The following is a 56,962-nucleotide window of genomic DNA, read 5'->3' on the forward strand; positions in this document are numbered from 1 at the left end:
GATGAAAGCTGGCGCAGCCCGGTAGCCGATTCCGTTGCAGCGGCCTGGGGCTTGCCGCCGGGCTCCGCCCGGTGGCTGCGGTCGAGTGCCACCCACGTCTTCGTCATCCCGGCCCCGGACGGCAACCAGCCGCCTGCCTATCTGCGATTTGCCCGGGAAGGGTCCACTGCCGCAGCGAAACTGGCCAACTCTGTGCCGCTGCTGGCTGGCTGGGCCGGCCAGGGGCTGGGTGCCGTGGCGCCGATCCCGAGCAACAACGGCCAGCTTTCTGAAGCCGTCGAGACCCCGGACGGCCGGGTCGTTGCGATGCTTGTGCCCGCGGCCGAGGGGGCGGAATTTGCCGTCGAGGACCTTTCCGCCGGGCACGCAGTCAAGTGGGGAGCAGCGCTGGCCGATCTTCACTCCGGCGGAAATGGAGCTCCGGAGCCGGCACCACCCAGGGTGGACACGCTGCCAGTTCAGGAACAATCGGACGGGACGCTCCCGGGAGGGTTAGCTAAGGATCCATTGAGATGCGCCATCCGGTCCGTCGAGGACGAAATCGCAAAACTTGACCCGGACCAGTACTCGCGCGGCATCTGCCACGGTGACTTTGAATTGGACAACATCCGGTTCGGTCCCGGGGGAGTAGCGTTCTTCGACGCCGATGAGGCTCACCACGGCTGGTTCGCCGCCGACGTCGCACTTGCCGTCCGGGACCTGACGGGAACCACCCTGGGCTCCAGGGAACGGCCTGAGTTGTTGGCAGCATTCCTGGCGGGTTACCGCAGCCGGCGAGCCTTCACGCCAGCCGAGGAGGCCAGCTTGCCCCTGCACTCGCTGGCCGCATCCGCTCGCATGATCGGGCAACTGGAGGGCGTCTTGGATGCGGGCGATGGTGAGCGGCCCGATTGGGTCCGGGAACTGGACGCTTCACTGCGGGAACATCAACGCTGGCATCGGGACCGCCTCCTGCGGAACCGGATCTGACCAGTCAGGCAATCATTCAGCGGGCGCCGGAATTCCCGCCGCTTTTTCGGCCTCGGTCAAGGCCAGGCGAAGGCGCGCTACGGCGGGTGCATACCCCTGATGCGGGACGGCCCGTAGCTGCTCGGCTTCCCGCATTGCCCTGATCACTGCCGCGGTTTCGGGCTGCCGGACGTCGGTCATGGCCGGGTAATCGATGCAATAGGCCGGATCCAGCTCATACCGGCTCCACCGTGCCAGTAGAGTGCTGTGTTCAGCCTGCGCTGCCGTGTAAAGCGGCTGCTCCTGCCGGCGCTGGCGCCGAGTAGTCTGCCACGCCATGATTCGAGGATGGCTCCGGTAGGCCGCCACCCCCGTTGCTCCGCCCACAGCGGCCAGCACGATCCCTGCCCACGGCGAGGCCAGTGTGGGAATGAGGATCGCGGGGACCGCCACTGCCGAGCCCATAAATACGTCCCAGAACAAGGTGTCGGAGGCGCGGCCGGCCGGCTCAGAGTGCAGGCGCACGGCAAAAACCGTCGCCGCCACCGCGCACGCCAGCACAGCTCCCCAGAACAACAGCTGCCAGGTTCCCGAAAGGACGGATTCTAATAAGGCGGGCACCGCGGCACCTCCCAGCGTCAGGCCCGGCCCAGGACTCCGGGATCCTTCTTCCATTGCAACCCCTGCGGGCAGCCGGGTCAATGGGTAGGGCGCGGGCAGTGCTGCGGGCTGGCGGAGCTCCCGGATCGAACCTACTCAGCGGCGGCGCCGCCGCGTAGCGTAGGACCATGCGACTCAAAATGTGCAGCATCCACGTCAAGGACCCCGCCGCCGCCCACACGTTCTACACGGAAACCCTGGGTTTCGAGACCCTGATGGCCATGCCCGAACACAACCTGTTCATCATCAAGGACCCAGGCTCCGACGCCGGGTCGGTGGGACTCCTGCTGGAGCCCAGTGACAACCCCATCGGGGCGGACTACATGAACGCCGTGCACGACGCCGGGCTGCCGGCCATCGTCCTGGGCGTCCCCGATGTGCAGGCGGAGTACAACCGTCTGGTCGCCGCTGGCGTCACCTTCCAGGGTCAACCGTCCGAGGACCCCTCCGGCATCAGCGCAGTGTTCGACGACGGCTGCGGAAACTTCGTGCAGCTGCACCAGGACTGACGCCTGCCTAGCCCACCTCCGGACACAACAGAGGCTTGTTCGCGGATCCGAACCACGAAGGTCCGGATCCGCGAACAAGCCTCGGATGCGCGGGGCGAAACGGACTACTCGGCCTTGGCGCGTGCCTTTTTGGCGTCCTTCTTGGCTGCCTCGTCCTTGACCCGCTGGGCTTCGGCGCGGACGGCCGCGTGCGTGGCGCGCTCGGTGACCAGCCACGCCGGGGGCGCCTGAAGCAGCGCGGTGATTTCCGCCGTCGTGAGCGCTTCCTCCACACCGCCGCGGGCCAGGCCGCTGATGGAAACGTTCAGCTTCTGGGCCACCACGGGGCGCGGGTGCGGCCCGTTGCGCCGGAGTTCGGCGAGCCATTCCGGCGGGTTGGCCTGGAGCTCGGCGAAATCGGCGCGGGTGATGGTCGAATCCTGGAACTCCTGCGGTGTTGCGGGCAGGTAGATGCCAAGCTTCTTGGCAACGGTGGCCGGCTTCATGGACTGGGAGTTTGCAGAGGTCATGCTTCAAGGGTATCCGGGCGGGCGGTACTGTGAAGACGTGCCCGCTGACAATGAATCCCCGAAGAACGCCGCGCCCTCCGATAACAGCCCCGCTGACTCGCCGGAGGAAGAGGCGCCGCGGGTGCTGCGCTTCGCCTACGTGGCCGGCGTGACGCCGGGCAAGTGGATCCGCCGCTGGGAAGAGCGTGTGCTGGATATCCCGCTGCAGTCTTTTATGTCCGACGACGGCGCGCAGCTGGAAGTGCTGCGTGACGGTTCCGCGGACCTCAGCTTCGTCCGGCTCCCCGTGGACCGCGAAGGCCTCAGCGTGATTCCCCTGTATGAGGAGCAGCCCGTAGTGGTCGCCCCCAAGGGACACGAGATCTCGGTGTTTGAGGAAGTGGCGCTGGCGGACCTGGCCGAAGAGACGTTCCTGGACGTGGCCGAACTAGGCGGAGCGGAAATGGCCATGCAGGTGGTGGCCTCCGGGGCGGGCCTGGTCATTCTGCCAATGTCCGTGGCGCGCCACTTCAACGTCAAGGACACCGTTGCCCGGCGCCTGACTGGTGCGCCCGCCACGGAGATCGCCGTGGCCTGGCCCAGCGAATCCACGGACGAGATCATTGAAGAGTTCATAGGGATTGTCCGTGGCCGGACGGCGCAGAGTTCGCGGCAGCCTTCAGCCCAGCAGGAAAAGCCTAAGCGGGAACCGAAGCCGGACCGGCGGGGACCTGCGGTCAAGAAGCCCAAGGTGGCGCAGCGGTATGCCCCGAATCCGGACAAGGGCCGGGGCAAGGGCTCCCGGAAAAAGGGCAAGCGTTAGAGTTCCAGAGCCCCAACCAGCGCATAATCGGCCACCGGCCAATGGAGAATAATAAGCATACTTGCAATTCACATGGTAAGCATGCTTATTGTGGAGGCGGAAGCGGTGCACCAGAAGAGGTGCCACCACGCCCAATCCGCCATCCACAGGAGGCCGCGGTCGATGAGCAGCAATCTTGATCCAGATGCCCGGAACAGCTACCGCCTGCTGACACTGGCCGCGCGAATGGTCCAGCGGCGGCAGGACGATGCCCTTGCGCCGCTGGGCCTGACCCGCGCCGCCGTCATCGCCCTCGAGGGTCTTTCGGCTGGGCCGCTCAACCAGGAACAGTTGGCAGCCGCGGTACATGTGCAGAGCCAGACCTTGGGCCGGGTCCTGCTCCGGCTGGAGGGGACGGGCCACATCACGCGGACGCGGCAGACCGTTGACCGCAGGCAATTCAAGGTTGAACTCACCGAAGTTGGCGCCGCCGCCCTGGCTGCGGCAGCGCAGGCTGAGATCCGCGCTTATCCCCAGGACCCGGCCATCGGGTGGAAAGTCCTCCGGGAGGAACTTGCCAAGCTGGTTGGTTCCCTTCCGAGTCCGGACCCGGATTCCGCCGTCGTGCGGTTCCCTGAGCCGGAGGACCGGCATCCCCGCAGCGCGGGAGACCATGCCGCCAAGCTCCATGGGGTGGATAGTCCGAATGTCGAGCATCGGCGCGGGTGAGCCGTGCTGAAGCTCTCGGGAGGGCCCCGGCCATGAGCGCGGCCGGTTCGGCGGGTGGGGGACCTGCAGCTAGGCCGGGCAGGCTTCCTTCAATGCTGTAACCGACTCGGCCGGAACTTGGTCTCCGGCTTGGGCGATCTGGCCCAGCGGGGTTGTGATGTCTGAGGGGACGCCGGCTGTTTCGGCGGCGGCCACCAGCCCGCCAAGTACTGCCTTGTCCTCCACGCTGACCAGGCCATCCTGGATCACGGCGCAGATTTGCCTGGTGACCTCATCCGCCGCGGCGGTGGCCACCTTCGAGGCGGCGTCGCTGGCGGCTGTTTCGGCGGCCTCCTGCACCGATCCGCAGCCGGCGAGGACAAGCATCAGGGGGACGGCGGACAGGGCGGCAAGGCAGCGTTTCATTCCTTCAGCCTAGCGGCCCAGAAAAATTCGTCCGATTCAATATCGTTGGATTGTTGAACAATCCGAGGATTTAGGGCATTCTTGGTAGAGCACACCCATGAGATGAGGATCACAATGGCAAGCATCGACCTGAACAGTGACGTAGGTGAATCGTTCGGACGCTGGACGCTCGGCGATGACTCGGCCATGTTCCGCTCTGTCAGCAGCGCGAACGTGGCGTGCGGCTTCCATGCCGGCGATCCCAGTGTGATCAGGGCAACGTGCCGCAAGGCCGCGGCCGCGAACGTGGTCATCGGCGCGCATGTGGGCTACCGGGACCTTGCCGGCTTCGGCCGCCGCTTCCTGGACATCAGCCCCGGCGAACTGGCGGACGACGTCGTCTACCAGCTTGGCGCGCTGCAGGCGCTGGCCGCTGCGGAAGGCGCCCAGGTCCGGTACGTCAAGCCCCACGGCGGCCTGTACAACGCCATCGTCCATCACACCGCTCAGGCGCAGGCAGTGGTGGACGCCGTGAAGTCCGTGGACCCGGGACTTCCCATTCTTGGCCTTCCGGGCTCCGAGGTGCTCCGGCTCGCCGAAGCCGCCGGGCTGCGGCCGGTCACTGAAGCTTTCGCGGACCGGGCCTACAACCCCGACGGCACCCTGGTTTCCCGCACCCTGCCCGGCGCCGTGCTGGAGGACCCAGCGCAGGTGGCCGAGCACGTGCTCCGGATGGCCACCGAATCATCCGTCCGCACCGTCGACGGGTCCGTCCTGAAGATCCACGCCGAAAGCATCTGCGTCCACGGCGACTCCCCCGGCGCCGTGGAGATGGCCATCGCGGTCAAAGACGCGCTTGCCGCCGCCGGTGTCACGATCTCGGCCTTCGCCGGAGCGGCCGCGTGATTCCGATGGAAACAGTCAGCAAAACCAGCGCGGCAGCCCGTGTCCTCGCCGTCCGGCCGGTAGGCACGACGGCGGTTCTCGCCGAACTCTCCGGGCTCCATGACGTGCTGGCCCTGCAGGCACTGCTCCTGGAAGAGCCGCTGCCCGGCCAGGTGGATGTCCTGGCCGCCGCCGAAACCGTGATGGTCAAGGCGGACTCGCCCGCGGCCGCACGCCGGATGCCCAGCCTGCTGCTGGGCATGGACCTGACGGTCCAATCCCACGCCGAAGGCAAGCTGGTGCAGATCGATACCGTGTACGACGGCGAGGACCTCGCCGAAGTAGCGCGGCTCACCGGCATCAGCGCCCACGGCGTCATCGCCGCCCACACCGGACAGATCTGGACCGTGGCCTTTGGTGGCTTCGCCCCGGGCTTTGGCTACATGGTGGGGGAGAACCAGGTCCTTGAAGTTCCACGCCGGAGTTCGCCCCGGACCGCGGTCCCGGCAGGCTCGGTGGCCCTGGCGGGCAACTACTCCGCCGTATACCCGCGGAAGTCCCCGGGTGGCTGGCAACTAATCGGCCGGACCGCGGCGCACATGTGGGACCTCAGCCGCGAGCAGCCGGCCTTGGCCGCGCCAGGCGACCGCGTGCAGTTCCGGGCGGTGCGGGAGCTCGTTGAGATTGCCCCTCAGTCAACTGCTTCCGACGCCGCTCGCCGCGAAAACGCCACCACGAACGCCACTGGAACCCAGTCCGGCCTGCGGATCCTGTCACCGGGACTCCAAAGCCTCATCCAGGACCTTGGCCGTCCCGGCCACGCCGGCCTGGGCGTGTCCTCCGCCGGAGCCCTGGACCGCTCTTCCCTGCGCCGCGCCAACCGGATCGTGGGCAACCAGCCGTCAGCCGCCGTCGTCGAATCCGTTGCGGGCGGGCTGCGCGTGCAGGCGGTGGGGGACCAGGTCCTGGCAGTCACCGGCGCGCCGTCGGCACTGACTGTTGTGACGCCGTCGTCCGCTTCCGGCGAAGCCGCACCGGAAGATGATCAACCGGAGCAGGTTCGCACCGTGCCCATGGCCACGGCATTTGCCCTGCTGGACGGCGAGATCCTGACCATCGGGGCGCCGGAGCGCGGCTTCCGCACCTACCTCGCTATCCGCGGCGGGGCGCTGGCCGACGCCGTGCTCGGAAGCCGGTCCACGGACACCATGTCCGGGATCGGGCCTGCGCCGCTGGCCGCCGGGCAGCTGCTGGGCGCGGGCGCTGCCACATCCTCCAACGTGGTGGGCAACCCCGAACTGCAGCCTGATTTCCCGGATACCGGCGTCACAGTCCTGGACATCGTCCCCGGCCCGCGCGATGACTGGTTCGACGACGCCGCGCTGGAATCGCTCTGCAGCCAGGACTGGGCCGTAACGCCCCGCTCCAACCGGGTGGGCATGCGCCTGGACGGCCAGCCGCTGAACCGGAGCCGGGATGGTGAACTGCCCAGCGAAGGAACCATGGCCGGCGCGCTCCAGATCCCGCCCGAAGGCCAGCCCGTACTTTTCTTGGCCGACCACCCCATCACGGGCGGCTACCCGGTGATCGGCGTGGTGGTGGACCACCAGCTTGACCTGGCCGCCCAGGTGCCGATCGGCGGCTCCATCCGCTTTCGCTGGGCTCCCGGCCATGGGCGTCCCACCAGCTATCCCTCTTCCAAAACTTCCCAGACAAAAGTGAGCAACTGATGCGCAAGGTCCTGATCGCCAACCGCGGAGAAATCGCCGTCCGCATTGCCCGCGCCTGCGAGGACGCAGGCCTGGAATCCGTAGCGGTGTACGCGGACGTGGACGCCGACGCCATGCACGTTGGCGCCGCCACCGAGGCCTACAGCCTGGGCGGCAACGCGCCGTCGGAAACCTACCTGGACATCCCCAAACTGTTACAGGCAGCCGCGGCTTCCGGTGCTGACGCCATCCATCCCGGCTACGGCTTCCTGTCCGAGAACGCTGGCTTTGCCCAGGCCGTTTTGGATGCTGGCCTGACTTGGATCGGCCCCACGCCGGAGGCCATCCGGCAGCTTGGCAACAAGATCACGGCGCGTGAGATCGCTGTCCGAGCCGGGGCTCCGCTGGTGGCCGGCAGCGACGGACCGGTGGCCACGGCCGCCGAGGCACGCGAGTTCGCCGAACAGCACGGCCTCCCCATCGCCATCAAGGCGGCCTTTGGGGGTGGCGGGCGCGGGCTGAAAGTGGTCCGGGAGCTGGACCAGATCGAGGAATCCTTCGACTCGGCAGTCCGCGAAGCTGTGGTGGCCTTCGGCCGCGGCGAGTGCTTTGTGGAGCGGTACCTGGACCGGCCCCGGCACGTGGAAGCGCAGGTCCTGGCGGACCAGCACGGCAACGTGGTGGTGGTGGGAACCCGCGACTGCTCGCTGCAGCGCCGGCACCAGAAACTCGTTGAAGAGGCGCCCGCGCCGTTCCTGACCGAAGCTCAGACCCGGCAAATTTACGACGCCGCCAAGGCAGTCTGCCGCGAAGCCTCCTACTCAGGGGCCGGAACGGTGGAATTCCTGGTTGCCGCAGACGGTACCGTCGCCTTCCTTGAGGTGAACACCCGCCTGCAGGTGGAGCACCCCATCACCGAGGAGACCACGGGAATCGACCTCGTCCAGGAGCAGCTCCGCATCGCCGCCGGCGAGCCGCTGCGTTTCGCTTCCGATCCCGCACCGCGCGGCCACTCCTTCGAATTCCGGCTCAACGCCGAGGACGTGGGCCGGGGCTTCCTCCCGTCACCCGGGACGATCACCAGCTTCAGCGGTCCCACCGGTCCGGGCATCCGGCTCGACTCCGGAGTCCGTTCCGGCTCCATCGTGGCGCCACAGTTCGATTCCCTGCTGGCCAAGCTGATCGTCACCGGCGCCGACCGCCAGCAGGCGCTCCGCCGTGCCCGCCGCGCCCTCGCAGAAATGCAGATCACGGGCGTTGCCACCGTCCTGCCGTTCCACCGCGCGGTGGTCCAGGCTCCGGACTTCACCTCCGAAACCGCCCTCGGCATCCACACCCGGTGGATCGAGACGGACTTCGCCGATTCGATCGCGGCGGATCCGGAGTTCGGCACGTCCGTTCCGGATGGTGAGCGGCGCACCATTACCGTCGACGTCGACGGCCGGCGCCTCGCCGTCGGCCTTCCCGCGGACCTGCTGGATGGCTGGGCGCGGTCCGGCGGGGCTGTGCCCGCCGGGGTTTCTGTTGCCTCCTCGCCGACGGCGGCCGACGGCGGTGCCGCCGCCACCTCTGGGGATCCGGGTGAGCTCCGCGCGGGCATGTCCGGCACGGTGGTGAAGTGGCTCGTGGAGCCTGGAGCCGAGGTTGCTGCTGGGGATCCCGTGGTGGTGCTCGAGGCCATGAAGATGGAAACCCAGGTCGCCGCGCACCGTGACGGTAAGGTCACCGACGTCAGGGCCAAGTCCGGCGGGGTTGTTATGGCCGGAGCCGTGCTTGCGCTGATCAGTTAACAGCTGGAGGTTTTGTCCAGGTACGGCTGGCTGGCGGTCGCGGAAGTCCCGGTAGCTAGACAAAACTCCGATGGACAGGGGTCAGCGCAGGCTGGCCGCCGGAGCTCCCAGGATGCTGTCCAGCAATCCGTTGCGGAACTTGCCTTCGGGATCGTGCCGGGCTGCCAGGGCGCGGAAATCGGCGAACTTCGGGTAAAGCGCTTCCCAGTCGTGGCCGGCTGGCGTAAACAGCTTTCCCCAGTGCGGCCGGGCCCCGAACGGGCGGAGGAGTTCCTCCAGCTCGGGAAGGACAGCCTCCACCTCGGACTGCAGCGGCTTCCACGTGAAGTGCAGGGCCACGCTCTGCTGCCGGTAGAACGGGCTGAGCCAGAACTCGTCCGCGGCCCCGGTGCGGATTTCGGAGACGAACAGCAGCGGCGCCAGCTTGGCCGCGAGGCTGCGGATGGCCTGGATGGCGGCCGGTCCGTGCTCCAGGGGCAGGATGTATTCGCTTTGGAGTTCCTCGCCGTTGCTGGGCGTGAATTCGTGGCGGAAATGCGGCAACCGGTCCAGCCAAGGGCCGGGTTCGTCCAGCTGCACCGTGCAGTTTTCGCCGGACATTCCGGGCAGGGGGTGCCGGGCTTCCACGGCCGGGGTGGCGCCGAAGAGTTCGGTCAGGACCGGCTGGGAGTGGAGGGCCTTGAGCCACACCTGGCTGATGGCGTCGCCGGCGTAATCGGTGAAGAGGCTGACGCTGTAGGCGCTGGAGACCAAGGCCGGGAAGTCTGCCAGGGCCCGGTCCCACGGCAGGTTTTCCAGGACCCGCTGCCGCATCTGAAAGCTCGGCCGCACGGACAGTTCCAGGCCGGTGACGATGCCCAGGGCACCGAGGCCCACCACGCTGCCCAGGAACTCGTCCCCGTCCTCGCGGGACAGGGACACCTGCTCGCCGGAGGCGCGGACCAAGTCGATGCGTTCGACGGCGCCGGCCAGGGAGGGGTTCTCCACGCCCGAGCCGTGCGTCCCGGTCTGGATGGCGCCGGCCACCGAGATATGTGGCAGGGAGGCGAGGTTGTGGATCGCGACGCCGGACTTTTCCAGCGTGCGGCACAGGGCTCCGTAGCTGATACCGCCGCTGACCCGGACGGTCTGCCGCTCCGAGTCCAGCTCGATTTCCTGCGGCAGGGCGTCCAGGAGGACGTGCACGCCGTCGGTATCGCCTACGCGGTTGAACGAGTGCCGCGATCCGAGTGCTTTTACCCGGCTGGCGCCGGCCACCACCTCGGCGAGCCCGGCCACTGAGGCCGGTCGTTGGACGTCAGCGGAGGAGTATTCGAGGTTTCCTGCCCAGTTCTTCATTGGATCGCTTTCCGGTGGAGGGTATGGCTTCCACGCTACTTTGCTCACGAAAGTTGTCAAGGATTTCGTAAAGTTTCTCAGAATCTGGCCAGCGCGGAGTGCTGGTGCTTCAGTTTATATCGTTGTAAATTGGCCCGATGACACTCGCGCAGACACCTCCTATGGGCTGGAACAGCTGGGACTGCTACGGCACCACCGTGACGGAAGAGGAGGTCGTGGCGAACGCTGCCTTCATGGCCGAGCATCTTCTGCCGTACGGCTGGGACACCGTGGTGGTGGACATCCAGTGGTATGAATCTGCGGCCCGTGCCGGCGGCTACAACGACGGAGCCGCGCTGGAGTTGGACGGCTTCGGCCGCCAGTTGCCCACCGTCAACCGGTTCCCGTCTGCGGCGGGCGGCCGGGGCTTTGAGCCGCTCGCGGAGCGCATTCACGGGATGGGCTTGAAGTTCGGGCTGCACATCATGCGTGGCATCCCCCGCCAAGCCGTCCGGGACAGGCTGCCCGTTGAAGCCACCAATGTCACGGCGGACCAGATCGCAGACACGTCCTCCACGTGCGAGTGGAACACCGACAATTTTGGCCTCAACCATGATCATCCCGGAGCGCAGGCCTACTACGACTCCCAGTTGCGGCTGATCGCGGCCTGGGGCGTGGATTTCGTCAAAGCCGACGACATGCTGGGGCCCTACTTCGCCGCCGAGATCGCCGCCTACCAGCGGGCCATTTCCCGCTGCGGCCGGGACATGATTCTCAGCCTGTCGCCTGGCCGGGCGCTGTCCCTGGCCCACTTGGAACATCTTCGCGGCAACGCCCAGATGTGGCGGGTGTCCGATGACCTCTGGGACGTTTGGGAGGACGTCGAAGCGCAGTTCGCGCGCATGGCCCGCTGGGCGCCGCACCAGCGCGAGGGCGCCTGGGCGGATGCGGACATGCTGCCAGTGGGGCGGATCGCCCTGCGCGCCGAACGCGGCACGGCACGGCTCAGCCGCCTGACCATGGATGAGCAGCGGACTATGTTGACGCTCTGGTGCGTATCGCGTTCGCCGCTGATGCTTGGCTGCGACCTGCCGTCGTCGCCGCCCGAAACGCTGGCCCTCCTGACCAATACCGATCTGCTGGACGTCCTCAACGCGAGCCGTAACAACCGTGAGTTGCTCCGCGATGGTGACCTGGTGCTTTGGGCAGCGGAAAGCACGACGTCGGAGGACCGGTTTGTCGCGGTGTTCAACACCGGGACGGCGGACTTGGTCCGGATGATTCCCTTGGGCGACCTGGGCGTGGGTGCCTTGTCCGGAGGCCGGGCACGCGAAGCATGGAGCGGGGACGAGGCCGCCCTTGGCTTTCAGGACGGCCTGCCCGCTCTTGAGGTGAAGCTGCCCGCCCACGGTGCGGAGCTGTACCGCTTCCCCGGTTAGTCCTGCTGCCAGTGCGGCGGCGCAGACAGTCCCCGCGGAAGCAGGGTGGTTCTGCTGCCCCGGGCCGAATTGAGCTGGGGTTGGGTGAGGAAAAGCGCAGCGCTGAGGTCCGCGCCGTCGAGCCTTGCATCCCGGAGATCCGCGCCCAGCAGGTCCACGCCGGCCAGGTCGCTTGTGCGAAGGTCTGCCGCTATCAGGCAGGCTCCCCGAAGGTCCGCGCCACACAGCTTCCGGGTTCGCAGGTTCGCTCCCGCCAGGTCGGCGCCGGGTTTCAGGGCGGAGTCCAACTGGTCCGTGCCGCCGGCGAAGTAGCCAGCGCGGATTTCCTCGCTGACCTCCACGAGCATTGTCCTGACGGCTGAATGGAGGCCTTCGAGGTCACAGGCGAGCAGCGCCGCCAGCGGCCCGCGGGCAAGGTCCGCGATGGCCGTCCGGAGCCCATGCGCCGCCCCGGCCGTGTCGGCGTCGAACGTTCTTTCCTGTGCTTCGGCCAGGTGCCAGAGCATTTCGTGCAACTGCCGCACGACCTTGAACGCCGCGAACATGTCCTGCTGCGATTCCGGGGCGTCACGCCAGCTAATGCCCCCGAACAGCTGTTGGGACACCGCTTGGCCAGCCCCAAAGCAGTCAAAAACCGTGCAGCCACGGAATCCCCGCGGCCGCAGCCGGTCATGGATGGTGCAGGAAAAATCCTGGTCCAGGTTCGGGCAGGGGGTGGCGGCGGGCTTGTCGATGGCGAAATCCGCGGACCGCGCGAAGCCGAAGGCCGTGCAGCACAGCGCGAAGCAGTTGCTGCAGTCCGGGCGGAGGCTGTCCCGTTCCGGGGCGGGGATGTTGGACGGGCGTTGTTGTGAAGTGATGTTCATGGGTTCTCCCAAAGTTGGTTCCGGTGTGTGCGGGGAGAAGGGGAACTCGTGATGAGTTCCCCTTGCGGGCGCACGGAATCAGCACTCCTGGACGGGAAGGCCGCGGGAGTTGCGGGAGGCTGCGGGAACTCTGGGTCACAGAGACATATGAAGAATCACTGCGGTCCAGACTACTCCAGTGACGCCGGGCTGCCCACTTCCTCGGCAGCTTGGCCAGTGTCCTGGTCGGGGAGAAAATCTCAGGAAAATCGTTGACAATCGACAGCCTGAGGATTTAGATTCATTGTGAATCAAAAACATTCAGCTCGGTCTAACGGTGCAGATGCCGTGACGACCGAGGCCCTCCCCTGACGCCCCAAAGAAGGGACTTATCGTGGCTCCAAACAACTTCCGGCCGAAGTACATCTCCTTTGATATCTACGGCACGCTCATCAACTTCGACATCGATCCCACCACGCGCCGCCTGCTGGATGGCCGCATCTCTGAGGAACAGTGGCCAACCTTCAAGAAGCAGTTCCGCGGTTACCGGTTCGACGAGGTCCTTGGCGATTACAAGCCTTACGAGGCGATCCTTCAGGATTCCTTTGACCGGGTGTGCAAGCGGTGGGGCATTGGGCCGACCCCTGGTGCCGGTGCCGAGTTCGCTGAGGCAGTACGCGGCTGGGTTGCGCACGAGGACGTGCCAGCTCCGCTGAAGCTCATGGGCGATAACTACCAGCTGGTGGCGCTGTCCAACGCGGACACCAGCTTCCTGGACATCAGCATTCCCAAGCTCGGTGCGGACTTCCACGCCGTGTTGACCGCCGAGCAGGCCCAGGCCTACAAGCCGCGCTACCAGGCGTTCGAGTACATGCTGGACACCCTCAATGCCAAGCCGGAGGACTTCCTGCACGTCGCCTCGCACACGCGGTATGACATGCACCCGATGCACGACATGGGCTTCCGGAACCTCGTTGTGCTGGACCGTGGCTATGACCCCATCACCGTGGGCTATGACTACACAACTGTTAAGTCCCTGGACGAGATCAACAGGAACCTCGGTCTCTGAACCGGTCTGTCCGACTCCGTCACCGGGTTCGAAGCCGCGTGTGCCGCCCACGGCCGTCCCGCCGTGGGCGGGGACACCCGCCTGTTCCGTCCTGACCCGCTGCGGCGCACTCTCTATCGGCACTGCCGCCGGGCACGAGATCCTCAGCTGTGAAGGCCTTCTGGTTTTTCCTTCGACTATTGAAAGCGTGAGATGAATCCTTCTGTTGATCCCAGCGCACTTCACACCGGCCTCGCCCGGGCAAACGGGGCGGGCGTCAATAGCGACTCTGCTTTTATTGCTGCCGTCGCATCGGAGAGTGGACTCCTTGCAGGGCAGTCCCAGCTCGCTGACTCGACTGTCTTGGAGCTCCTTGAACAGTCCTACGGCCTGAAGGGGACGCTTACCCGGATTCCCACCGAGAAGGACGAGACTTTCCGGCTCCGGGACCGCGAAGAAACGTATCTGGTGAAGGTGTCACCGTCGGATGAGGATCCGGTGATTGTCCAGCTGCAGACGGCGTGCATGGAGTATTTGGAGCTGACCGTCCCTGAACTTCCAGTCCAACGCCTTGTTAGGAGCCTTGGCGGAGAGCCGCAAGTCCTCCTCCCGCCATCAGGAGGACCTTTTAATCGGGTACTTCGGGTGATGCGCTTCATGCCCGGAGACTTGCTGGCCAGTCAGGAGGCGTCGGCCGGGCAACTGCAGTTGGTGGGCTTAAGCCTTGCTCGTCTGGGCCTTGCCTTGCGGGACTTCGATCATCCGCGTGCCGACCGTTTGCTCCTCTGGGACCTCAAGCACTTTCACCGGATGCGGCCGCTGCTTGCCTATGTCGAGGAGAAGCAGAAGCGCTCCCTTGCTGAAGGAATTTTCGATCAGTTCGACGAGACAGTGGTCCCGCGGCTGGGTTCCCTGACTTCCCAGGTTGTGCACGGGGATTTCAGCCCGTTCAACGTCCTTATCGACCCGGACAGGCCGGACTACGTGAGCGGGATCATCGACTTCGGAGACGTCGTGCGCACGCCGGTGATCTTCGACCTCAGCGTCATGATGGCCAACCTGCTGGGAGCAGACCCGGGCAGCCCCTGGGAGCACGCACTGCATGTCATGGATGGTTATCTGAGGATCCGTCCGCTGCCCGTTCGGGAGTTGGAGGCCCTGATCATCTCAGCGCAGGCCCGCCTCCTCCTGCGGGCCCTGATTACGCAGTGGCGGGCGAGTCAATTGCCTGAAAGGCGCGATTATCTGCTCTCCCACTCCAAGCAGGACTGGGACCGGCTGGCCGCCACCGCCGCTGTGCCGGCACCACAACTGCCCTTCGCACCCTGAACCAGATTCACCAGCTTTCCAGGAGAGAATCATGAACACTAGTCCCCAAACCATCCGTAAGCCTTCCAAGGCCATGGTCAATGGCTTTGATCCCGGCCGCCTTGGTGAGCTACCGGATCAGATGCAGAAGAACATCCGACGCCGGGACCAGAGCCTCGGACCCGGGTACCGGCTTTTCTATGACACCCCGCTCGAGGTCGTTCGCGGCAAGGGCGTGACGTTGTTTGACCGGGACGGGAGTGAGTACCTCGACGTTTACAACAACGTCCCCTCGGTCGGCCACGCCCACCCGCGGGTTATCGCCGCGGTCCACGAACAGATGCAGACGCTGAACACCAATACCCGCTACGTCCAGGAATCCATCCTTGATTACTCCGAACAGCTCCTGTCCACGTTCCCGGCCGAGCTGGGCCATGTCATGTTCACCTGCACCGGCTCCGAAGCCAACGATCTCGCTATGCGGGTGGCCAAATACGCCACCGGCAACCAGGGCATTATCGTCACCTCCGGCGCGTACCACGGCCTGACCGCCGAAGTAGCGTCATTCTCGCCCTCCTTGGGTGTCGGCGTGCCCTTGGGCGCGAATGTGCGGGTCATTGATGCCCCGGACGCCCTGCGCTACTCATCGGACCAAGGGTCTCTGGAGGATCACCTGAGGAACCAGGTGCGTGCCGCCATCGCCGACCTTCACCGGCACGGCATCGGACTGGCGGCCTTTATTGCCGACAGCATTTTCTCCTCCGACGGTATCTTCGCCGGCCCGGCAGGCTTCCTCCGTCCCATCATCGAAGAAGTTCACGCCGCCGGCGGCCTGTACGTCGCCGATGAAGTCCAGCCAGGCTTCGGCCGCACCGGCGAGGAATGGTGGGGCTTCCAACGCCACGGAATCGTCCCGGACATCGTGACCATCGGCAAACCCATGGGCAACGGCATCCCCGTGGCGGCAGCAATCTTCAAGCCCGAACTACTACAGGAGTTCGGCAAGAACATCCGCTACTTCAATACCTTTGGCGGGAATTCCGTAGCCATCGCGGCCGCTCAAGCCGTCCTGGACGTTATCCGCGATGAATCACTCATAGAAAACGCCCTCAAAGTGGGCGGAAAGATCCTCACAGGACTGAAGGACCTCGCACAGGGCCTGGACCAGGTCGCAGAAGTCCGCGGAAGCGGCTTCTTTATCGGCGTTGATCTCGTCACCGACCGGTCCACCCTCTCACCTGATGGGGAGGCCGCCGCCGGCATCGTAAATGCCCTCCGGCAGGACCGGATCCTCATCTCGGCCTGTGGTGCCCAGGGCAACGTCCTGAAACTCCGTCCGCCCATGCCCTTCTCCAGCAACGACGCCGACCGCCTGCTCGAAGGAATGGGCCGCGCCTTCAAAACACTGCGCTAAAACCAAGAGGCCCCGGGGGAGCCTTGCTAAGCATGCTCACTCATTCTGCGGATTACGTCAGCGGAAACCACGAAGGGAAGCACCATGAAGACCATGAACAAGATCCAGACGGCCGCCGCGGGGCTTGCTGTCGTGCTGGCGATGAGCGCCTGTGGCGGTGCGGCTACGGGAACGTCGGAGACGGAAGTTCGGAAGACCCAGAACACTCGTGACGTTTCTGAGGGTGTCCAGCCGGATGCGGCTGCGGTGGCGCTGCTGCCGGAGTCCTACAAGGCTAAGGGTGAACTGACTGTGGCGATGGACCTGAGCTCTCCGCCGATGACGTTCCTGGCGGAGGACAACACCACCCCGATTGGCGTGAACCCGGACCTCGCCCGCCTGGTGGCCAAAAAGCTGGGGCTGAAGCTGAAGTTTGAGAACACGGCGTTCGACACGATCGTTCCCGGTATCGACGGCGGCCGGTACGACTTCACCGCCACCACGATGTCTGCCACTGAAGAGCGGCTGAAGGTCATGGACATGATCAACTACCTCAAGGGCGGCTCGGCCGTGGCGGTAGCCAAGGACAACCCGCTCAAGCTGACCAACGACTCGCTCTGTGGCAAGAACATCGCGGTGACCAAGGGCTCCACCCAGCAGTTGAAGCACCTGCCGAACGTCTCGAAGTGGACCTGTGAGGAAAAGGGCCAGCCGGCCATCAACGCCATCACACTGCCCAACGTCCAGGAGGCCCTGACGCAGCTGGACTCCAAGCGGATCGACGGGGTTTTCTACGACGCCAGCGCCCTGGCCTGGGCCAACGATCAGCAGCCCAACCACTTCACCATTCTGGAGCCGAGGATGGACACCCGTACGAACACCAACGTCGCCATGGGTGTGAAGAAGGGATCACCGTTGACACCGGCCCTGCAGAAGGCCATCCAGTCCGTCCTGGAAACCCCGGAATACAAGGAGTCCCTGGAGTACTGGGGCCTGGGCGAGTCAGCCATCACTGAAGCCGCGATCCGCTAGCGGTGTTTCTCCCTGAACCTCATTAAGGTTGGCCTATGAGTAGCACTCCCACGGCACGCGACTACAACAAGGCTTCGGTCCTGGACGCGGTCCTTTCCGAGGCCCCTTTGACGCGCAACAGGCTGATCGAGGTGACGCGTCTGAGCCAGCCGACGGTGTCCCGGAAGGTGGATGAGCTTCTTGTTGACGGATTCGTAGTCGAGCAGGGAGTCGATGCGGTTGTGCGCCGCGGTCGGCGCTCGACGTATCTGGATGTACCCGGCACGGCGGGGCACATTGTCGGGATCTCTTTCGGGGCGCGAACCACTTGCGTCCTAGTGACGGACCTGAGAGGTCGCGAGGTTAGGCACGTCGTTGTTCCCAGCCTCGAGGGAGCCGATGTTGGAACCATTGCCGAGTGGCTGGTGGGCGTGATTGAGGAGACCCGTGATTCCGCAGAGGGGCCACTGCGCCAGGTCGTCGCCGCGCTGCCCGGTCGTGTCCCTAGTGGCCCTAACTGGTCCGTGACACCGGAATCAAGGAAGACTTTCCTGGATTCTCTTGAAGACCGGTTGAAGGCTCCCGTGATGCTTGAGAGCGATGCCAATGCATCGCTCCGAGGGATCCTCAAGGACGATCCGAGCATAGGGAATGCTGCTTTGTTCATGCTTAGTACGGTGCTGAGCTTCGCCAGTTGTACTGATCAGGAGATCGTCCAAGGGCGGACCCCTGCCTTCGGCGATCTTGGTGGTGTTCTCTTCTCGGGCGTTGGGAGCGAGACCCTCGATGGGCTACTGAGCACAAGCGGTCTCCTCCGATTCGCCCAGGGGCGGGGACTGGACCTGGACGGCATCGAAGCACTCTGGGCCCAACAGCAGGAAGCGGCGTCCCACGCGGAAGTGGTGGACGCGTTTACGACGGCGATCGTCACCGCTGTCGGTGCCGTTGCGGTGACGCTGGACCCCGAGTCCGTGTATTTTGTGGGTCGCTTGAGCCCGCTCGTGGACATGGTTCTTCCCGAGGCGCGGAGGCGGCTGGCGCAAAACCTTCCCGTCGTTCCGGAGATCAGGGTCGTGACGCAAGTGGTCGGACTATCGGTGGCCAGGGGAGCGGCGTATTCCGGATTGGCTCTGGCCCACTCCCGGCTCCGGGAATCGATGCTTGAGGCCCGTCTCGAGGGACAACGGAGTAGCTAACGACTTTCCGCAGCAACTCTGTCCGTCCTGTCTACTGCGAGTCAGCCGTCGACCGGACGGATGCCGATCCTGGTCCCTTCACTGCCGGTGCCGCGGATCATCAGGCCGAATTCTTCCGCGGAGCCGGGAACGAACGTGGCCTCAATGAGCTGCACTGCGGCGCCGCCCCCAACCGGGTGGAGGCCTTCGACGTCGAGCCCTGTGTACGCAACCGCGCGGGCAGTTGTTCATCCAGCCGATCGTGAGGAGTCGACCGCAAGGAGTCATGGACTGCCCGATACGAACGTACCTCCTCAGGGGTAGATACTCCGTGTGATCCGAGACGATCCTGGTTCAGAACACAGGTGGCTCGGATCGTCATCCGAGGGACATCCGGGGACTCCCTGCAAACATCCTCGAAACGAGGACCCCAGACCGGGGTGGGTTCGAGCACGTCGCACGCCAGGCCGGCACTGGAGCGACCTTTGAGGGAAGGTCACCGACTGATGCATTATCGGTTTTGCGCCCCAGCCGTTCTCGGTGGCAAGTATCCAATCCTGAGGAGCTTCCGACAATTCAGTGCACTCCCACGGGTCAAGTGTCATGCTCACCATCTTTCACGACTAATCGAAGCTGGCAATCCCTGCATCCCGATAGAGGATCGGCTTACGGGCAGTTCCTGCCTTCGCGCCGGCATCAAAATCCTTGGGGCTCTGGTCCGGGGCTAGACTGGGGCCGGTAAGGACGGATTGGGGGATCCAAGGTGGCGCACGCCGCTGTTCCGCTGGTCGGTCGCAACCATCGAACCCGTAGGAACGACCGTGACCTTCTTCCAGGACTATTCGATCCCGGCGCTGCCTCCCCGCCCACGGACGCCCCAGTTCACGCCGCCTCCCTGGACGGCGCCACCCCGCTACGAACTGCCCGCCGTCGTCCCGGTGGGTCGGTTCGTCCACAAATCCCCGACCTTTGTGATGTCCGTTGAAGCCATCAAGGTCTACTCCACGGGATGCATCATGGACATGAACTGGATTCTGCGCCGCACCGACCAGGGGGACCGGAAGTGGGCGGAAATCAATGCCGTCTTTCACCGACCGGCGCCGCAAGTGCGCGATGGGGGCATTTCTGCCGACTCCATCCTCCTGCTCGGAGTCCAGTTCCCCGACGGCACCAAGGCCAGCAGCTCATCCCTGACGATGTACGGGCAGAGGCCAATGGACCAGGAACCTAGCGGCCCGGTCTTCGAATACCGGCCCAAGGGCGGCAATGGCGGGGAAGATGACATGTCAGCAAACGCCGCACTCTGGCTCTGGCCGCTACCGCCGGCCGGGGACCTGCGCCTGGTCGCCCAGTGGACCGACATGGGCCTGCCCGAAAGCTCCATCATCCTCGACGGCCGTCAGCTTCGAGAGGCCGCTGCAGGAGTCCAAAAGTACTGGCCTGAGGAAGACGTGCAGGGATGAATCCACTCAACAACCCGGTCCTGTTCGTGGTCTTCGCGGCCGTCTTCTTCTACGTCCTCTACGGCGTCATTCGCGCCGCTGTCCGCGACGGCATCCTCCAAGCCGACGAGCGGCGGGAGAAGGCACGTCTCGAGCTCAATAGCGGAGAACGGGGATGAGCGCCCGGGCGTGGCTCACGGCCCCCAACGGCACCGAGATCCTGATTCTCGTTGTGCTGCTTTGGGCCGGCAGCTGGCTCCTGGGCCGCGGGCGGGACCTGCAAAAGGCAAGTCTATTGAACCACGTCGGGCCCTGCCTCCTCAGCTGCGGATGGCAGGAACCGCCGTAGCCACGGGGTCCCGCCACCCGGACTCGGAATAGGAGGCGTCCGGTAAAGGGATCCCTCACCGGGCAGGTGTTAGCGTTCGAGGCATGCCGAAAATTGAGAGGTTGAACCCTAAGCCTTCGAAACCCGCTCCTGTCGCCTTAATACTCCCTGGGGCGGGGTACACCGTTCTGGGACCGCTGCTCTACTGGCCCGTCCTCGCTCTGACGCAGGCAGGTTGGGACGTGTGGTCAATTAATTGGCACGCCGACGTCCAAGGCCCTCCGCCAAAGGACACCGGGCAATTTGTCGAAGACGCAGTCTCACAAGCTCTGCATGAGATGCCAGACGCCCCAACTGCAGTAGTGGGCAAGTCCCTCGGGACCTACGCGCTACCGCACTTCCTTGATTGGGAAATTCAAGCCGCGTGGATAACGCCCATCCTTTCAGACGCCCGCATCGCCGAGGCGACCCGCAGAGCGTCAGACAGGCACCTTTTCGTCGGAGGGACGGCAGACCCCACCTGGCGCCCAGAGGAAATTTCAAACTCCCAGACTGAGACGATCATCGTCGAGGACGGAAACCACAGTCTGGAAGTGTCAGATACGGAGTGGCACCACTCAGCAACCGGTCAATTAGAAGTCCTAAGGAGGCTGGTAGATCACCTAAACGCGCCCCGATGAAGGATCCATTACCGGAAGCCTATGGTGTCGTTTATCGACGCGGCTTCTACGCGTCGTATTCCACGTCAGCGAAGGCTTTGACTTCCGCCCACAGGCCCACCAGGCACGCCCGTAAGCCGGTCGTCAGGCGGGCAGCCAGGGATGGTTTCTGCACCGATCCAGTGGCCTACCTCCATACGCACGTTTACCCGGCACGATGAAATGCACGGTGCAGGTGTCCTAAACGCTACCCTCCAAGTTGTCTCGAAACCTTTGGGAAACGAGACGTCTCAACGAGCGAACAGCAGCCTCACCTGCACAGTCACTGATCTTCGGCGGAATTCTGGACGTGCGGTGGGCAAGGACAATTCTCGTAACTATGTCCTGCAACCTTCCGGCAAGAATCGGGTACCCATCGTTAGTTATGAGACAGGTGAGCGCGCGTAAGCCGGAGTTGATTAGTGCGGCAGATGGGCAGTAGGCCGAAGGGCCACTCATTGACAGAGTGCAGTGAAGGTATCCGTCCCATTTGGGTTCCGCGTAGATCACGCCTGGCAGTGCGCCGGGTGACGGGAATGTCTTGACGAGTTTCGCCAGGGCAACAGCAACCGGTGGTTGCAGAGCCGGCGGGATGGACTCGCTCATGGGCCCAGCCTAACGGACGGGCCGTTTCTAGCGCTGCGGGCCGTCTTGGGTACCCTCGGCGGTGTACTTCTGGGTGCGCCTTATCGTTTCCGCCATGGCCCGCACGGACTCCGTAGACAAGGCGGACCTGGACACGCCAGTATTCGACGCTGACCAGGTTGCAGCTGCCAACTACGGCCGCGCTCCTGGTGTTCCACCAAACTGGACGAGCCGGTGGAACGAAAGGATTTTCATTTCGTTAGTGCATCCCCGGGCTGCTAGGCGGCTTTGACCAGCGGGAGTTCGTCCCAGTGGGTGGTGTAGCGCGGGGAGCGCATGCCGCGTTTCATGCTCCAGTCGGGTCCACCGCGGATGCCGGCGTGGCCCAGCCCGATGGAGCCGCGTCCGTAGCGGCGGACGATGTCTTCAAGGAGGGGTCCGATGTGGCGTTCCTCGTGTGGGTTCTCGAAGATTTCCAGGGGTTTCTGGTTTCCTGTGGGCCTAAGGTCCGTCACCATGATCCCGGCGCGGGCGTACTTCACGCCCTCGTGGATGGCGGGTAGCAGGGCATGGGCCGCCTTGGTCAGGATCACCGGATCCGCGGTGGGCATGGGCAACGGGACGCAGACCGACGGAAAGGAGGTGTCCTTCGCGTTGAAGTGGGAGGTGCCGGCGAAGGCTGTGAGGACCTTGGCCTGGAGGTGGTGTTTGGCCAGCCGGGCGCTGGCCTGCTGGCCGTACACGCTGAGGACCTGGCGCAGGCCAGCGGCTGTGGTGATCGGGGTGGAGAACGAGCGCGAAAAGATGAGCTGGTCCCGGCCCACGCGCTCCTCCTCCATGGGAATGCAGGGGGTGCCTTGCAATTCCAGGACGGTCCGCATCAGCACTACCGAGAATTTGTCGCGGATCCGCACGGGGTCCGCCCGGCTGAGATCGAGGATCGAGTGGATACCCATCGCGTTCAGCCGTTTGGTCAGGCGGGTGGCAACGCCCCAGAGTTCGACGACGGAAAGGCCCGCCATGAGTGCCTCCCGCCGACCTGCCGGCACCGAATCCCAGCGGCAGACGCCGTCGAACGCGGGATTGTGCTTGGCCCATTTGTTGGCGAGCTTGGCGAGTGTCTTGGTTCGGGCGATACCAACACAGACGGGGACCCCCACGTTCCTCGCTGCGGCGGCCTTCATGTCCCGTCCCAGCTGGAGGAGTGCCGCGGGAGAGCCTTTGACGCCGAGGAAGGCCTCGTCGATGCTGTAAACCTCCAGCCACGCAGAGTACCGGCCCAGGAGTTCCATCACGCGGGCGCTGATGTCGCCGTACAGCTCGTAGTTGCTGGACCTGGCAATCAGCCCCCATTCTTTCGCCCGCGGGGCGATCTTGAACCACGGCTCCCCAACGCCGATGCCCAGGGCCTTGGCTTCAGGGGAGCGGGTGACGGCGCAGCCGTCGTTGTTGGACAGCACCACCAGCGGTTTGCCTTCAAGGGAAGGGTCAAAGGCGCGCTCTGCGCTCGCATAGAAGCAGTTCACATCCACGAGGGCGATTTCCTGCATCTGCCGCATCAGCGCCGGTTTAGACATGGGACCGGCCGCCGTTCTGGGTAGAGTTTCGGCTATGGATACGGGGGTGACTGTTCGTCGGGCGCACGTTGATGACGCTGCCGAGATGGCGCGCGTGCATGTGCGGTCGTGGCGTGAGACGTACCGCGGGGTGATGGCCGACCGTGTCCTCGACGACCCGGAATTGCCCTCCACCCGGGAACGCTTCTGGACCGTCGCCCTCAGCGACGAGCGCTACCAAGCGAACCGCGTCGCGGTGGCCGAGCGCGATGGTGAACTGATCGGGATTGCAATGGCAGGGCCACCCCAGGACTCCGGAACGCAGTGGGGCACTCACCTCTACGTGCTGTACGTCGTTGCGGCTGAGCATGGGACCGGCGCCGGGGCTGCCCTCCTGGACGCCGTCGTCGGCCCTCACGATTCGGCGGCGCTGTGGGTTGCCGATCCGAATCCCCGGGCGCAGGCGTTCTACCGCAAGCACGGGTTCGTAGCGGACGGGACCGTGAATGTGGACGACGGCGTGCGCGAGATCCGCATGGTGCGGCTCCTCTGAGCTGTGCTGCTTACTGTATTTCCGCGGGTTAGACATGGTGGAGGCACCTCGTGGCCACGCCCCAGATGGTGAGCTCGCTGAGGCTGGGGACGCGGATGTCCGGGTAGCGGGGGTTCTCTGCCTGCAGCACCACACCTGTGGCGGTGATCCGCAGCCGCTTGACGGTCAGTTCGCCGTCGAGGACAGCGATGACCACGGAGCCGTCCTTGGGTTCGATGGCCCGGTTGACGATGAGTTCGTCGCCGTCGCTGATCCCTGCCCGTTCCATCGAGTCGCCGGTTACCCGGACAACGAAGGTGCTGGTGATGTCCTTGATGAGATGTTCATTCAGGTCGATCCGGCCGTCGAAGTAGTCCTGGGCTGGCGAGGGGTAGCCCGCGGCAACCGCAACCGGGGACATCAGCACCAGCCGCAAGGAGAGGCCCGCATCTATCACACGGGGACCGACAACAACGCCCACAACACACCTTTATTCGAATATATGTTCGATACTTTGAGTGTACAGGCAGGGGGCGACAGTGCGTAGTCTCAACTTGCGCTCCTGACGGACCTGCATGCGAAAGGCGCGCTATCTGATGCGGAATTAGCGCTGCCAAGCGCCTCCTCCTCGGGGACTGATAGTTCGGGATCCTGTGGCAGGTGCGGGACCGACCGCTATTTCTGCCCTCTTTCGGCGAGCCGCTGGAGTTGCCATTGATGCACGTCGGGCAGCCAATCCAACGGGGCCGATGGGCCGATCCGCGGGTCGTCGGGAACACCGCCGTCGAGCAGGTCCTGGACATATGCGCGATCCTGATTGATTCGTACTCCTAGTTGCCCAGCCCCTCCCACTGAACCGTGACCGGGAATGACGGCATCGACGTCGTCTGCCAGGTCCTCGAACAGCCGCAGCGCCTCGAGGTAGTCCCCGAGCGGATCCGCTGCCTCCAGGTCGAGGAACGGCATCAGGATGTCAGAAAGCATGTCGCCGGCGACGAGGACGCGGCGCTCCTCAATCAACAGCGCCGCGTGGCCCGGGGCATGGGCCTGATGCTCGATGATGCGGACTTTGGGGCCATCCCAAGGAATCTGAGCAGCTCCGGCGGGCAGACCGGTAACTTGACCGAGCAGCTCCATCGGGATCTCTTCGGCGTACTCCGGCGGGAGCCCTTCGGCGATGAGGTCCTGCCAATCCGCTTTCGACAGCACATCGTGGATAGATGCCGCGCAGCGGGCCGTACCGTAACGGGGCGCTGCGCCGAAGGACGTGTGCCGGAGAACGTGGTCCCAGTCCGGATGCGTTGAGAAGCCTGCCACAACAGGCTGGCCCAACTCGCGAACGTCGTTCGCCAGGTCCGCCATTTCGCCACGCGTTATGCCGGGGTCGATGAGCAACACACCGTCCCGGCCCTGCACCACAACGGAATTAGTCTGGATGAACTCGCTCTCGTGAACGAGAACACCCTCAGCGACTTTCTTCAGCATGAAACGCCTTCCGCTTGTGGTTTTGAACCAGCTTGTCGAGACGCTATTAGCTGTCGGTAGTGGAGCGCAAGCATCTTGGCGACGTGGGTAACCCACGGTCCGGGGTGCTCGATTAGGGCGAGGTGCGGGCAGGGACTATCCGGGTCCGCCAACGGCACACCTGAATTCCGAGCGCCCATCCCACACAATCAAGAACCTGAATTTGGACGAGCGGTGCGGGGTGGATGTGGCGCCATTTAAGGTCAGCTGGGAACTCCAGTAGCCTGCTGGGATGGTTGCGGACGAGCAGGAACTGACAGGTGGAAACGCTTCCGAGAGCGTGGTTCGCATTGGTAACACCGTCCGAAAACCCTGGCTGGAGAACTCAGCCGCCGTGCAGAGTTATCTGGGTGCGCTCCGGTCGTCCGGGGTGGACGTTCCCCAGCCTCTGGGCCGGGACGAACACGGTCGAAGCACAGTGGAGTACATAGAAGGCGTACTCGCAATGGATCATTTGCCGCTCGGCCGGGACGATTTATTGCGGGTGGGTCGGATGATTCGGCAAATCCATGATGCGAGCGAAACAGTGCCGATGCGCAACCCGGGCGACTGGAAGATGCTGCTGCCGGCGGAGAATCCAGATCTGATGTGCCACAACGACCTCGCTCCGTGGAACCTCATCATGGGAGACCGCTGGGTATTCATCGATTGGGATGGTGCCGGGCCCAGCACGCGGTTGTGGGATCTGGCCTACGCCGCTCAGTCGTTCGGCCTGCTGTTCGACGGGCAGCCGGTGGATGACGCCGCCCTGAGGTTGCGGGCACTTGTTGACGGCTACGGAGCCGATGCCGCACTAAGCAAGGCACTTCCGGCTGCCATGGCGAAACGAACTGCGGCGATGTTCGATCTTCTGAAGTCCTCGCATGAGACCGGGATCCAGCCTTGGGCCGACATGTACGTGAACGGACACGGCGAGCACTGGCGTACCGCGGCACACTACGTCGCCCGGAATCAAGCGATCTGGGAACAAGCCCTCGCACAGCCCTTCAGCGGATGATCCGATAGCGCACGTGCGTGACGAGGCGGCTGCCGCTCACTTCCGTCGGCTCAAGCGTGAGGTTCCCGACGCCGTCGAGCAGCCGTTCACCCGCCCCCAGGGTCATGGGTGCGATGTGCAGCCGCAACTCGTCGATCAGCCCCGCCGACAAGTACTGGCGGGCCGTCTGCGCCCCTCCGGCGATGGCCACGTCCTTGCTGCCGGCGGCTTCCCTCGCCTTGGCAAGGGCCGATTCGATCCCATCGGTTACGAAGTTGAAGGTGGTTCCGCCCTGCATCTGCACAGGCTCGCGCTCCTGGTGCGTGAGAACGAACACGGGGGCGTGATACGGCGGCTCATCACCCCACCAACCCCGCCATTCTTCGGCCCACGCCCCGGGCCCGGCAAACATGTTCCGACCCATGATGTACGCGCCCGCCGCGAGGATGCCCTCGAGCTCGGGTGCGTTGGCTTCGCGTTCCTCGAACTGCCATCTGTGCAGCAACTCGCCGCCCTCGCCCAAAGGGTCTGTCGGAGTTTGGTTCGGGCCGGCGACGAAGCCGTCGAGGGAGATAGTCAGATCGCACGTGACACGGCTCATGCGCCCATCATGCCACCACCCGGCGGTTCGCGCCGGATGGGTCCTCCCTAAAGTTAGGGGCGCCGGACGTCCTGCGGCTGCGGTGCCCCCGGCAGGTCCTGGATCCGTTCTGTTGCCGCCCAGCTCGCGAGCAGGCGCAGCCTTTCATCTGACGGCGATCCGGGCGCTGCGGGGTAGACCGTGAGCGTGAAGCCGGGGTCCTCGGCCAGTTCCATCGCCTCGTAGGCAAGCTCGAGCTCTCCCACCACAGGGTGGTGGAAAACCTTCGTGCCCGCGTAGTGGCGCCGGACATTGTGGGCGGCCCAGCGCGTCCGGAATTCTTCGCTGCGGACGGAAAGTTCTCCGACGAGGTCGGCCAGCCGCTTATCAAAGGGGTTGCGCCCGGTCTGCGTCCGCAGGATCGCAACGTTGGTATTGGCCGCCAGATCCCAGTCGGGGTAAAAATCCCGGGCTTTGGGGTCCAGGAAAATGAACCGGCAGTGGTTCCCGGGCCGGGCTGGCCCGCGGTACATTTCCGAGTACAGGGCAAAGCCAAGCTGGTTGGCGGCCACGATGTCCATGTAGTGGTTGCTGATGAAAGCCGGTGCCGTGGTGATGGAGTCGAGCATGAACTGGAGGGTGGGCCGGACCGCGCCGCTTTGGAGGGGGCGCCGTCGGGCCCTGCCTGACGGGCTGGAAGCGCGCGCAAGGTTATAGAGGTGGTCTCGTTCGGCCTCGTCGAGTTTCAGCGCCCCGGCGATGGCGTCAAGGACGCTTTCGGAGGTGCCGGACAGGTTCCCGCGCTCAAGCTTTGTGTAGTAGTCCACGCTGACACCGGCAAGCATGGCCACCTCTTCGCGGCGCAGGCCGGGGACCCGGCGTCGGCCGCCATAGAGCGTCAGTCCTGCCATTTCGGGAGTGATCCGGGCACGCCGTGAGGCGAGGAACTCGCGCACTTCCATCCTGTTGTCCACCCGTCCACGCTACCCCCGGACCCGCACGTTAGGGAGGTACTGGCAGGACCCGGATAACCGGAACGCTCTGGGAATGACGGCGGGCTGCGGCATCGAACTGTCCGGACACGTCAGGGGGCCGGCGGTGGCTGGGGAGCGTGGCCTGGTCTCACCCTGAGGCCATCTCACCGCCGGCCCCGGCATGTATCCCAAACCCCACCTTGGGAGTGAACAGGCAGCCAAGCCCTGTTCACTAAGTCGCACTACTAATCTATTCCCTCGACGCCCGAAGCGCACGGACCACTTTTCGGCGGGTCACTTTTGCGGAGGGTCCGACGGCGGCGCTCAGCCCGTGCGGTCCACCGCCTTCAGAATCGCTTGGCCCAGTTCGCCCGGCTTAGTGAACTGGGGCCAGTGCCCGGTAGGCAGGTCCACGTACTCCACGTCCCGGATGCGGGCGAGTTCGGCGACGAAGGGATGGCCGGCGTCGATCCACTCCGTCAGCAGCGACGACGGGAACTCGCAGGCGATCACCGTGGCCGGGACGTCATACCGCCGCGCATCGTGGAGGTGCTGCTTGTCGTAGGCCACGCCCTTGGGCTCCGGGATGGCCCGTGCCCGGAAGCTGTCCCGGAGTTCGTCCGTCAGGTCCACCAGGTCCTCATCCTCGAAACCGTCCCACGGCGGAAGCGGAATGTCGTCGCCGTCGGCCGGCAGTTCATTATTGATGACGTCCCCTTCACCCAGGGGCCCGCTGTCAACAAAGATGTTCCGTTCAATGCGGTCCGGCCGGGCGTCAGCCACGCCGTGGATTATGGCCCCGCCGCCCGAGTGGCCCACCAGCACCACCTTGCCGTCAAGGGAATCCACCCTCTCCACCACGGCGTCGATGTGGGTCCGCAGTCCGATGCCCGCCCGCGATGCGTCAGCGGATTCGAGGCCGGGGAGCGTAAGCGGGTGGAGGCGATGGCCGGCCGCGGCAAGTGGGGGAGTGACCTCGTCCCACGACGATGCGTCCAGCCAGAATCCGGGTACCAGGATGATGTCCATGACCGAACCCTACCGGTGCTGCTCTGGCCCCTCAAGGGCGATGGCAAGGGTCCGGAGTCAGCCTGGGACGGAGGCAGGCCCGCGCATCAGCGACCGCAGGTGGTCTCCCCGGCAGGGGATTGCAGCATCCACCAGGGCACGGCTGTGCTCGTGGGCGGGGCTGGCGAAGAACGCCTGCGTTTCCGCGACCTCAATCACCCGCCCGTCCAGCAGCACGGCCACGCGGTCGCACATGTACCGGACCACATCCATGTCGTGCGAGATCACAATCAGCGACAGCCGGTGGTCGCGCTGGAGCCGCAGCAGCAGGTTCAGGACAGTGCGCTGGGTCAGCGCATCCAGGGCAGAGGTGGCCTCATCGCAGATCAGCACCCGCGGATCCAGCAGCAGGGCCCTGGCAATCGTGGCGCGCTGAAGCTGCCCTCCCGAGCACTGGCCGGGGCGCCTGTCCAGCATGCATTCGTCCAGTTCCACCTCGGCCATGGCGTCCGCAATCCTGCGGGCCCGGTCCGCGGCAGTGAGCCCCCGCCGCCGCAGGAGGGGCGCCTCCATGCTGGCGCGCAGCGTCATCCGCGGATCGAAGGAGCTGTGCGGCTCCTGGAACACCAACTGGACGGCGGTGGCCTCCGGGGCGTTGCCGGCTTCTGGGAGGTGACGGCTGATGGTGCCGCGGGTGGCCTTTTCCAGGCCGACGACGGCGCGCGCCAGGGTGCTTTTGCCCGAGCCGGACTGGCCCAGGATACCCAGGATCTCCCCGCCTTTGAGCTCCAGGCTCACATCCTCAAGCACGGTGTGCCGGCGCCTGCGCGGACCAAAGGTCTTGTGCACCCCGGAAAGGGTGAGGACGTCCCGTTCGGCGGGGGCTGGCCGGCGGCGGGAGTCCGGCGCCAACTGCGACGCCGCGAGCAGTTCGCGGGTGTAGTCCCGCTGCGGCGCGGCCAGGACGTCGGCCGTGGGACCGCTTTCGACGATGCTGCCCGCATCCATCACCAGCACGCGGTCGGCGAACGGGGCCACGGAGGCGATGTTGTGGGTGATGTACAGGACCCCGAGCCCGCGCTCCCGGCGCTCGCGGTCCAGGAGCTGGAGTACCTGCCGTTCGAGCATCTTGTCCAGGGCCGACGTCGGTTCGTCCGCCAGGAGCAGCTGGGGGCGGCCGGCGAGGGCGACGGCGGTCATGGCCCGCTGTGCCATGCCCCCGGATAGCTGGTGGGGATAGGAACCGAAGCCCCGGGCGGGATCGGCGAAGCCAACCTCGTGAAGCATCTCCACGGCGGTATCCCTGGCTTTCGCCCCGCGCAGGCCCCCATGGATGCGCAGCGGCTCGAGCAGGTGCTGGCCGATGGTCCGGTTGGGGTTGAACATCCGCTTGGGCTGCTGGAAGAGCATGCCCACCTTGCCGCCGCGGACCGTATTGAGGTCCTCCTCTGCGGCGGCCGTGACATCGACGGTGCCCAGCCGGATGGAGCCGGACGTGATGCCAAGCTGAGGCGGCAGCAGCCGCAGGCAGGACAAGGCGGTGAGGGTTTTTCCCGACCCGGAGCCGCCCACGAGTGCCACGAATTCGCCTGCGGCGACGGACAATGACAGGTCCCGGACGAGGGGTGCCGGCCCGGCGCTTCCTGGACCGGTGGCACGGGCTGCCGTGCCGCCGTCGGACTTTCCGGCAGGCCCAAGGTTCCGGACTTCCAAACCGCGGATCTCCAACACGCTGTCCGGGCTGCTCATTTCGCCTCCGCCACGGGCAGCAGCAGGGGACCGGCGGCCATATGCGCGGCACGCTGCCCCAGCAGGGTCACGCACAGGGCAACCGCAAAGATCGCGAGGCCCGGCGCGAGGATCCCCAGCGGGGCACGTTCGGTGTAGGGCTGCGCGGCGGCCATCATGGACCCCCAGTCCGACTGCGGCGGCTGGACGCCGAGCCCCAGGTAGGACAGGGCGCCAACGCTGATCAGCAACTGGCCGAACCGGAGCGTGGCCTGGCCCAGGATGGGGGCGGCCAGGTGCGGAATGACATGCCTGAAGATAATGAACGACGGCGGGCAGCCCACCACGCGCGCGGCCTCAACGAAGCCGCGGCTTGAGACGTCGTAAGCGAGGGTCCGTGCCAGCCGGGCGAACGGCGTCCAGCCGGTCACGGTCAGGGCCAACAGGAGCGGCCCGAACCCGGTGCCCAGCGTGGCCACGATAAAGAGCGCCACCACCATCTCGGGAACCGCGAGCAGCACATCGTTGGTCCGGGTCAGGAACTCATCCAGCCAGCCGCGCCGGCGGGCGCTGAGCACCCCGGCGGCGACACCGAGCACGCACGTCAGGACAGTGGCCAACGCAGCCACGGACATGGAGAACCGGCCGCCTTCCAGGAGCCGGCTCAGGGTGTCACGGCCCAGGTGGTCGGTTCCCAGCCAGTGCTCGGCGGACGCCGGGGCGAGGCGCGCGGCAAGGTTCTGCTCCGAAGGCGGGTACGGGTAGATCCAGGGTGCAACCAGGACAGCCAGGATGACGACGGCGAGCACCACGGCCGCCGCGACGGTCGCCACCGGGCGCCTTTGTCCCGTCCGCCTACGCATAGCTGCCTTCCACGGCCGGGCTAAGTAGCCGGTGCACAAGGTCCGCGAGCGTGGTCATGGTGACGGCGAGGACCACCACCACCACTACCCCGCCCTGGGCCAGCGGTATGTCGCTGTTGATGACGGCGTCGAACAGCAGCCGGCCCATCCCGGGTACGGCGAAGATGACCTCCACGATCACCGAGCCGCCCAGCAGCCCCGCGAACCACACCGCGAAAAGCGTGGACAGCGGTACCAGCCCGTTGGGCACCACATGCCGGAGGACTGCCTGGGCGTGGCTCAGGCCCCTCGCCCTGGCCGCGGGAACGTGTTCGGCGGCGGCCGCTTCGATCATGCCGGAGCGGACAGCGGACGTGAAGTAGCTGATGGGCCGCAGCGCCAGGGTGACCGCCGGCAGGACCATCGAGGCAGGGCCTGCCCAGCCCGCGGATGGCAGGACCGAGAGTTTCAGCGCGAACACCAGCACCAGCACCGGCGCCACCCAGTACTCCGGCATAGCGATGAAAGACTGCGTGACGGTAGTGATCACCCTGTCCGTGGCCTTCCCCTGGCGCAGCCCGGCAGCGATCCCCAGCGGCAGGGACACCAGGACGGCGAGGCCCAACGAAAGGACAACCAGGCTGAGCGTCACGGCCAGGGCAGGCAGGACCTGGTCCGCCACCGGGGTCCGGCTGACGTGCGAAAGACCCATGTCGCCGGTGATGATCCGGCCCAGCCAACGGAGATACTGGAGCACCAGCGGATCCTGCAGGCCCAGGCTGAGGCTCAGTGACTGCACGGCGGCGTCATCCACCACGTCCCCGGACACGCGCGACCTGATGATCTTGCGGACGGGGTCCCCGGGAGTGAAATACGGAATCAGGAACACCGCGAAAGAGGACACCACAACGGCCGCCACCAGCGTTGTTGTTCTCTTGGCGATGAAGGGGAGCATGGCTGGGGCAGGTGCCTAGGAGCCCGACTTGGCGGTCTTGGCGGTCAGGACGTAGCGGGACAGCGGGTCCTGCACGTAGCCCAGCACGTTGGTGCGGACCGCATCCGTTGCCTGCTCGTTGACCAGCCACACGTTGACGGCCTTTTCGGCGAGGATGTTTCCGGCGTCTGCGTAGAGCTTGTAGCGCTCGTCGGGGTCCACGGTCTTGGCTGCTTCGGCCACGATCCGGTCATATTCCGGGTCGCAGAAGTGGCTGAGGTTGTACGCTCCGGTGCAGGTGTAATCGGCGGTGAGGAAACCGATTGGATCGGCGATGTCGATCAGGCGGTTTCGCTGGCTCAACAGCATGTCGTAATTGCCTGCCAGGACAGCGGGCTCTGCCGCGGCGTATTCCTTGGCCTGGATGCTGACAGGGATGCCCACGGCCTTCAGGTTCTCCTGGATGACGGCTGCCACGTCGGCGAACTCCGCCCGCTCCACGATGGCGATGATCTCCAGCGGCCGGGCCGCGGTGTAACCGGCGTCGGCCAGCAGCTTCTTCGCGGCGTCCACGTCCTGTTTCGGGGCTTCCTGCTTGTCGCCTGCCCAGGGTTCAGACGGAGCAAAGACACCCTTGGCCGGGAGGGCCGCACCCTCGTACACGCTGGCCGCCAGCGACTCGAGGTCCAGCGCATCGCGGATAGCGGTCCGGACGTCCACGTTGTTCAGCGGTTCCCTGCCGTTGTTCAGGTACAGGGTGGCCGTGCGCGGCGAATCCGCCTTGTTGACCTTCACGCCGTCGGCGTTCTCCAGTGTGGCCAGGCTCGCAACGGGAATGGAGAGGGAAATGTCGGCCTCTCCGGTCTGGACCTGGGCCGCCCGGGTGGCACCGTTGGTGATGAAGCGGACCTCGGCGCCGGCGAGCTGCACGTCGCCGCCCCAGTAGTCCTCATTCCGTTCCAGGGTCAGGGACTGCTGTGACACTTCGGAGGCCGGGACGAACGGCCCGGTGCAGTGCCCGAACGGATTCAGGTTTTCTCCGGCGTACGCGGCCGGGGCAAGGATGCCGGCGTTAACGCTGGCCAGCCGGTACGGGACCAGCGGGCTCTCGGTGGGAGTGGTGATGCGGACGGTGTTGGCGTCCACCGCGGTGACGGCGCTGACCATTTTGCTGTTGAAGGCGCGGGCCGGGACGGTGGCGGCGAGGACGTGGTTCAGGGCGCCAGCCACCGAATCTGCTGTCAGGGCTGTCCCATCCTGGAATTTCACGCCTTCGCGGATGGTGAAGTCCCAGTCGAGGGGACTGGACTGGGACCACTCCGTAGCCAGCATGGGAACCACTTCGCCCTTGGCGGCGTCGTAGCTGGTCAGCGTCTCAAGGCAGCCGGAGAGTGACAGGACGTACGCGGCATCGGATTCGAGCGCCCAGTTGGCCACGGGCGCGCGGAAGTTGTCCACCACAATCCGCTGGTTGGTGTCGGCCGTGGGGGTCGCAGTGCCCTGTTGGGCCTGGCCACCGCTGAAACCGCAGCCGCTCAGTGTCAGGAGGGCGGCAACGCCCAGGGTGATCCGGGATCGGTGGAGTGGACGCACGAAAAACCGCCTAGCAGGACCCGAGGGGACGTCGGGGAAAAATGAGGACTACTTAGGTTAGCCTTGCCTGCCGCGAAAGGGCTAATCCCGCACGGCGGGCCACCGTAATACTCCAGCGCCCAATATCGCGCCGCAGTATTCCGGTGGCCCGCTGGCACCGCCCTCCGGGCAGTTCCGCGGCAGTTACGGCTTGACGGAAAGTCCGACGGCGTCGGTGGTCACCTTGCCGTGGGCATTCTGGAATATGGCGCGCACCTGCAGTCCGGCCTGTTCCGGGACTGCAGTGAACTCCAGAGTGGACCGGTAGCTGCCCTCGTCCGTCCGCCGGGTGGCAGGTTGGGTTCCCGTCCGCTCCCAGGTGGTGCCGCCGTCGGACGATACCTCCCATACCGCCACCGGCCCGGGTGTTCCGGTGGCGGTGGCAGTGAAAGTGGCCGTCTTGCCAGCTTTGACGGCCGCAGCCTTGGGCTGTTTCTGGACTGCCGGAAGTTCCACGCTCTGGTCGAACTCCGGCCAGCCGTCCACCCAATTGATCTTCTGCAGGCCGAGCGTGGGGAAGTAGGGGATGTCCTCGTTGGAGCCGTCGTAGTAGTGGAAGGCCAGGTAGTCGCCAAAGACCGACTGTCCACCTGGTCCGGTGATGGCTCCATGCGAATCGAGCACCACCGACCCGCCGCCGCCGAACATGTCGCGGCCCTCCTTGTCCAGATAGGGGCCTTTCACCGAGGTGGAACGGCCTACCGCCACTTTGTAAGTGGAGTCGGCGCCGCGGCAGCAGGAGTCGAAGGAGACAAACAGGTAGTAGTAGCCGTCGTGTTCAGTGATGTATGGCGCTTCGACGGGGTTGCCGGGCATAAAGCGGTCCGCGATGTTCACGGTTTGCGCCTGCCAGCCCTCCACCGGCTTGCCGGTAGGCCACTCGAGCGGGACCAGGAAGATGCCGTACCAGAACGATCCGATCGCCATGTAGGGCTGGCCGTCGGCGTCTTCGATGATCCCGGCGTCGATCGCGTTGAACGTCTTGCCGGGGTTGTTCGGGTCAAGGCCGGTGGCCGGGGAGGAGACCACCAACCCCTGGTCCACCCATTCATAGTCGGGATCGCTCGGGTCCAGGGTGGTGTTGGTGGCCAGTGCAGTCAGGGAGTTGTTCCCGCCAAAGCGCGACGCCGAGTAGTACAGGTAGTAGGTGCCGTCATGTTCGGTGATTTCCGGCGCCCAGAGGTTGCCTGGGAGCTCGCCGTCAGAGAAATGCTCATCGATCCAGGCTGGAATCCGGTCCCAGACCGTGCCGGCGTACTCCCACGTGGTTCCTTCATCGTGCGAAGACCAGATCTGGATGGTTCCGCCGTTCTCCCGGTTCAGGAGCCCGGTGGAGTACACGTACCAGGTGCCGTCGTCGGCGATGATCAGGGCGGGATCGTGGATGGGGGAGGTTTCGCCGACCACCGATTTGCCGCCGGGGAGATCGGCGGGCAGCTCCTGGCTGGCCTTTGCCTTGATGGCCGTTGCCTGGATGGCCGGGGCATCCCAGGCCGGTGCGGCGATACTGTTCGTTGTTGGCTGGGCAGGGGCTGACGCTGTGGCTGGAGGCAATGCCAGCGCCCCGAGGGCGAGGCCTGTGACCGCCGCCAATCCAGCGGCGCGCACAGCCCAAGAACGTGACTTCGTCATCACGTGGTCCTTCCGAAAGGTTTGTCCGGGAATGGGGTTAGGGCGTCGGGGATGCGCCGAGGCCGGATTTTATTGCAACGTTGTAACGAAGAATATTCCACGCGTGGCCGCAGGCGTCAAGGGAGTTGGCGGCGGATGGAAACTTATTGGGCATCACCCCTTGACGGCATCCGACAGGCTGTGTGAAGGTTTCTTACAACGTTGCAAATGAATGGCTCCGGATGCGGGTCCGCCATTGCGGACTGCGGGGCAAGCTGTGCACCAGCCAATAAACTTGATCGCTCAACCCAACTCGGAAGGACTGCGTGATGATGAAGTCACGTCCCATGGCCGCTACCCTGGCGCTCTTTACCGCCGCCGGCCTGATGCTCGGCGGATGCTCCGCCCCCACCGGTGGGGACACCGGCGAAAAGAAGCTGACCTTCATGTTCCGCGGGGGTGAGGACGAGAAGAAGGCCTACGAAAAGGCCGTTCAGCAGTTTGAAACGGAGAACGGCGTGGACGTGGACATCATCGTCACCACTGCCGACCAGTACGCCACCAAACTGAAGGCCGCCATCGCCGGCAAGCAGGTTCCGGACGTGTTCTACATCGGCCCCGGCGACGTCCAGGCCTACGTGCAGAACGGCATCGTCAAGGACATCACCGAATACGTGGAGGGTTCGGACACGATCGACCTGGACAACATCTGGGAATACGGCGTGGACAGCTACCGCTACGACGGGAAGCGAGTGGGTGAGGGCTCCATCTACGCCCTTCCCAAGGATGTTGGGCCGTTCTCCTTTGGCTACAACAAGACCATGCTGGAAAAGGCAGGCATTCCCCTGCCGGACAAGGACAAGCCCTACACCTTCGATGAGTTCGTTGCTGCTGCCAAGAAACTCACCGCGGACACCAATGGCGATGGCACCCTGGACCAGTGGGGCACCGGCCTGAACGTCCAGTGGAACCTGCAGCCGTTCGTGTGGTCCAACGGTGGCGACTGGCTCAACGAAGACCGCACCAAGGTCACCGTGGACACTCCGGAATTCGCCCAGTCCCTCCAATGGTTCGCCGACCTGCAGAACGTCCACGGCGTGACGCCCTCTGTGGCCGAAGCGCAGACCCTGGACACCTACCAGCGCTGGATGAAGGGCGAAATCGGGTTCTTCCCCATCGCCCCCTGGGACCTCTCCACCTACCAGAAGCTGGACTTCGACTGGGACGTGATCCCCTACCCGGCGGGTGAATCCGGCAAGACCGCCAGCTGGATCGGCACGCTCGGCATCGCGGTCTCCGAAAGCACCAAGCACCCCGAGGACGCCGTCAAGCTCGTCGAATTCCTGACGGCCAACAAGGAAGCACAGCAGAGCCTGGTGGACGCCGGAATCCAGATCCCCAACCTGAAGGACATGGCGGAGACCTGGGCTGCGGATACCACCACCAAGCCCGCCAACAAGGCCGAGTTCCTGGAGATCGTCAAGGACTACGGCCGCGCCCTCCCGGGCGGCAACACCTACAACGCCGAGTGGTACGACGAACTGTTCACCAACATCCAGCCCGTGCTGGACGGAAAACAGACCGCCGCGGACTACCTGAAGGAAGCCCAGCCCAGGATGCAGGAATTCCTGGACGCCGCCAACCAGCAAGCCGGCAACTAGCCCGACAGACCGGGTGCCGCGGCCCTGCCCGAACGGGTCCGCGGCACCTTATCCACCAGCCTTTGCGTGCCGCTTGGCGCGCCACCCATTAAGAATCAAAGAGGATCCAGCGATGACAACCATCACGCGCCCGCGACGCTCGCGGCTTCACCGGAAGGAACACCAGGCCGCCCTGCTCTTTGTTGCCATACCGGTGATCGGGTTCCTCCTCTTTACGCTCTTCCCGCTGCTGTTCTCCGTCTACGCGTCCTTCACTAACTGGAACGGCATCTCCGCCCCGGTCTTCAAGGGCCTGGACAACTACACCAAGATGTTCGGGGACCGCTACTTCCTGAAGTCGCTGTGGAACACGCTGTTCATGATGATCGGCATCCCCATCGGCCTGGTCATCTCGCTGGCCCTGGCATTGGCCATGAACCGCAAGATGCGCGGAACCACGTTCTTCCGCACCGTCTACTACCTGCCCGTGATCTCCTCGATTGCCGCCGTCGCCATCCTTTGGCAGTGGGCTTTCAATGGCGACTTCGGCCTGATCAACCAGGGCCTGGGCCTGATCGGCATTGACGGCCCCAACTGGCTGCAGGACACGGGCACGGTGAAGCCCGCGCTGATCATCATGGCCGTCTGGAAGGGGCTGGGGTATTCCATGCTGCTGTACCTGGCCGCGCTGCAGTCGGTGCCGCGCTACCTCTACGAGGCAGCAGCCCTCGACGGCGCCTCCGCCTGGCAGCAGTTCCGCCACATCACCATCCCGATGGTTCGTCCGGTCACGTTCTTCCTGATCGTCACGTCCATCATCGGCGGCTCGCAGATCTTCGTGGAGATCAACATCATGACCCCCACCGGCGGCCCCGAGTTCGAGTCCGCTTCCATCGTTTGGTACATCTGGCAAAAGGCGTTCGACAACCTCCAGATGGGCTACGCCTCGGCCATGTCCGTGGTCCTGGGACTGCTGGTGTTCATCATTACTTTCATCCAGTTCCGGCTCAACCGCCGCAACCAGTTTTCGATCGATTGAGGCAGGCAGCCATGTCCGCACAGAACGTCATCAGCACCCCTCCGCTGGAACCCACCGAAGCCATCCCGGCTACCGGCGGACGCGGCCGCTCCGTCCTGCCGGCCAGGAACGGCCACCGCTCGGCCAAGTCGACACTGAAGCTCGGCAACATCATCACCACGCTCATCCTGTCCGTGGGCGCGATCATCATGATTGCCCCGCTGGCCTGGACTTTCTCCACGTCCCTGAAGACCAAGGACGGCGTGTTCGAACTGCCGCCGCAGTGGATTCCGGACCCGTTCGTATGGGAAAACTACGCCCGGATCTGGACCGCCGGACCGCTCCTGAGCGGGATCCAGAACAGCCTGATCGTTGCCTGCTCAGTAACCATCGTTGGCTCCCTGACCTCTGCGCTGGCAGCGTTTGCCTTCGCCAAAATGCGGATGCCCTTCAAGAACGTCCTGTTCCTCGGGCTGCTGTCCGGCCTGATGATCCCATTCCCCACGCTGATGATCCCGCAGTTCACCATCTTCGCCAGTATCGGCTGGGTGGACACCCTGCTGCCGCTGATCGTGCCGGGACTCTTTGGCAACATCATCATGATCTTCTTCCTGCGACAGTTCCTGAACAGCGTTCCGGACTCCATCGTGGAAGCCGCCCGCATCGACGGCGCCTCCTACCTGCAGATCTTCTGGACGTTGATCATGCCCGCCATCCGGCCCGCGCTGGCCGCGCAGTTCATCCTCTGGTTCATGGCTGTGTGGAACGACTACCTGGCGCCCATCATCTACCTGAACTCCCCTGGCACGCAGACCCTGCAGCTGGTCATCGCCAACTTCAACGCCCAGTACGCCATCCAGACCGACTACCCCTTGATCATGGCCGCCTCGTTCATCGCGCTGCTGCCCGTGCTGATCGTCTTCATTGTGTTCCAGCGCCAGATCATCGAGTCCATCGCCCTGTCCGGGTCCAAGGGCTAGCGCCATGGCCACCGCAGATCTCACCAGTGCTGACGCCCCCGCCTTCGATTCCGCAGCAGACCCTGCCTCCTGGGGGGCCCGGCACGCCCACGACCCCACCGTGGTCCGCGACGACGATGGCACCTACTACATGTTCTCCACTGATTCCGTGGCCAACTCGAAAGATATTCCAGCCGGGGTACATATCCGGACGTCCATGGACCTGGTGGAGTGGACATATGCCGGAACCGCGTTGAATGGCGTCCCGGGGCCGGCCGCCGAATGGTCCCAAGCGCAGGGACTCTGGGCGCCCGAGGTGGTCCGCTGGGAGTCCGGGGACTGGCACATGTACTACTCCGCCTCAACCTTCGGCTCCAATACGTCCGCCATCGGGCTGGCTGTAGCGCCCTCACCGGCTGGCCCCTGGCAGGACCGCGGCCTCGTGGTGGCCACCCGCTCGGGGCAGCACTCCCAGAATGCCATCGATGCCGCAGTGACGTTCGACGCCGACGGCGCCCCCTGGCTGACGTACGGTTCGTTCTTCTCGGGGATTTACATCCTGCCGCTGGACCGGACCTCCGGACTGCCGCTGGTGAAGGCGGACCTCGGATCCGTCATCGCCCGCAGGCCGAAGTCCGTCGAAGGCGCAGTAGAAGGTGCGTTCATCCTCCGCAGGCCCGAGGATGACCGGTACGTCCTTTTCGCGTCCTACGATTCGTTGTTCAGTACCTACAACGTGCGGGTGGCCGTGGCAGACTCCATCACTGGCCCCTACCGTGACTTCCATGGCCTCGCCATGACGGATGTGGACGCGCTGCCGGCGTCCGTGGGCACCAAGGTGTTGGGCAGCCACCAGTTCGACGGCGGCACGGGCTGGCTTGCCCCTGGCCACAACTCGGTACTCACGCAGGACGGCCCGGGCGGGAGCCCGGAATACTTCATGGTCCACCACGTTCGGTTCGCGGCCGACCCCAGCGAGCATGTGGTGCAGTTGCGGCGCCTATTCTTCAACTTCGCGGGCTGGCCGGTAGTCTCGCCGCAGCCGTTCGCCGGCCGGGAGACCGAGACGTTGCCCGTGCCGGAGCCTGTGGCGGGGACTTGGCAGGTGCTCCGGTTCGATCCGGGGTCAACGGCACTTGTCCCTGCGGTCGCCGCCGAACTGGCCAGCGTTGTTCCCCTCGTCTCGGGCGGGACACCAACTCCCGCCCGATTGCTTATCGCCGGGGTGCAGGACGGATCAGGGCGGGCTGTTGAACTTGATGCTGTGGTGTTCGGGTCCTGGGACTGGGCCCGTAACCGCCCGGCATTGTCCTTTAGCGGAATCGACCAACACGGCGTGGCCTGGAGCGGAACCAAGGGCGGCACGTCATGAACGACGTTCCGTTGGGGTGGGCCGGACGGGTGATGCAGTGGCTTGCCTTCGCCACCCGCCTGGTGCTGGTCAACGTGCTGTTTGTGGCCGGGACGCTCGCCGGGCTGATGGTGTTCGGCCTCTTTCCGGCCGCCGTTGCCGCCACCACTGTCCTGGGCCGCCTGCGCCTGGGCGGAACAGATGCCGACAGCCAGGGTGGTCACGTGGTCCGGGACTTCGTGACCGTGTACCGCTCGCAGTTCTGGCACACAAACCGGGTGGGAAGCATTTTCTGGCTGGCCGGCGTCGTGCTTTACCTTAATGTCCTTACCGCCGGAACAGCGACGGCGTCCGTGGGCGCCGATGGGACTTTGCTGGTTCATGCTGTCCTGCTGGTACTTGCTGCCCTGGCCGGCCTGGGCACCCTGGCTGCAGCCGCAACGTCGGTGGCCCTGTGCAGCCGCTACCGCGACACCGTCACCAGCGTGTGGCGGACGGCGCTCGTCCTGCCCCTTGTCTCGCCCCTGATGAGCCTGTCGCTGCTGGCCACCGTGACGGCCGCCGTCGTCGTCTTCTCCGCAGTGCCGGTGCTGGTGCCGTTGGTGGGGGCATCCCTTCCGCTGCTCCTGTCGGGCTGGTTGGTGGGGCGCCGGCTGGCGGCGTTCGAAGCGGCGGAGACAGTCGCGGCCGCCGGACAAACCGAACCCGCACAGGCCATCACGCCGGCCGCCGCCTAAGAATCCCAAGTTCGCCCCTTACAAACGCCAACCCCCGTTTTTACAACGTTATACAGAACAGGAAAGAACCGTGACCATCACCTCCGCTGCTGCTGAACAGACCCACTTGGCTGTTGTGGCGCCCACCGTCATCACCATCGACCGGTCCGCCGTCGTTGCCCCCGTCAGCCGCCGTATCTTCGGCTCCTTCGTGGAGCACCTGGGCCGCTGTGTGTACGACGGCATCTACGAGCCCGGCCACCCCACGGCCAACGAGGACGGCTTCCGGCTGGACGTCATCGAACTCGTCAAGGAGCTCGGCTCCAGCACCATCCGCTACCCCGGCGGCAACTTCGTCTCCGGTTACCGGTGGGAGGACGGCGTGGGTCCGCGCGAGGAGCGTCCGGTCCGGCGTGACCTCGCCTGGCACTCCCTGGAGTCCAACCAGGTGGGCCTGGACGAGTTCGCTCGCTGGTGCAAGCTCACCGGCTCCGAACTGATGATGGCCGTCAACCTGGGCACCCGCGGCATCGAAGCTGCCCTTGACCTGCTGGAATACACCAACCACCCCTCCGGCACGGCCCTCAGCGACCAGCGCATCGCCAACGGTGCCAAGGACCCCTACAACATCCGCATGTGGTGCCTGGGCAACGAGATGGACGGGCCGTGGCAGATCGGCCACATGTCCGCCGAGGATTATGGCAAGATCGCTGCCCGCACCGCGTCCGCCATGAAAACGGCGGACAAGAACCTCGAGCTGGTGGTGTGCGGCTCGTCAGGATCCTCCATGCCGACGTTCGGCGAATGGGAACGGGTGGTCCTGGAGCACAGCTACGACTACGTGGACTACATCTCCTGCCACGCCTACTACCAGGAGCGCAACGGCGACCTCGGCTCCTACCTCGCCTCCTCGCTGGACATGCAGTACTTCATCGAAACCGTGGTGGCCACCGCGGACCACGTCAAGCACAAGCTGAAGAGCAAAAAGACCATCCAGCTCTCCTTCGACGAGTGGAACATCTGGTACCTGGACGAGCACCAGGCCTCCGACGAGGTCAACGAGGAATGGACCCACGCGCCGCGCCAGCTGGAGGACACCTACTCCGTCGCCGACGCCGTGGTGTTCGGCAACCTGCTGATCACCCTGCTGAAGAACCACGACCGCGTGGCAGCGGCTTCCCTTGCGCAGCTGGTCAACGTCATTGCCCCCATCATGACCGAACCGGGGGGCGACACCTGGCGCCAGACCACGTTCTTCCCGTTCTCCGTCACCTCCCGGCTGGCCCGCGGCGAGGTCCTGCGCCCGCGCATCGAGGCCGGCACCTACACGACGGCGGTCTACGGCGAGGCTCTGTTGGTGGACGCCGTAGCCACGGCCGACGCCGGCCAGTCGGCTCTCTTCCTCGTGAACCGCAGCCAGACCGAGTCCATCGACGTAACCGTCAACGTTTCGGACCTCAACGCCACGGTGATCACCGAAGCCGTGACCTTGCATGACGAGGACGTCTACGCCAAGAACACCCTCCAGGACCAGAACCGGGTTGGCCTGAAGCAGCTCCAGGGCGCCGTCCTTGAGGAGGGCACGCTGACGGTGACCCTGCCGCCCGTGTCCTGGTCCGCCGTCGCGCTTGGCTGACGTGCGCTCCGAGCCGAGTGATTCCGCTGCCGGCCGCCCTGTTGTTCGATTCACAGCGCGGCGGCTGGCGGCGGTGCTGGCCGCCGTCGTCGTCCTTGTCCTGACGGCCTGCGGCACCTCTCCGGGCGCGGCGCCTGAGCCGAAGCCCGCCGAACTCACTGGCGACTTCTTCACACACGACCCCGCGCTGGTCAAAGGCGGGGACGGCGAGCCGTGGTTCATTTACTCCACCGGCAACGGGCAAGTGGCGGACGGCAACATCCAGATCCGGCGCTCCGATGACGGCGTGGAGTGGGAGTACGCCGGCGAGGTCTGGCAGGAAAAACCGGCCTGGCTGGCAACCGCGGTCCCGGGCGTGGACAACCTGTGGGCGCCGGAACTCTATGAACACGACGGCACCTGGTACCTGTATTACTCGGCGTCCACGTTTGGAAAGAACCTGTCCGTGATCGCGCTGGCCACGAACACCACGCTGGATCCGGCCGACCCCGCGTACGAGTGGGTGGACCGCGGGCAGGTTATCTCCTCCAAGGGGGAGCGTTTCAACGCCATTGACCCCGGCATCGTGGAAGACGAAAACGGGACGCCGTTCATGGCTTTTGGATCCTTCTGGACCGGATTGCAGCTGGTGCAGCTCGAATGGCCTACCGGCCTGCGCGCCGATGCCGCGGATCCGATAACGATCGCCGACCGGAAGGTCCCGCCGAACGCCATCGAAGCGCCCTACATCCTGCCGCATGATGGCCAGTACTACCTGTTCTTCTCTCGGGACTTCTGCTGCCAGGGCCTGGAAAGCACGTATAACATCGCGGTGGGACGTTCGGACAGCATTGCCGGCCCCTATGCGGATGCGGAGGGCAAGGAACTGCTCGACGGCGGCGGGACCCCTGTGTTGGCCACAGATGGCGGGCGCGTGGGGCCGGGCGGCCAGTCCGTTTCCGGGGACACGCTCGCCTTCCACTACTACGCCGAGGAGCTGGACGGGGCGTTCCGGCTGGGGCTGGCCGATCTTGAGTGGAAGGACGGGTGGCCCAAGGCGAGCTAGGATCCGCGTGCGTTCCTCCCCGGTTCCTCCCGACCGAAGCAGCTGAATCAGGCCGCGCCACGGCGTGTCGCGCGTGGAAAGCGCTTCACCGGCGGGGCCGCCAAAAGCAACTGGGCAGGAGCGTACAGCCGGGCGGCCGGAGGTCATGGACGAACTGTTCCAGGCCTTCCCGCTGCCCACCTACGCCCGGCTTGCGCCCGCCGTCGATTCGCGGGCCACAATCCGGAACGCCGTCTCGATCTCCCGTGGCGGCATGCCGTTCGGTTCCTTGATCCGCTCCATCAACATCCGGATGGCGGTCTCGGCGATTTCCGTACGGCCGGGATCGACGGTACTCAATGTGGGCAGGCTGTACCGGGTTTCGTCCAGGTCATCGAAACCGATCACGGCGACGTCGTCCGGGACGCGGAAGCCCGCCTCCTGCAGGACGCGCACGGCGCCCTGGGCCAGGGTGTCGTTGAGACCAAAGACGGCATCAAAGGAGGCGCCGCGGTCCAACAGGTCATGCATGGCGGCCGCGCCATTGGACCGGTGCCAGTCCACCACGTAGGCCACGATTCCGTCGTCGTATGGAATGCCCCGGGCCTCGAGGGCATCCCGGTAGCCCCGCAGCCGGAGGCCAGCAGAGCCGATCACTTCCCCCTCGTGGGCCCCCACGACAGCGATCCGCTTCTTTCCTAGGTCCAGCAGGTGTTCGGTGGCAGCCCGGGCGGCAGTGACATTCTGCATGGTGACGTGGTCGGACGCGCTGCCGAAGATGCGCTCGCCGAGCAGGACAACCGGCACCTCGGCCTTGATCAGGTGCGCGTCCTCCTGGCCGAGCGCGAGCGGGCTGAAAATGAGGCCATCGGACATCTTGAGCCGGGGGCTGGCCATCACTTCAAGCTCGCGCTTCCGGTCCGCGCCGGTCTGTTCTATCAACACCACCAGGCCGTGCTTCGCTGCGGCTTCGATGACGGCGTCGGCCAGTTCGGCGAAGTAGGGCAGGCTCAACTGGGGCAGTGCCAGGGTGATGGCGCCGGTCTGCCCCGAGCGGAGGCTGCGGGCTGTGAGGTTGGGCCGGTAGCCAAGTTCCTCAATGGCCTTTTCAACCCTGGCGCGCGTAGTGTCCCGGACGTGTGGGTGGTTGTTGATCACGTTGGAGACGGTCTTGAAGGACACCCCTGCCACACGGGCCACGTCGTGCAGCGTTGCCGCCATCCTGCCTCCCCCGGGTGTTGTTCTGGGCCACGCGGCCCGTCAAGGATAGTTTACAACGTTGCATCGCCGAAGCGGCCCTTCCCTGCGTTGCTCTATCACTTCCGGTTCCTAACAGGCATGTTTGGCAGCCATGAGTGATAGAGCAACGCCGAATGTTTAGCGCCGCTTCCGCTTGGAGCGCTGCTCCTCCCGCCGCTCGGAGGTGTCGCGCTCCGCGGAGCGTTGCGATTTCCCGGCCACCACTACCTTCTGGTGCCACTCGCGCTGATACGCCCGACGGGCTGCGGCGTCGGTGCGCCGGGCCAGGGCGGCGAGTTCGCGCTGGAGTTTCCCGTAGCTATGCCAGCGCCGTTCGTCCAGCGTCCCGTCCGCCAGGGCAGCCTGCACGGCGCAGCCCGGTTCGCGGTGGTGGGCGCAGTCCGAAAACCGGCAATGGCTGGCCAGCTCCTCCACGTCGCCGAACATTTCGCCCAGGCCTTCATCGGCGTCGAACAGTCCGAATCCCCGGACGCCCGGGGTGTCCATGAGGACGCCGCCATTGGGCAGCGGCACGAGTTCACGTGACGTGGTGGTGTGCTTGCCCTTGAAGTCGCCTGAGCGGACCTCGCCGGTGTGCTGCACTTGGTGGCCCACGAGGGCATTGATGAGGGTGGACTTGCCAGCACCCGACGGGCCCAGGAGGACCAGCGTGCCGTGCGGCGGCAGGTGCGCCAGGAGCGCGTCGATACCATCGCCGTTCTCGGCCGACGTGGTGACCACGTCCACGCCGGCCGCCTGCAGGATGACTTTGCCGACGACGTCGTCCGCCACGTCCGCCAGATCGGCTTTGGTGATGATCACCAGCGGAACCGCGCCGGAATCCCAGGCGGCCACGAGGGTGCGTTCCAGGCGGTTGTGGGTAAGCGGCCGGTCCACGGGGACCACCACGCCCACCACGTCCATGTTCGCGGCGAGCACCTGCGCCTCCGAGGAGTCTTCAAAGGCACGCTTGCGGCTGAGTTCGGACCGGCGCGGAAGGATCCCGGTGATCTGGCGGTCGCCGGCTCGGTTGGGTCCGATCCACACCCAGTCGCCCGTGACCGGCACGCCGGCGTCGAGCGGGTAGGGCAGGTGGAGCAGTTCGCTTCCGACGGCCGTGAGGACCAGGTTGCGGTCCACACGGACCACCCGTCCGGGTTCGTGGTGATGCTGGGTTTCGGGGTCGTGGGAGTCGAAATACTGGGCGATGGAAGGGGAGTAGCCGTAACGTTCGGGTCCGTCGTGGCTGGAGTCCTGGCTGGAGTCGTGGCTGGAAAGGGATGCGGCAAAGCTGTGCAGGCTGGTGCCTGACGAATTGTTCAAGGTGAGTCCTCGGGAGAAGTCCCCAGGCACCTGGGTGGGCGGCAGTCCTGCGGCCGGAACCTGTGGTGCGCGCCTAGGCGGTGCGGAGGCGGGGGAGCGGGGTGATTGGTTTGATGGGTGCGGGGCGCCCTGGGCGCGCGGCTGTGACAGTCATCAAAACCACCTCCGTTCTCTACCGGTGTCCGGATTCCTTCACGGACTCTCGGTTGTTGAGTGTAGCCCGGTGCTGGTTGTGTTGGGTAGGGGGAGACCGACAGGTCGCCAATCTATTGACGGTCCGTGTGATGCAGGCTACAGTTGACCCAGTTATACGAATAACTACCTCATTACCTAAGGCCCGAGGAGGTGCCCATGGCTGGATCACGGCCCAAGTCAGGACCGACGATGCATGACGTCGCGGCCGCCGCGGGAGTTTCACAGGCAACTGTGTCCCTGGTGCTGAACTCGGCTGCCGGGTCACGCTTTTCCGAGGATACCCGGAAGCGCGTACGGGATGCCGTGCGCCGGCTCGGCTACCGCACCAACGCCCATGCCAAGGTTCTCCGTGAGGGTGTGGCCGGCATGATCGGGTTCATCGGTGACTCCGTGGCTACCACTCCTTTTGCCGGAGCCATCATCGAAGGTGCCCAGCAGCGGGCATGGGAGGACGGGCTCCTCCTGCTTACGGTGAATACCGGGGGCGACAAGGAGCTCGAGGCTGCTTCCCTGGACACGATGCTCTCCTACAAGGTTGCAGGAGTGGTCTACGCCGCCATGTATCACCGGCGGCTGGATGTCCCGGAGGTGCTGGCTGATGTTCGATCCGTAGTGCTGAACTCCCAGGACCGTGCTGGACGGGTCCCGAGTGTCGCACCGGACGAAGTCAAGGGCGGATATGCGGCCACCAGCCGGCTGCTCAAAGCTGGTCACACCCACGTGGGGATGATCAATATCGAAACCCTCGAAAGTGGGCTGCCTGCTGCTGTTGGCCGATATGAGGGATACTGCGCGGCACTTATGGACGCGGGGCTGGACGTTGATCCGGGCCTGGTCCGGTTCGGTCAGGGCGGTGAGGTGCATGGCTACAAATACGCGATGGAGCTGCTCACTTCCCAAAACCCGCCCACAGCGATTTTCTGCGCCAATGACCGCGGCGCCTGGGGTGCCTACCAGGCGGTGTCGGACCTGCGCCTATCTGTCCCCGGGGACGTCTCTATAGTCGGGTTTGACAACCAGACGACCATCGCGCCGCACCTTCGCCCGGGATTGACCACCTTTGAATTGCCGTTCGTCGCCATGGGCCGTCGTGCGGTTGATCTGATACTCCAGGATGCGGAACCCGACGGCCGGGTCGAGCTAATGGACTGCCCTCTGATTGAACGGAATTCAGTGACTCATCCTAAGGAGATGCCATGAGCCGCACCATCCCGGCCCGACGCGGGCGTCCTGTTGCGGCACCGTTGCCGCAACGAAAAAATTCTCTTTCGCTCCGCCTGAAGAGGATTTCCCGTGCCTGGCAGTTATACGTATTACTTGCCCCGGCGATCGTCTATATCCTGGTCTTCAAGTACTGGCCGATGTACGGCGTTCAGATCGCATTCAAGAACTACAACCCGGTGGACGGGTTCACCGACAGCCCCTGGGTGGGCCTGACGCACTTCATCAGGTTCATGAACTCCTACCAGTTCGGCCAGGTCGTAGGTAACACGTTGTGGATCGCAGTTCTCGGCCTGCTGGTGGCCTTCCCGATCCCGATCATCCTCGCGTTGCTGGTCAACCAGCTCCAGAGCGAGAGGTTTAAGAAGTTCACCCAGACAGTGCTGTATTCGCCTGCTTTCATCTCCACCGTCGTGGTGGTGGGCATCATGTTCGTGGTCCTCTCGCCCAGGTCTGGTCTCGTGAACAATGCGATCCAACTCGGCGGCGGTGAACCGATCTTCTTCATGGGCTCCGCAGAGTGGTTCCGCCCCATCTACGTCATCTCGGATGTCTGGCAGAACGCCGGCTTCTCCATGATCGTGTACCTTGCGGCATTGGCCGCCATCGACCCGGCACTGCATGATGCGGCCAAGGTCGACGGCGCCTCGAAGCTGCAGCGCATCCGGCACATCGACCTGCCGGGCATCATGCCGGTGGTGACGATCCTGTTCATCCTGGCCATCGGAAACCTGCTTAACGTCGGTTTCGAAAAGGCGCTGCTGATGCAGACGCCGCTGAACCTCTCGACCTCGGAGATCATCCAGACCTACGTCTACCACGCGGGCCTGCAGCAGGCGCAGTTCAGCTACTCGGCCGCCATCGGCCTGTTCAACTCCCTCCTTAACCTGGCGCTGCTGCTCGTGTTCAACACGATTGCGCGCCGGGCCAACCAAGCGACCCTGTGGTGAGGCCGACATGTCCCTGATAACCAACCCCCCGACCATCGAGAACCCGAAACGGACCATGAGCGTGGTCCGTCCCAAGCAGTCGCTGAGGGACAGGTACGGCGACCGTGCGTTCAACGTCGCCGCCACTACCGTCCTGCTGCTGTCCATCCTCGCCGTCGTGTATCCGCTGTACTTCATCGTCATCGCCTCCATCAGCGACCCGAACGCCGTCTATGAAGGCAAGGTCTGGCTGTTCCCCTCCGGCGTGACCACCGAGGGCTACGAACGGATCTTCGCCGACAGCCGCATCTGGAACGGCCTGGGCAACACAGTCATCTACACCGTGCTCGGCACCGCCGTCAGCGTCAGCACCATCCTGTGCGGGGCCTACGCACTCTCCCGCAAGGACATGCCGGGCCGGAAGTTTCTGATGCTCCTGTTCGTGATCACCATGTTCTTCGACGGCGGCCTCATCACCAAGTACCTTGTGGTCCGGGACCTGGGGATGCTGGACACTGTTTGGGCAGTGGTCCTGCCCGGTGCGGTGGGCGTGTGGAACCTGATCATCGCCAGGTCATTCTTCGAACACACCATCCCCAACGAACTGCGCGAAGCCGCCCAGATGGACGGGGCCACCGACTTCAAGTTCTTCTTCCAGATGGTGCTGCCCCTGTCCAAACCACTGATCATGCTCATGATCATGATTCACGTCGTAGCCCAGTGGAACTCGTTCTTCGACGCACTGATCTTCCTCAATGACGACTCCAAGTACCCGCTACAGCTGGTGCTCCGGAACATCCTCATCCAATCCGATGTCTCCTCCGCCGGAACCACCGGCGGCGACATCGAATCCTATGCGGCAGCGCAACGGATCGCAGAGCTCACCAAGTACGCCATGATCGTCGTCTCGAGCCTGCCCCTCATGATTGCCCTGCCATTCATGCAGAAGCACTTCACCAAGGGCGCCATGATCGGCGCCGTCAAATAACCGCACCGCCCACCAGTAACCCCCAGATGCAGTATCCCCACCTCAGAATAGGAAAGACCATGGCATTCAGCCGCAAATTCGCCGCCCTCGGCACCGTCCTGGCCGGAACATTGATGTTCACCGGCTGCTCCGGCGGCTCAGGCACCACGGAGATCAAAGACGCCTCCTCGGACTTCGGTTTCCAGGAAACAGGCTTCCCGATCGTCAGCAAGACACTGGACCTCACGTTCTCCGGCACGAAGTCAGCGCTTGCCCCGGACTACAACACCATGACCGTGGTGAAGGAATGGGAAAAGGCCACCAACGTCCACGTCAACTGGGAGAACCTGCCCGAAACAGTCTTCAAGGAAAAGAAGAACCTGATCCTCGCCAGCGGTGACCTCCCCGACGCCTTCTTCAACTCGGGGCTGACCGATTCTGAAATAGCCACCTACTCAGCCAGCGGCACCCTCATCCCACTCGAGGGGCTTATCGAGAAGAACGCGCCCAACCTCTCCAAACTGCTCTCGGAACGGCCTGATATCAAGGCTGCCATCACCTCTTCCGACGGGCACATCTACTCCCTGCCCTCCATCGAGGAACTCGGCCTGGTCCAGTTCCCCAACGAACTGGCCATCAACACTACCTGGCTGAAGAAACTCAACATTCCGATGCCGAAAACCATCGATGAGTTCCACGACGCTCTGCTGGCATTCAAGACCCAGGACGCGTCCGGCACCGGCAAGACCATCCCGTTGAGCTTTATGCCCGGCTCCTGGTGCGGGGACATCGTTGACCTGATCGCCGCCCTCGGCGGAGTGCCGGACAACATGGACCATCGCATCGTCCAGGACGACAAGGTCATCTTCACCCCCACCCAGGACGGCTACAAGAAAGCCATCCAGACCCTGCACGAGTGGTACAAGGAAGGCCTGATCGATCCCGAGTCCTTCTCCCAGGACGACAAGGCCTACCTGGCCAAGGGCAAGGCCGCCACGGAAAACCTCGGTTCCTTCGTCTGGTGGGAAATCCCCGAAATGGTCGGCGCGGACCGCGCCAACAGCTACTCCCTGGTCCCCGCCCTTGAGGGTGTCGACGGAAAGCGCCTGGTCAGCCAGTCCAACAACCAGGAAATAGCACGCGGCGCCTTCGCCATCACGCGGACCAATAAATACCCGGCTGCGACCATGCGCTGGGCAGACAACCTGTATGACCCCATCCAGTCAGCCCAGGCCAACTGGGGACCGATCGGTGAAACCCTGCAAAAGGACGCCAGTGGCATCCTGACCCAGATCCCCGCCCCCGCAGGGACCAGCGAGGGCGAACGGCGCCAAAAGGTCGCCCCGGGCGGCCCGAAAGCCAACACCGCAGAGAACTTCAAGAACGTTGTGGCCCCTGAGCCGAGGGCAGCCCAGCGCCAGAAAACGGTAGAAGAGAATTACAAGCCCTTCGCCGCCAACGACGGATACCCGCCCGTGGCGCTCTCCACCGAGGAACTCCAGCAGATCGGCACCATCGAAACGGACGCCGCGTCCCTGGTCAAGCAGAACATGGCCAAGTGGATCGTCTCCGGCGGCATCGAGCAGGAATGGGACGGCTACATCTCCCAGCTCAAGAACATCGGCGTCGACAAAATGATCGAGGTCTACCAGCAGGGCTACGACCGCTACAAGACCAACTCCTAACACCGACAAACGGGTGGGCCGGCACACCTGCCGGCCCACCCCACCCGGGGAAACCCCGCCAGTTTCCCAGCCAGACCCGCACAAGAAACGAGACGCCACCCCCATGACTGCCGCGACCGCCACGACAGCCGACACCTTCCGCCCGGTCATGCACTACGCCGCCCGGAACACCTGGCTCAATGACCCCAACGGCCTGATTTTCCATGACGGCGTCTACCACCTCTACTACCAGAACAATCCGCTGGATAACGTCTGGGGAAACATGTCATGGGGCCACGCCACTTCCCCGGACCTGGTCACCTGGACCGAGCACTCCGTTGCCATCGCCTGCGATGAGCACGAGGACATCTTCTCCGGAAGCATCGTTTTTGACCGGGACAACACCAGCGGACTGGGCACCGACTCGGCCCCGCCCCTGGTCGCCGTCTACACCAGCGCCTTCAAGTCCGGCTCCGCGCATGAGGGGCTTCAGGCCCAGTCGCTCGCCTTCAGCCTCGACGGCGGCTACACCTGGACGAAACACGCTGGGAACCCGGTACTGAACCGCGGATCAGCCGAGTTCCGTGACCCCAAGGTCATCAGGTACGACGGCGGCGCGGGCAGTTACTGGGTCATGGTTGCCGTGGAAGCCACGGACTTCCAAATTGTGCTCTACAAGTCCCCTGATCTGAAAAACTGGGAGCCTCTGAGCACGTTCGGCCCGGCCAACGCCACCGGGGGTGTCTGGGAATGCCCGGACCTGTTTCCCCTGCCCCTCGACGGCGATCCGGAAAACCTCCAGTGGGTCCTCACCGTCAACCTCAACCCTGGTGGCCCCAACGCTGGCTCCGCCGGGCAGTATTTCGTCGGAGACTTCGACGGAACCACCTTCACCTCGGCCACCACCGTCACCGAGGGCCCCCAGGACCCCGACCGGCTGGGCGAGTACCAGTGGCTGGACTGGGGCCGGGACTACTACGCCGCCGTCTCGTTCAGCGACGCCCCCGACAACCGCCGCCTCATGATCGCCTGGATGAACAACTGGGAATACGCCAACCAGATCCCCACCTCGCCCTGGCGCAGCCCCATGACCCTGGCCCGCGAAATATCCCTCCACACCATCGACGGAAGACCCCGCCTCATCCAACAGCCTGCCGGGGACTTCGCCGCGGTTCCCAGTGCCGGCCCGTCATTCACGCTGGAAAGTGCGGAACTCTCCGATTGCACGCGCGTCCTTGACGGGGCGGCCGGCGCCGTCCAGCGGATCGATCTGACCTTCACACCCGGAAGCGCGGAGGAATTCGGGCTGATCGTCCGCGCCAACGGTGCCCACGGAACACGCATCGGCATCCGGCCGGCGCAAGGCACGCTCCATGTCGACCGTCGGACATCCGGAAACACCAGCTTCCACGAATCCTTCCCGTCCATCGACACTGCCCCCATCAGGGCGATCGAGGGTTCCTACCGGCTCACCATCTTCGTGGACCGCTGCTCCCTCGAAGTCTTCGCCGAGGAAGGCCAGGTCACCATGACGGAACTGATCTTCCCCGCACCGTCGAGCACCGACGTCGCCATCTACGCCCTCGGCGGTACTGCCACCGTCGAAAGCCTGGACATCGCCCAATACGCGTGAACCTGCACTCCAGCTGAGGGCATCCGATGCAGGCCCGGATGCCGCCAAATATGCCGCGCATCAGGGACTTGGAGCGGGGCGGCCGTCATAACGTGCCCTTGACCTCCGAGCCCTGCGCGCACTAGGTTATCGCTTATCGATATTATCGATAGTCAATAACTTATTGGGGGAAATCATGAACGAGGCCATGGGCGACGCCCAAATAACGCCAAGCACCAAGAAAGTGGTGTCCAGGGCCGAGGCTCTATGGGTGATGATCGCAGCCGCCGTCGCTGCCATTGCCACTACTGCTGCGGGCGTCTCCAACATCATGGCCTACTTTGCTGGCCCTGTGACGCTGACCCTTCCCCTGGCCACCACGCACCAGGCCGCCACCGGGCTGCGCCTCGGAGCGGAAGCACATTTCGCCTCCATCGAAGCCACCATCCCTGCGCTGCCCCTCACCGAGGCCACCCTCCTGGCGTGGGCGGGGGTTCTGAACCTCGTCGGTATCCTGGCCGTCCTTGTCCTGCTGTTCGTGCTCGCATTCCGGCTTCGGGGCGAGAATCTGTTCACGGCCGGCTCCGTGTGGATCATCGGAGCATGCGGCGTGGTACTGGCCGTGGCCGGCACGCTTGGCCAGGGTCTTGACTCCGCCGGCCGGCACCGGGTGGCCCAGGCTATCGGCGCGAACCAGGGCGGCGCTGGGGAAAGCATCATCTTCAGCGCAAATTTCAACGTTGGGCCGCTCATGGCCGGGATTGTGCTGATCCTGGTCGCCGCGGTCTTCCAGTTCGGCGGCCGCCTGCAGAAAGACACCGAGGGCCTGGTCTGATGCCAGCGGAAGATTCCACGGGCATTCACTGCCGGCTCGACGAGTTGCTGGAGCAGCGCGGAATGACGCTGACCGAACTGAGCAGGCGCGTTGGAGTGAGTCTAGTGAACCTGTCCGTGCTGAAGAATGACCGGGCGAAGGCGATCAGGTTCTCCACGCTGACAGCCATCTGCCAGGTCCTGGACTGTGAGGTAGGGGAACTGCTGGTCACGGAACTCTGATGGCGAGCTGCATAAAAAGGATGAAATGATGACGGACACATCTACAGATGCAGAAGACCCTGAAGCGAACGCCTCAATTCCTCTTCCGCTTTGGACCAGTGCGAACTCCAGACCGAGCATGGTCCGCTCGATCGCTTGCGGTTGACCCGGACACGGCCACCACGGTCGCGTGGTCCAGTCCGGTCCACTTTATGTGCCCGCTGGCCCGTAGCTTCTGCTTACAATCGATGTAAGCCACCTATCAAGGGAACCATGAAGAAACTCACCACGGCCGTGCTCGCCGCTGCGCTCCTCGTCTCTGCTTCCGCTTGTGCCGCACCGACGCAGCTGACCACCGAACAGACCTGCGAACGGATCAGGATCGTTGGTTCGGACACCAGCGCCAACGCCGGCAAGACCGGAATGATCATCCTCGGCAACCGCCTGCGTCCCATCCTGAACGGGGCATCGGATGACCTCAAGCCGTCCGTGCAGGCGATTCTCGACTACACGGACGAGTCTGCCAAGGAGAGCCCGGACGAGGGAAAGCTCGCGGGGATGCAGGAGGCCTACCAGAAGGCCGGAACCACTTTCTCCCAGCTCTGCCAGTAGCCCTTTGGCGGACTCAGCCCGAAAGCGACACGGCAGCTCGTTTGCAGGAGTCGCCGCCCAGCTGGCGAGCAGTTTGAGGCGCTCGTAGCTGAGCTCCGGCTCGCCGACCACCGGATGGTTCAGCCGCTTGGTGCCGGTCCGGTGGAACCGGGACGTTGTGCTTGGCCCAGCGCTTGCGGAATTCGTCGCTGCGGGTGGCGAGTTCGCCGATCAGGTCCGTGAGGCTTTTGTGGTGCGGGCGACGGCCGGCATGGCTGCGGAGGATGGCGACGACGTCGTTCGCAACCTGCTCGCAGTCCGCCCCCGGAGCGGCGCCCGTTGAGGTCCGGCAGTCCTAGCCCTGCGGTGGATGACGTATTCGGCCACCACCAGGTTGATCACCCAGGCCAGTCCCATGAGCAGCGCCCGGATCAGTTCACTGGGCGGACCCACCAGCAGGATCCACGGGGCGATGACCAGCGCCTGCGTGCCGGCCCCCAGGGCAATGGCGTAGGCACGCGTCATCCATACACTGTGCCGGACGAAGTCCCTCCTGCGGATCGCGAGGACGCCCATCACCATGCTTACCAGCATCGCGGAGCCGAAGAGAAGGCGCAGCGGAACGTCCGTGTCGCCGTCGGGAAGCGGATAAAAGGCGGACATCCACAGGCCGGTCAGGGCCGTTAGCAGTCCGGCGGGGATCAGGATAAGTCCCGCAGTGCGATGCCACCCGCGCTTGCCCCGAAGGGAGGGAACGAACTGGAAGGCGCCGAGGAGGCTGTAGACCGTCACGCTGATGATGTGGACCACGACCGGGACGGGGGAAGCGAAAAACCGGGCGTTCTGGGGTGTAATGGCGGCACCGCCGGTCAGTTCCGTCAGCCGTACGGCGCCGGCGGCAACCGGGATGAGGCTGAGGAGGATCAGCCCGACGGGCACGGGCCACTGCGCCCGGCGTCGTCGTGTCGTCGGAGTGGCGGGCGAAAATAACGTCGTCATTTCGGTTCCTCTGAATCTATGGTGTACGGCGTACACCCAATGCGCCCAACGGTAGGTGTACGGCGTACACTTGTCAAGGGAAAACGTGTAAGGAAGGGTGGTCCGGATGACCCAGCAGCTGGAAACCTCGCGCCGGATCCCACTGAACAGGGGCCGCGTGCTGGAGGCCGCCGTCGCGCTCGCCGACAAGGCGGGCCTCGATGCGCTGAGCATGCGCCGGCTCGCCGAGGACCTCGGCGTGGTGCCGATGGCGCTGTACAAACACGTCGCCAACAAGGATGAACTCCTTGACGGCATGGTGGACGCCGTTATCGACGAGATCGCCCCCGTCGCCGCCGATGCAGGCTGGAAGGACGCCGTTCGGCTTCGCGTGCTCTCCGCCCGCCAGGCGCTGTTGCGGCATCCTTGGGCGCGTCACGCGCTGGAGACCCGCACCAATCGAACCCCCGCGGTCCTCACGTACACGGATGAAGTCATCGGGATGTTCCTGGCCGGAGGCTTCTCCGTTGATCTCACTCATCACGTGATGCACGCGCTGGGGAGCCGGATGTGGGGCTTCACCCAGGAACTGTTCGACGACGCCGCCGCCGGCCGCGGCGCGGAGGCTGCGGTACCTCCCGAAGCGCAGGCCGGCATGGTTCAGGAGATGGCGGAACGGTATCCGAACATCCTCCAGGTCGCCACTGCGGCCCAACACGACGACGGCTCCGTGGTCAGCTACGGCTGCGACGACCAGTTTGAGTTCGAGTTCGCCCTCGACCTGATGCTGGACGGCTTTGAACGCCTGCAGCGGCTGGAGTGGAGTTCAGCGGCCCAGAAGCGGGGTGGGAATTAATCAGCGCGGCCGAGGCAACCCCTGTCGCCGGATCAGCTCACTACCTGGTCATTGAGCCGTTGAGTCGACGTGGGATGCCGCTCGATTCTTCCCGCAGCTCTGGCGGCAGGAGTGTGACCGGCGCGTTCTGGTAGGTCACTGGTCGAAGCCATCGTTTGATTGCCGCGCTTCCCACGGATGTGTGCCCTGAATTCGTGGTTGCAGGGTAAGGGCCGCCGTGGGTCATCGACCACGAGACGGCGACTCCCGTGGGCATGTCGTTGAAGACGAGCCGCCCGGAACGGCTCGTCATGGCTTGGGCGATGGGCCTCAGCCCGTCCGTTTCTGCCTCTTCACAAAGCAGGGTTGCTGTGAGCTGTCCACCCAATGACCGGAGGGCGTTAACGACCTGTTGCTGGGTGCTGTACCTGACGATGAGCGCCGCGGGTCCGAAGGCCTCCTCCAGCAAGGGGCCCGTGAGCCGGCCTATGTCGACGCTGACGAGGTGGGCGCCGGCCGGACCGCCCTGCTGGCTGTCGACAAGGACTGATACTGCCTCGGCAGCGTTCCAGTCCTCGACGCTATCGTTGAAGCGTTGCTTGATGCCTTCGTTCAGCATGGCCAACGCTGGTGCTGTCC

General features: G+C 64.8%; 55 protein-coding genes (2 of these 55 only partly in view). 34 read left to right on the forward strand and 21 right to left on the reverse strand.

Annotated elements, in window-relative coordinates; genetic code table 11:
• Positions 1-969, forward strand: partial view of a phosphotransferase enzyme family protein gene (locus V9L18_RS00535; protein WP_337345221.1) — the 3' portion only. It extends 42 nt beyond the left edge of the window; the window shows 969 of its 1,011 coding nt (coding positions 43-1,011); its start codon lies beyond the left edge, outside the window; it ends in the stop codon at positions 967-969.
• Between the two features lie 12 nt (positions 970-981).
• Here the strand turns inward: V9L18_RS00535 and V9L18_RS00540 are convergent, their stop codons facing one another.
• The gene (locus V9L18_RS00540) at positions 982-1,569 is read right to left on the reverse strand and encodes a hypothetical protein (protein ID WP_337345222.1); all 588 of its coding nucleotides are present in this window, start codon (positions 1,567-1,569) and stop codon (positions 982-984) included.
• A 167-nt stretch (positions 1,570-1,736) separates the two neighbouring features.
• Here V9L18_RS00540 and V9L18_RS00545 point away from each other — a divergent pair, with 167 nt between their 5' ends.
• A complete protein-coding gene (locus V9L18_RS00545) occupies positions 1,737-2,117 on the forward strand; it encodes a VOC family protein (protein WP_337345223.1) in 381 nt (126 codons plus the stop codon).
• A gap of 104 nt (positions 2,118-2,221) precedes the next feature.
• On the opposite strand, the gene V9L18_RS00550 is transcribed toward V9L18_RS00545, so the two are convergent.
• Positions 2,222-2,626: a DUF5997 family protein gene (locus tag V9L18_RS00550; RefSeq protein ID WP_337345224.1), complete on the reverse strand. Its 405-nt coding sequence runs from the start codon at positions 2,624-2,626 to the stop codon at positions 2,222-2,224.
• Between V9L18_RS00550 and V9L18_RS00555 the strand changes: the two genes are divergently transcribed.
• The gene (locus V9L18_RS00555; protein ID WP_443197918.1) at positions 2,589-3,428 is read left to right on the forward strand and encodes a LysR family substrate-binding domain-containing protein; all 840 of its coding nucleotides are present in this window, start codon (positions 2,589-2,591) and stop codon (positions 3,426-3,428) included. The genes V9L18_RS00550 and V9L18_RS00555 overlap by 38 nt on opposite strands.
• 162 nt (positions 3,429-3,590) lie before the next feature.
• Complete coding sequence (locus V9L18_RS00560) at positions 3,591-4,136, forward strand: MarR family winged helix-turn-helix transcriptional regulator (RefSeq protein ID WP_337345226.1); 546 nt, start codon at positions 3,591-3,593, stop codon at positions 4,134-4,136.
• Between the two features lie 69 nt (positions 4,137-4,205).
• On the opposite strand, the gene V9L18_RS00565 is transcribed toward V9L18_RS00560, so the two are convergent.
• Positions 4,206-4,541 carry a hypothetical protein gene (locus V9L18_RS00565; RefSeq protein ID WP_337345227.1) on the reverse strand — a complete coding sequence of 112 codons (336 nt, stop codon included), beginning with the start codon at positions 4,539-4,541 and terminating at the stop codon, positions 4,206-4,208.
• A gap of 114 nt (positions 4,542-4,655) precedes the next feature.
• On the opposite strand from V9L18_RS00565, the gene V9L18_RS00570 reads away from it, so the two are divergent.
• The 3 genes from V9L18_RS00570 to V9L18_RS00580 are packed head-to-tail and all read left to right on the forward strand — an operon-like array spanning position 4,656 to position 8,904.
• Positions 4,656-5,426 (forward strand): LamB/YcsF family protein, encoded by a 771-nt coding sequence (locus V9L18_RS00570; protein WP_337345228.1) that lies wholly within the window; start codon positions 4,656-4,658, stop codon positions 5,424-5,426.
• Positions 5,427-5,431: 5 nt separating this feature from the next.
• A complete protein-coding gene (locus V9L18_RS00575; RefSeq protein WP_337345606.1) occupies positions 5,432-7,135 on the forward strand; it encodes a 5-oxoprolinase/urea amidolyase family protein in 1,704 nt (567 codons plus the stop codon).
• Positions 7,135-8,904: an acetyl/propionyl/methylcrotonyl-CoA carboxylase subunit alpha gene (locus V9L18_RS00580; RefSeq protein WP_337345229.1), complete on the forward strand. Its 1,770-nt coding sequence runs from the start codon at positions 7,135-7,137 to the stop codon at positions 8,902-8,904. The genes V9L18_RS00575 and V9L18_RS00580 overlap by 1 nt, the downstream gene beginning before the upstream one ends.
• Positions 8,905-8,985: 81 nt before the next feature.
• Here V9L18_RS00580 and V9L18_RS00585 read toward each other — a convergent pair whose 3' ends face one another.
• On the reverse strand, positions 8,986-10,242 hold the full coding sequence (locus V9L18_RS00585; protein WP_337345230.1) for a D-arabinono-1,4-lactone oxidase: 1,257 nt from the start codon (positions 10,240-10,242) through the stop codon (positions 8,986-8,988).
• A gap of 137 nt (positions 10,243-10,379) precedes the next feature.
• Between V9L18_RS00585 and V9L18_RS00590 the strand changes: the two genes are divergently transcribed.
• Positions 10,380-11,660 (forward strand): glycoside hydrolase family 27 protein, encoded by a 1,281-nt coding sequence (locus V9L18_RS00590; RefSeq protein WP_337345231.1) that lies wholly within the window; start codon positions 10,380-10,382, stop codon positions 11,658-11,660.
• Here V9L18_RS00590 and V9L18_RS00595 read toward each other — a convergent pair.
• Positions 11,657-12,526 (reverse strand): pentapeptide repeat-containing protein, encoded by an 870-nt coding sequence (locus tag V9L18_RS00595; protein ID WP_337345232.1) that lies wholly within the window; start codon positions 12,524-12,526, stop codon positions 11,657-11,659. The two genes, V9L18_RS00590 and V9L18_RS00595, sit on opposite strands and share 4 nt — an antisense overlap.
• A gap of 373 nt (positions 12,527-12,899) precedes the next feature.
• Here V9L18_RS00595 and V9L18_RS00600 point away from each other — a divergent pair, with 373 nt between their 5' ends.
• The 8 genes from V9L18_RS00600 to V9L18_RS00635 all read left to right on the forward strand — a co-directional run bounded on the left by V9L18_RS00600 (position 12,900) and on the right by V9L18_RS00635 (position 20,890).
• Positions 12,900-13,574 (forward strand): haloacid dehalogenase type II, encoded by a 675-nt coding sequence (locus tag V9L18_RS00600; protein WP_337345233.1) that lies wholly within the window; start codon positions 12,900-12,902, stop codon positions 13,572-13,574.
• 192 nt (positions 13,575-13,766) lie between these two features.
• Positions 13,767-14,882: a phosphotransferase gene (locus V9L18_RS00605; RefSeq protein ID WP_337345234.1), complete on the forward strand. Its 1,116-nt coding sequence runs from the start codon at positions 13,767-13,769 to the stop codon at positions 14,880-14,882.
• A gap of 31 nt (positions 14,883-14,913) precedes the next feature.
• Entirely contained in the window at positions 14,914-16,275 is a 1,362-nt protein-coding gene (locus V9L18_RS00610; protein ID WP_337345235.1) for an aspartate aminotransferase family protein, read from the forward strand.
• 84 nt (positions 16,276-16,359) lie between these two features.
• Complete coding sequence (locus V9L18_RS00615; protein ID WP_337345236.1) at positions 16,360-17,286, forward strand: ABC transporter substrate-binding protein; 927 nt, start codon at positions 16,360-16,362, stop codon at positions 17,284-17,286.
• Positions 17,287-17,321: 35 nt separating this feature from the next.
• Positions 17,322-18,461, forward strand: a complete 1,140-nt coding sequence (locus tag V9L18_RS00620; protein ID WP_337345237.1) for an ROK family transcriptional regulator — start codon at positions 17,322-17,324, stop codon at positions 18,459-18,461.
• 800 nt (positions 18,462-19,261) lie between these two features.
• The gene (locus V9L18_RS00625) at positions 19,262-19,903 is read left to right on the forward strand and encodes a hypothetical protein (protein ID WP_337345238.1); all 642 of its coding nucleotides are present in this window, start codon (positions 19,262-19,264) and stop codon (positions 19,901-19,903) included.
• Entirely contained in the window at positions 19,900-20,061 is a 162-nt protein-coding gene (locus tag V9L18_RS00630) for a hypothetical protein (protein ID WP_337345239.1), read from the forward strand. Before V9L18_RS00625 ends, V9L18_RS00630 begins: the two co-directional genes overlap by 4 nt.
• Positions 20,062-20,314: 253 nt before the next feature.
• A complete protein-coding gene (locus V9L18_RS00635; protein WP_337345240.1) occupies positions 20,315-20,890 on the forward strand; it encodes a hypothetical protein in 576 nt (191 codons plus the stop codon).
• Between the two features lie 881 nt (positions 20,891-21,771).
• Here V9L18_RS00635 and V9L18_RS00640 read toward each other — a convergent pair.
• Positions 21,772-23,070, reverse strand: a complete 1,299-nt coding sequence (locus V9L18_RS00640; protein ID WP_337345241.1) for a Y-family DNA polymerase — start codon at positions 23,068-23,070, stop codon at positions 21,772-21,774.
• Positions 23,071-23,116: 46 nt separating this feature from the next.
• Here V9L18_RS00640 and V9L18_RS00645 point away from each other — a divergent pair, with 46 nt between their 5' ends.
• Positions 23,117-23,602 (forward strand): GNAT family N-acetyltransferase, encoded by a 486-nt coding sequence (locus V9L18_RS00645; protein WP_337345242.1) that lies wholly within the window; start codon positions 23,117-23,119, stop codon positions 23,600-23,602.
• Between the two features lie 28 nt (positions 23,603-23,630).
• On the opposite strand, the gene V9L18_RS00650 is transcribed toward V9L18_RS00645, so the two are convergent.
• Entirely contained in the window at positions 23,631-24,062 is a 432-nt protein-coding gene (locus tag V9L18_RS00650) for a LexA family protein (protein ID WP_337345243.1), read from the reverse strand.
• A gap of 194 nt (positions 24,063-24,256) precedes the next feature.
• The gene (locus V9L18_RS00655) at positions 24,257-25,066 is read right to left on the reverse strand and encodes an MBL fold metallo-hydrolase (RefSeq protein WP_337345244.1); all 810 of its coding nucleotides are present in this window, start codon (positions 25,064-25,066) and stop codon (positions 24,257-24,259) included.
• 484 nt (positions 25,067-25,550) lie between these two features.
• Between V9L18_RS00655 and V9L18_RS00660 the strand changes: the two genes are divergently transcribed.
• Positions 25,551-26,102, forward strand: a complete 552-nt coding sequence (locus V9L18_RS00660; protein WP_337345245.1) for a phosphotransferase — start codon at positions 25,551-25,553, stop codon at positions 26,100-26,102.
• Here the strand turns inward: V9L18_RS00660 and V9L18_RS00665 are convergent.
• From V9L18_RS00665 to V9L18_RS00700, 8 genes are all read right to left on the reverse strand, one after another.
• Positions 26,092-26,682, reverse strand: coding sequence for a dihydrofolate reductase family protein (locus V9L18_RS00665; protein ID WP_337345246.1), 591 nt, complete (start codon positions 26,680-26,682; stop codon positions 26,092-26,094). The genes V9L18_RS00660 and V9L18_RS00665 overlap by 11 nt on opposite strands.
• A gap of 53 nt (positions 26,683-26,735) precedes the next feature.
• On the reverse strand, positions 26,736-27,635 hold the full coding sequence (locus V9L18_RS00670; protein WP_337345247.1) for a helix-turn-helix transcriptional regulator: 900 nt from the start codon (positions 27,633-27,635) through the stop codon (positions 26,736-26,738).
• 324 nt (positions 27,636-27,959) lie between these two features.
• The gene (locus V9L18_RS00675; protein WP_337345248.1) at positions 27,960-28,664 is read right to left on the reverse strand and encodes an alpha/beta fold hydrolase; all 705 of its coding nucleotides are present in this window, start codon (positions 28,662-28,664) and stop codon (positions 27,960-27,962) included.
• A 57-nt stretch (positions 28,665-28,721) separates the two neighbouring features.
• A complete protein-coding gene (locus V9L18_RS00680) occupies positions 28,722-30,392 on the reverse strand; it encodes an ABC transporter ATP-binding protein (RefSeq protein ID WP_337345249.1) in 1,671 nt (556 codons plus the stop codon).
• Positions 30,389-31,234: an ABC transporter permease gene (locus tag V9L18_RS00685; RefSeq protein WP_436472917.1), complete on the reverse strand. Its 846-nt coding sequence runs from the start codon at positions 31,232-31,234 to the stop codon at positions 30,389-30,391. Before V9L18_RS00685 ends, V9L18_RS00680 begins: the two co-directional genes overlap by 4 nt.
• Entirely contained in the window at positions 31,227-32,168 is a 942-nt protein-coding gene (locus V9L18_RS00690) for an ABC transporter permease (RefSeq protein ID WP_337345251.1), read from the reverse strand. Before V9L18_RS00690 ends, V9L18_RS00685 begins: the two co-directional genes overlap by 8 nt.
• 15 nt (positions 32,169-32,183) lie before the next feature.
• On the reverse strand, positions 32,184-33,740 hold the full coding sequence (locus V9L18_RS00695; protein ID WP_337345252.1) for an ABC transporter substrate-binding protein: 1,557 nt from the start codon (positions 33,738-33,740) through the stop codon (positions 32,184-32,186).
• Positions 33,741-33,923: 183 nt separating this feature from the next.
• Positions 33,924-35,411: an arabinan endo-1,5-alpha-L-arabinosidase gene (locus V9L18_RS00700; RefSeq protein ID WP_337345253.1), complete on the reverse strand. Its 1,488-nt coding sequence runs from the start codon at positions 35,409-35,411 to the stop codon at positions 33,924-33,926.
• A 308-nt stretch (positions 35,412-35,719) separates the two neighbouring features.
• Between V9L18_RS00700 and V9L18_RS00705 the strand changes: the two genes are divergently transcribed.
• From V9L18_RS00705 to V9L18_RS00735, 7 genes are all read left to right on the forward strand, one after another.
• Positions 35,720-37,051, forward strand: coding sequence for an ABC transporter substrate-binding protein (locus V9L18_RS00705; protein ID WP_337345254.1), 1,332 nt, complete (start codon positions 35,720-35,722; stop codon positions 37,049-37,051).
• 112 nt (positions 37,052-37,163) lie between these two features.
• Positions 37,164-38,069 carry a carbohydrate ABC transporter permease gene (locus V9L18_RS00710; RefSeq protein WP_337345255.1) on the forward strand — a complete coding sequence of 302 codons (906 nt, stop codon included), beginning with the start codon at positions 37,164-37,166 and terminating at the stop codon, positions 38,067-38,069.
• 11 nt (positions 38,070-38,080) lie between these two features.
• Positions 38,081-39,028 carry a carbohydrate ABC transporter permease gene (locus V9L18_RS00715; protein WP_337345256.1) on the forward strand — a complete coding sequence of 316 codons (948 nt, stop codon included), beginning with the start codon at positions 38,081-38,083 and terminating at the stop codon, positions 39,026-39,028.
• Between the two features lie 4 nt (positions 39,029-39,032).
• Complete coding sequence (locus tag V9L18_RS00720; RefSeq protein ID WP_337345257.1) at positions 39,033-40,379, forward strand: arabinan endo-1,5-alpha-L-arabinosidase; 1,347 nt, start codon at positions 39,033-39,035, stop codon at positions 40,377-40,379.
• Positions 40,376-41,095, forward strand: coding sequence for a YesL family protein (locus V9L18_RS00725; protein ID WP_337345258.1), 720 nt, complete (start codon positions 40,376-40,378; stop codon positions 41,093-41,095). The genes V9L18_RS00720 and V9L18_RS00725 overlap by 4 nt, the downstream gene beginning before the upstream one ends.
• Before the next feature lie 70 nt (positions 41,096-41,165).
• Positions 41,166-42,710 (forward strand): arabinosylfuranosidase ArfA, encoded by a 1,545-nt coding sequence (arfA, locus tag V9L18_RS00730; RefSeq protein WP_443197917.1) that lies wholly within the window; start codon positions 41,166-41,168, stop codon positions 42,708-42,710.
• A gap of 1 nt (position 42,711) precedes the next feature.
• On the forward strand, positions 42,712-43,755 hold the full coding sequence (locus tag V9L18_RS00735) for an arabinan endo-1,5-alpha-L-arabinosidase (RefSeq protein ID WP_337345608.1): 1,044 nt from the start codon (positions 42,712-42,714) through the stop codon (positions 43,753-43,755).
• A gap of 180 nt (positions 43,756-43,935) precedes the next feature.
• Here V9L18_RS00735 and V9L18_RS00740 read toward each other — a convergent pair whose 3' ends face one another.
• Together V9L18_RS00740 and rsgA are read right to left on the reverse strand one after the other, a co-directional pair.
• Positions 43,936-44,955, reverse strand: a complete 1,020-nt coding sequence (locus V9L18_RS00740) for a LacI family DNA-binding transcriptional regulator (RefSeq protein WP_337345259.1) — start codon at positions 44,953-44,955, stop codon at positions 43,936-43,938.
• A 156-nt stretch (positions 44,956-45,111) separates the two neighbouring features.
• Positions 45,112-46,296: a ribosome small subunit-dependent GTPase A gene (gene rsgA / locus V9L18_RS00745; protein ID WP_443197916.1), complete on the reverse strand. Its 1,185-nt coding sequence runs from the start codon at positions 46,294-46,296 to the stop codon at positions 45,112-45,114.
• Positions 46,297-46,647: 351 nt separating this feature from the next.
• Between rsgA and V9L18_RS00750 the strand changes: the two genes are divergently transcribed.
• From V9L18_RS00750 to V9L18_RS00785, 8 genes are all read left to right on the forward strand, one after another.
• Complete coding sequence (locus V9L18_RS00750; RefSeq protein WP_337345260.1) at positions 46,648-47,691, forward strand: LacI family DNA-binding transcriptional regulator; 1,044 nt, start codon at positions 46,648-46,650, stop codon at positions 47,689-47,691.
• Positions 47,688-48,662: an ABC transporter permease gene (locus tag V9L18_RS00755; protein ID WP_337345261.1), complete on the forward strand. Its 975-nt coding sequence runs from the start codon at positions 47,688-47,690 to the stop codon at positions 48,660-48,662. Before V9L18_RS00750 ends, V9L18_RS00755 begins: the two co-directional genes overlap by 4 nt.
• A 7-nt stretch (positions 48,663-48,669) precedes the next feature.
• A complete protein-coding gene (locus tag V9L18_RS00760; RefSeq protein ID WP_337345262.1) occupies positions 48,670-49,629 on the forward strand; it encodes a carbohydrate ABC transporter permease in 960 nt (319 codons plus the stop codon).
• A 59-nt stretch (positions 49,630-49,688) separates the two neighbouring features.
• Positions 49,689-51,293: an ABC transporter substrate-binding protein gene (locus V9L18_RS00765; RefSeq protein WP_337345263.1), complete on the forward strand. Its 1,605-nt coding sequence runs from the start codon at positions 49,689-49,691 to the stop codon at positions 51,291-51,293.
• 103 nt (positions 51,294-51,396) lie between these two features.
• On the forward strand, positions 51,397-52,905 hold the full coding sequence (locus V9L18_RS00770; protein ID WP_337345264.1) for a glycoside hydrolase family 32 protein: 1,509 nt from the start codon (positions 51,397-51,399) through the stop codon (positions 52,903-52,905).
• Positions 52,906-53,080: 175 nt separating this feature from the next.
• Positions 53,081-53,719, forward strand: a complete 639-nt coding sequence (locus V9L18_RS00775) for a hypothetical protein (RefSeq protein WP_337345265.1) — start codon at positions 53,081-53,083, stop codon at positions 53,717-53,719.
• On the forward strand, positions 53,719-53,940 hold the full coding sequence (locus V9L18_RS00780; protein ID WP_337345266.1) for a helix-turn-helix domain-containing protein: 222 nt from the start codon (positions 53,719-53,721) through the stop codon (positions 53,938-53,940). Before V9L18_RS00775 ends, V9L18_RS00780 begins: the two co-directional genes overlap by 1 nt.
• Before the next feature lie 252 nt (positions 53,941-54,192).
• Positions 54,193-54,531: a hypothetical protein gene (locus V9L18_RS00785; protein ID WP_337345267.1), complete on the forward strand. Its 339-nt coding sequence runs from the start codon at positions 54,193-54,195 to the stop codon at positions 54,529-54,531.
• A gap of 13 nt (positions 54,532-54,544) precedes the next feature.
• On the opposite strand, the gene V9L18_RS00790 is transcribed toward V9L18_RS00785, so the two are convergent.
• Together V9L18_RS00790 and V9L18_RS00795 are read right to left on the reverse strand one after the other, a co-directional pair.
• Positions 54,545-54,796 carry an MmyB family transcriptional regulator gene (locus V9L18_RS00790; protein ID WP_337345610.1) on the reverse strand — a complete coding sequence of 84 codons (252 nt, stop codon included), beginning with the start codon at positions 54,794-54,796 and terminating at the stop codon, positions 54,545-54,547.
• Positions 54,742-55,509, reverse strand: coding sequence for a DUF2306 domain-containing protein (locus V9L18_RS00795; RefSeq protein WP_337345268.1), 768 nt, complete (start codon positions 55,507-55,509; stop codon positions 54,742-54,744). Before V9L18_RS00795 ends, V9L18_RS00790 begins: the two co-directional genes overlap by 55 nt.
• A 106-nt stretch (positions 55,510-55,615) precedes the next feature.
• Here V9L18_RS00795 and V9L18_RS00800 point away from each other — a divergent pair, with 106 nt between their 5' ends.
• Entirely contained in the window at positions 55,616-56,344 is a 729-nt protein-coding gene (locus V9L18_RS00800; RefSeq protein ID WP_337345269.1) for a TetR/AcrR family transcriptional regulator, read from the forward strand.
• A gap of 40 nt (positions 56,345-56,384) precedes the next feature.
• Here V9L18_RS00800 and V9L18_RS00805 read toward each other — a convergent pair whose 3' ends face one another.
• Positions 56,385-56,962, reverse strand: partial view of an aldehyde dehydrogenase (NADP(+)) gene (locus tag V9L18_RS00805; protein ID WP_337345270.1) — the final stretch only. Its footprint extends 901 nt past the window's final position; the window shows 578 of its 1,479 coding nt (coding positions 902-1,479); its start codon lies beyond the right edge, outside the window — the gene reads right to left on this strand; it ends in the stop codon at positions 56,385-56,387.

This window comes from Pseudarthrobacter sp. CCNWLW217 (assembly GCF_037203985.1).
GTDB lineage: Bacteria > Actinomycetota > Actinomycetes > Actinomycetales > Micrococcaceae > Arthrobacter.

Coding starts and splice junctions, on each gene's coding strand:
- V9L18_RS00580 (WP_337345229.1), top strand. CDS start 7,135: ATGCGCAAGGTCCTGATCGCCAACCGCGGAGAAATCGCCGTCCGCATT.
- V9L18_RS00720 (WP_337345257.1), top strand. CDS start 39,033: ATGGCCACCGCAGATCTCACCAGTGCTGACGCCCCCGCCTTCGATTCC.
- V9L18_RS00725 (WP_337345258.1), top strand. CDS start 40,376: ATGAACGACGTTCCGTTGGGGTGGGCCGGACGGGTGATGCAGTGGCTT.
- V9L18_RS00615 (WP_337345236.1), top strand. CDS start 16,360: ATGAAGACCATGAACAAGATCCAGACGGCCGCCGCGGGGCTTGCTGTC.
- V9L18_RS00795 (WP_337345268.1), bottom strand. CDS start 55,509: ATGACGACGTTATTTTCGCCCGCCACTCCGACGACACGACGACGCCGG.
- V9L18_RS00760 (WP_337345262.1), top strand. CDS start 48,670: ATGTCCCTGATAACCAACCCCCCGACCATCGAGAACCCGAAACGGACC.
- V9L18_RS00665 (WP_337345246.1), bottom strand. CDS start 26,682: ATGAGCCGTGTCACGTGCGATCTGACTATCTCCCTCGACGGCTTCGTC.
- V9L18_RS00700 (WP_337345253.1), bottom strand. CDS start 35,411: ATGACGAAGTCACGTTCTTGGGCTGTGCGCGCCGCTGGATTGGCGGCG.
- V9L18_RS00655 (WP_337345244.1), bottom strand. CDS start 25,066: ATGCTGAAGAAAGTCGCTGAGGGTGTTCTCGTTCACGAGAGCGAGTTC.
- V9L18_RS00620 (WP_337345237.1), top strand. CDS start 17,322: ATGAGTAGCACTCCCACGGCACGCGACTACAACAAGGCTTCGGTCCTG.
- V9L18_RS00595 (WP_337345232.1), bottom strand. CDS start 12,526: ATGAACATCACTTCACAACAACGCCCGTCCAACATCCCCGCCCCGGAA.
- V9L18_RS00685 (WP_436472917.1), bottom strand. CDS start 31,234: ATGCGTAGGCGGACGGGACAAAGGCGCCCGGTGGCGACCGTCGCGGCG.
- V9L18_RS00740 (WP_337345259.1), bottom strand. CDS start 44,955: ATGGCGGCAACGCTGCACGACGTGGCCCGTGTGGCAGGGGTGTCCTTC.
- V9L18_RS00755 (WP_337345261.1), top strand. CDS start 47,688: ATGAGCCGCACCATCCCGGCCCGACGCGGGCGTCCTGTTGCGGCACCG.
- V9L18_RS00545 (WP_337345223.1), top strand. CDS start 1,737: ATGCGACTCAAAATGTGCAGCATCCACGTCAAGGACCCCGCCGCCGCC.
- V9L18_RS00705 (WP_337345254.1), top strand. CDS start 35,720: ATGATGAAGTCACGTCCCATGGCCGCTACCCTGGCGCTCTTTACCGCC.
- V9L18_RS00800 (WP_337345269.1), top strand. CDS start 55,616: ATGACCCAGCAGCTGGAAACCTCGCGCCGGATCCCACTGAACAGGGGC.
- V9L18_RS00635 (WP_337345240.1), top strand. CDS start 20,315: ATGCCGAAAATTGAGAGGTTGAACCCTAAGCCTTCGAAACCCGCTCCT.
- V9L18_RS00770 (WP_337345264.1), top strand. CDS start 51,397: ATGACTGCCGCGACCGCCACGACAGCCGACACCTTCCGCCCGGTCATG.
- V9L18_RS00550 (WP_337345224.1), bottom strand. CDS start 2,626: ATGACCTCTGCAAACTCCCAGTCCATGAAGCCGGCCACCGTTGCCAAG.
- V9L18_RS00680 (WP_337345249.1), bottom strand. CDS start 30,392: ATGAGCAGCCCGGACAGCGTGTTGGAGATCCGCGGTTTGGAAGTCCGG.
- V9L18_RS00630 (WP_337345239.1), top strand. CDS start 19,900: ATGAATCCACTCAACAACCCGGTCCTGTTCGTGGTCTTCGCGGCCGTC.
- V9L18_RS00610 (WP_337345235.1), top strand. CDS start 14,914: ATGAACACTAGTCCCCAAACCATCCGTAAGCCTTCCAAGGCCATGGTC.
- V9L18_RS00715 (WP_337345256.1), top strand. CDS start 38,081: ATGTCCGCACAGAACGTCATCAGCACCCCTCCGCTGGAACCCACCGAA.
- V9L18_RS00590 (WP_337345231.1), top strand. CDS start 10,380: ATGACACTCGCGCAGACACCTCCTATGGGCTGGAACAGCTGGGACTGC.
- V9L18_RS00560 (WP_337345226.1), top strand. CDS start 3,591: ATGAGCAGCAATCTTGATCCAGATGCCCGGAACAGCTACCGCCTGCTG.
- V9L18_RS00710 (WP_337345255.1), top strand. CDS start 37,164: ATGACAACCATCACGCGCCCGCGACGCTCGCGGCTTCACCGGAAGGAA.
- V9L18_RS00785 (WP_337345267.1), top strand. CDS start 54,193: ATGAAGAAACTCACCACGGCCGTGCTCGCCGCTGCGCTCCTCGTCTCT.
- V9L18_RS00690 (WP_337345251.1), bottom strand. CDS start 32,168: ATGCTCCCCTTCATCGCCAAGAGAACAACAACGCTGGTGGCGGCCGTT.
- V9L18_RS00765 (WP_337345263.1), top strand. CDS start 49,689: ATGGCATTCAGCCGCAAATTCGCCGCCCTCGGCACCGTCCTGGCCGGA.
- V9L18_RS00565 (WP_337345227.1), bottom strand. CDS start 4,541: ATGAAACGCTGCCTTGCCGCCCTGTCCGCCGTCCCCCTGATGCTTGTC.
- V9L18_RS00675 (WP_337345248.1), bottom strand. CDS start 28,664: ATGGACATCATCCTGGTACCCGGATTCTGGCTGGACGCATCGTCGTGG.
- V9L18_RS00640 (WP_337345241.1), bottom strand. CDS start 23,070: ATGTCTAAACCGGCGCTGATGCGGCAGATGCAGGAAATCGCCCTCGTG.
- V9L18_RS00585 (WP_337345230.1), bottom strand. CDS start 10,242: ATGAAGAACTGGGCAGGAAACCTCGAATACTCCTCCGCTGACGTCCAA.
- V9L18_RS00605 (WP_337345234.1), top strand. CDS start 13,767: ATGAATCCTTCTGTTGATCCCAGCGCACTTCACACCGGCCTCGCCCGG.
- V9L18_RS00775 (WP_337345265.1), top strand. CDS start 53,081: ATGAACGAGGCCATGGGCGACGCCCAAATAACGCCAAGCACCAAGAAA.
- V9L18_RS00570 (WP_337345228.1), top strand. CDS start 4,656: ATGGCAAGCATCGACCTGAACAGTGACGTAGGTGAATCGTTCGGACGC.
- V9L18_RS00780 (WP_337345266.1), top strand. CDS start 53,719: ATGCCAGCGGAAGATTCCACGGGCATTCACTGCCGGCTCGACGAGTTG.
- V9L18_RS00575 (WP_337345606.1), top strand. CDS start 5,432: ATGGAAACAGTCAGCAAAACCAGCGCGGCAGCCCGTGTCCTCGCCGTC.
- V9L18_RS00660 (WP_337345245.1), top strand. CDS start 25,551: ATGGATCATTTGCCGCTCGGCCGGGACGATTTATTGCGGGTGGGTCGG.
- V9L18_RS00750 (WP_337345260.1), top strand. CDS start 46,648: ATGGCTGGATCACGGCCCAAGTCAGGACCGACGATGCATGACGTCGCG.